Source organism: Pseudomonas sp. IT-232MI5 (assembly GCF_949767845.1).
Taxonomy (GTDB): Bacteria; Pseudomonadota; Gammaproteobacteria; order Pseudomonadales; family Pseudomonadaceae; genus Aquipseudomonas.
In genome coordinates this window covers 562,706-617,660 of sequence record NZ_CATKQE010000011.1, presented here as the reverse complement: position 1 = coordinate 617,660, position 54,955 = coordinate 562,706, and the positions used below count along the sequence as shown (strand labels likewise).

The window sequence follows — 54,955 nt, the reverse complement described above, 5'->3', positions numbered from 1 at the left end:
GACGCTGCGGGCGCCACTGCGCCTGAGGGCGGCGATTTTCTCGAGAAGGATCTGGTGCAGCGGTTGGCGTCTGCGCCGTTGCGTTTTCAGTTGAACATCACCCTGGCCAATCCTGAGGACCCGGTGAACGATGCCAGCAAGACCTGGCCCGACGGCCGCAAAGTGTTGAACGCCGGCACACTGGTGCTGGAAAAAACCCAGCCACAACTGAGCGGCGAATGCCGTGATATCAACTACGACCCGCTGGTGCTGCCGGCCGGGATTCAAGGCTCCGACGACCCGTTGCTCGCGGCGCGTTCCGCCGGTTACGCCAATTCCTATCTGCGTCGCACCAGCGAAGTCAGCCAGTTGCCCGCTGCCAAACAGGAGGCTCGTCCATGAGCACTCAACCGACGCATTTCGCCCTGTTGGCGCGCCTGCTGCACTGGCTGATGGCAATCATGATCATCGCCATGCTGTTTATTGGTGCCGGCATGGTCACCTCGGTTTCCGAGCGGCATGAATGGTTGATCCATCTGCACAAACCGCTGGGCATTGCGATTCTGGCGCTGGTGATTGTCCGTTTGCTGGTGCGGTTCACCACGCGCCAACCGCCGCTGCCAGCGGATTTGCCAAGTTGGCAAGTGATGGCGGCGAAGGCTTCGCATCTGCTGCTGTACGCGTTGATGCTGGTGTTGCCGTTGCTGGGCTGGGCGATGATCAGTGCTTCGGGCGAACCGGTCATGCTCAGCACAACGTTGCAGTTGCCAGCCATTGTTCCGGCTGATGCGCAGTTGTTCGCGTTATTGCGCAAGGCGCACGGGTATCTGGCCTATCTGTTGTTTCTGACGGTGCTGCTGCACCTGGCGGCGGCGCTGTTTCATGGCTGGATCCGCCGCGACGAGGTGCTCGACAGTATGTTGCGCGGTCGCGACCGCGGTTAACTCGCTTGAGTGGCGCAGCGTGCCGGTGCGCCGCTTTTCAGGGTCAGCCACCAGTACGCGAGCGCCACGGCGTTGATGCCCGCGCCGAGCAGGCACACGCCGATCCATCCGGCCCACGCGTACATCGCGGTCGAGCCGATGGAGCCGAGCGCGCTGCCGATCGAGTAGAACAGCATGTAACCGGCGGTGAGACGGCTTTGCGCTTCGGGGCGCACGCTGTAGATCATGCTCTGGCTGGTGACGTGCACCGCTTGCAGACCCAGATCCAGAGTGATCACGCCGAGTAGCAATGCCCACAGCGAAGATTGGGTGAGGGCGATTGGTAGCCATGAAGCGAGCATCAGCAACAGCGAAAGACCGCTGACCCATTGTCCGAGGCCGCGATCAGCCAAGTGTCCGGCCCGTGCGGCGGCCAGCGCACCTGCGGCACCGGCCAGCCCGAACAGTCCGATTTCACTGTGTGACAAAGAAAGTGGCGGCGCGGCCAGCGGCAACACCATCGGCGTCCACAGCACCATTGCGCTGGCAAAGGTCAGCAGCGCGAGGATCGCGCGTTGACGCAGTACCGGTTCCTCTTTGAACAGACCGAATACCGAAGCAATCAGTGCGGTGTAGCCAGTCGCCGGTTGTGGGGCTTCATGCTTGGGCAGGACGCGAAACAGCAGCAGCGCCATCAACAATGTCAGCCCCGCTGACAGGAAATAAATCGCTCGCCACCCAGCCAGATCGGCCATGCCGCCGGCAACCGTGCGTGCCAGCAGAATTCCTACCACGATACCGCTGGTGACCACCCCGACCACGCGCCCGCGCTGGGCCGGGAGCGCCAGCGTGGCGGCGTAAGCCACCAGCACCTGCGTCACTACCGCGAGCAGCCCTGTCAAGGTCATGCCAAGCAGCAGCCACGCACTGTTGGGCGCCAGCGCGATCATCAACAATGCCGCTGCCGATAGCAGCGTTTGAGTGACGATCAATCGGCGCCGGTTGAGCAGATCACCGAGGGGCACCAGTAGTACCAGACCGATGCCGTAGCCGATTTGCGTCAGGGTGATGACGATGCCGATGGTCGCCGGCGACAGGGCAAACGCCTCGGCCATGGCGTCCAGCAATGGCTGTGCGTAATACACGTTGCCCACGGCCAGACCGCAGGCCACAGAGAAAAGCAAAACGGCGCTGCTTTTGAGAGGTTTCATATCCCGCATCCTTTTAGGTTTCAAAATAAAACCTTGATCACGGTATGGGTTCGGGTTTTATTTTGCAACCTGTTTGCGCGAGTGTGTGAACGGCAAAAAGCAAAAGATCGCAGACAAGCTGCGATCTTCTAAGGGACGGAGGAGGGGATCAGCGCAGGGTATCAACCATGTCAGCGATGGTGGTCAGCACATCTTTGCCCAACTGTTTTGAGCGCTTGCCCGACCAGCCGGTTGCTTTGTCGGGATGGTCGTCGTGATCCTTGAACGGCATTTCCAGGGTCAGCGACAAGCAGTCGTATTTCTGCCCTACGCTGTTGCACGCCAGGGTCATGTTGGCCTGGCCCGGTTCGTCGCGGGTGTAGCCGTGCTTGGTCTGGAAATCTTTGGTGGTGTGTTTAAGGTGGCTGCGAAAGTGCTCTTCGAGCTTCTCGATTCGTGGCGTGTAGCCCGGATTGCCTTCGCAACCGGCGGTGAACACATGGGGGATTTCTTCATCGCCGTGTACGTCGAGGAACAGGTCGACGCCATACTTTTCCATCTGTTGTTGTACGAAAAGTACTTCGGGGCTGACGTCCTGACTGGCGTTCTGCCAAGCGCGGTTCAAGTCCTGGCCCATCGCATTGGTGCGCAGGTGACCGTGGAAGGCACCGTCCGGATTCATGTTCGGCACCAGGTACAGATCGGCACTCGCCAGCAGCTTGTTCAGCACCGGATCGTCATGTCTTTCCAGGCGTTCGATCACGCCTTCCATGAACCATTCGGCCATGTGTTCGCCCGGATGCTGCTGAGCAATGATCCAGACTTTGCGCTGGCCTTCGGCACCGGTGCCTTTGCGCAGCAGCTGAATGTCGCGACCTTCGACGCTCTTGCCGGTTGCCAGCAATTCGGTGCCGGCCTTGCTCAGAGCCTGATCGATCAACCAGTCGTGACGGCCACGGCTATAGGGTTCGAAGTAGGCGAACCATGCATGGGTTTGCTCGGCTTCGAGGCAAAAGCGCAGGCTGTCACCTTCAAAACTGGTTGGAATGCGGAACCAGTTGACGTGGTCGTAGGACGCGACTGCCTGATAGCCGGTCCAGGCTTTGTTATAGGAAGACTGGCTGGCGTTGACCAGGCGAAACCAGTGTTCCTGATGAACATGCAGGCCGCTGGCCTTGAAGTGGAACCACTGAAAGTGAGCGCTGCGGGTGTCCGGGCGAATGGCCAGAACCGGATTGAGCGGGTTGCTGATGTCGATGACTTGGATATTGCCGCTGTCGAAGTTGGCGCTGATGTCGAACGAAGATTTGGCCACGGTCATAATCGATTCCTGAATATGATTTTTATGGCCGTTACTTTACACGCAGGCAGGGCTGAAACCGAGGGGAATTGCGGGGTGTGGCGGGGGGCGTCCTCCATGACGCGCAAGCAGCTTAGAGACTGTGCGATTGATTCTCAAGTGCTAATTGTCATTAGTTTGCCCCAATCTGGCCGGGCCTCGCTTGCCAAGCGATATTCTTTTGATATTATCCGCGCCATCGAATTTGCAGCACTTAAAGACTTCATTAGCCTGAAGCCATAAGCCCGAAAAACGGGCAAAAAAAGACCCGGCAAAAAGCCGGGTCAAAAACCGTGATTAGCCTGATGAGGAGATAGTCCAGAAGACCGACCTAAGGTCTCTGGTCCATCGACTGATCTCGCGACCAGCTGCATGCAATAATAATCATTATCATTTGCAAGTCAAATGTTTTTATCTGCGCGATTGGAAAATTCTTTCCCGTCCGCCCGCACTCGCGTCCCTCTCAGGCTTCATCGCCATCGAGCGAATGGTCGACCATCGCCCGCGCCATATCCACCATGTGCACCACTGAAAATGCCAGATCGCGACTCGCGCCTTGCAGGCTTTCGGCTGCCTTGAACGCAGTGGCTGCCGCACAGCGCAGCAGGTCCGAGGCGTGTACCAGGGCTTCTTCGCCACTGAGATGGCGCCTGACATCGAAAAAACGCTCGTCGACCTCTGGTTCTGAAACAGCTGGTTTCAAGTAATAGTCCAGCGCTCGCTGCGCTGCCGCATTGCCCTGAGGGGAGGTGAAGCTGGTGTCCATTTGCAGGTCGGGCAAGTCTTTGCTGCTGATATTCATGATGAAGAAGCACTCCTTGGTCGATTGTAAATCCGTGCTTTCAGAATAGTACTCTGTGTAGTTGTGACCAGAATTTAAATACTACAATATGTGTTTTGTTGGCCGAAGGCGTCGACGTAAGGTGCTGCACATGGATAAATGGATTGAGTTGGTCAAGGCCAAGATGAGTGAACTCAAAATCACTCAAACAGAGCTCGGAGAGCGCGTCGGCATGTCCCAGGGCGGGATAGGCCATTGGCTGAACAAGCGTCGCGAACCCGGCATCACGGAAATGAACCGCGTGCTGCAGGCGCTGGGCATGGATTTCCTCGAAGTGGTGCTGGTGATCCGTGAACCGCAACCAATGGCGGACGACGAGATGCCGCTGGCGCAGAAGTACAACCCGTACTTCCGTTACCCGGTCAGCGATTGGCAGACGACCTGCGAGGTGCGCGAGAACGATCCGGCGTCTTACACCAAGGCATCCGGCAAGCAGCGCTTCGAACTGACGGATTACCATGCGCGTGGCCCGGCGTTCTGGCTGACGGTGACGGGGGATTCAATGACCGCCCCCAGTGGCCAGAGCATCGCCGAAGGCATGCTGATTCTGGTCGACCCGGCGGCCGAAGCGGTGCCCGGCAAACTGGTGATCGCCCAGTGGCCCGACAGCCCTGAAGCGATCTTCCGCAAACTCGACGAAGAGGGCGGCCAGCGTTACCTGGTGCCGCTCAATCCGACCTGGCCGAAAGCCCTGCTGACCGATGAGTGTCGAATCATCGGTGTTGTGGTGCAGGCAACGGCGCGTTACTAGTCAGATCGATCCGCGCCCGGCGTAGGATCGATCCTCCCCATCACACTGCTTCCAGTTCAACCAAAGCGCTGCCTTCGCCGACCATTTCGCCTTCCTGGCAATACAGCGCTTTGATCACCCCCGCATGCGGCGCGCGGATGCTGTGCTCCATCTTCATTGCTTCCAGCACCACCAGTTGCGCACCGGCCTCGACCGATTGCCCGGCCTCGACCAGCACACGGACAATGCTGCCGTTCATGGGCGCAGTCAGGCCACCCTGATGACTGTGACTGGCTTCGACGGCGCTGATCGGGTCATGCGTCTCGATGCGCCGCAACTCACCTTCCCATTGCAGATAAAGCGCATCACCTTGGCGGATAGCCCGCAACGTACGACGTACGCCATCGTGCTCGACGATGAGGGCTTCGCCGGACAGTCTGGCGTGATCATCGGCATTCAGCGTCAGTGCTCGATCCTGTCCCTCGCAACTCAAATGCAGGGTGATTTCCCGAGGCAATCCCGCACGCAAACCGCTGTTGAGTGACCATGGCGAAGCCGGGTCATCCTGGCGCGCCAACTGCGGCAGGCTCTGCGCCACCGCCTGAGCCGCCGCGTTCCAGAACGCATCGCTCAACGCGCCCGGCGCAGGCAGCAATTGCTCCTGATAACGCGGAATAAATCCGGTATCCAACTCCGCCGCCGCGAACGCCGGATGGGCGATGATCCGCCGCAAAAAGTTTATGTTGGTTTTCAAACCGCCAATCGCAAACTCGTCGAGCATGCTCAACAACCGCAACCGAGCCTGTTCGCGATCTTCGCCCCAGGCAATCAGCTTGCCGAGCATCGGGTCGTAGAACGGCGAAATTTCATCGCCTTCTTCGACCCCGCTATCGACCCGGCGCCCAGGCCCTCCAGCCGATTCGCGATACAACGCCAAACGCCCGGTCGCCGGCAGGAAGTCATTTGCAGGGTCTTCGGCGTACAAGCGCACTTCAATCGCATGACCGTTTAACGGCACCTGCGCCTGGGTGATCGGCAGCGCTTCACCACGGGCTACGCGGATCTGCCACGCGACCAGGTCCAGACCGGTGATGGCCTCGGTCACTGGATGCTCCACTTGCAGGCGCGTATTCATCTCCATAAAGAAGAACTCACCGCGCGCATCCAGCAAAAATTCCACAGTACCGGCGCCGACATAACCGATTGCCTGCGCCGAGCGCACAGCCGCCTCGCCCATCGCCCGACGCAGTTCCGGGGACAAGCCCGGTGCCGGCGCTTCTTCGACGACTTTCTGATGGCGTCGTTGAATCGAGCAGTCACGCTCGTTGAGGTACAGGCAGTTGCCATGTTGATCGGCGAACACCTGGATTTCCACGTGACGCGGTTTGAGCAGGTATTTCTCCACCAGCATCCGCGAATCGCCGAACGACGACTGCGCTTCACGCTGAGCGGAGGCGAGGGCTTCGGCCAACTGGCTGACGTCCTCGACCACTTTCATGCCTTTGCCACCACCGCCGGCCGTGGCTTTGAGCAGCACTGGATAACCGATGCGTTCGCAGGCATCACGGAAGGTGTCGAGGTCCTGTGCTTCGCCGTGATAACCCGGCACCAGTGGCACACCGGCGGTTTCCATCAGCGCTTTGGCGGCGGACTTGCTGCCCATCGCATCGATGGCCGAGGCGGGCGGGCCGAGGAAAATCAGCCCGGCCGCTTCGATGGCACGAGCGAAGCCGGCGTTTTCCGAGAGAAAACCGTAACCCGGATGAATCGCCTGCGCGCCGCTGGCCTTGGCCGCTGCGATCAGTTTGTCGATTTGCAGATAACTGTCGGCGGCTTTGCTGCCGCCCAGGTCGACGCGAATATCCGCTTCCCGGCTGTGCCGCGCCTCGCGGTCGGTGGCGCTGTGCACGGCGACCGTGGTCAGGCCCAGCGCTTTGGCGGTGCGCATCACGCGGCAGGCGATTTCGCCACGGTTGGCCACCAGCAGGGTGGTGAGAACGGGTGCGCTCATCAATGCGGCTCCTTGGTGGTGGTTGCGGCTTGCCAGCTCGGTGGACGTTTTTGCAGAAAGGCGCGCAAGCCTTCCTGACCTTCCGGGCTGACGCGGATACGGGCGATGGCATTTTCGGTGTAGCGGCGCAGCGCCGGGGTCAGTGAGCCGTTGCCGACTTCACGCAGCAGGTCCTTGCTGGCGCGCATGGCGGCGGGGCTGTTGAGCAGCAAGTTGTTGATCCAGTGCTCGACTTGCTGATCAAGTTCAGCGGCCGGATAGCTCTCGGACAACAAACCGATTTCGCGCGCACGCTGCCCGCCGAAACGCTCGGCGGTCAGGGCATATCGACGTGCAGCGCGTTCGCCGATGGCCTGCACCACAAACGGGCTTATTACCGCCGGCGCCAGACCAATGCGTACTTCCGACAGGCAGAATTGCGCGTCATCGGCGCCAATCGCCATGTCACAGCAACTGATCAACCCCAGCGCGCCCCCGAATGCCGCGCCTTGTACCACAGCCACGGTGGGGATCTTCAGCTTGGCGAGGTTGTACATCAACTCTGCCAGTTCACGGGCGTCGTCGAGGTTGGTGTGGTAATCGAGTTCGGCCGATTGCTGCATCCACGCCAGATCAGCGCCGGCACTGAAGTGCTTGCCACGGCCACGCACCAGCAGGAAACGCAGGCTGGCGTCGCTGGCGACTTTGTCCAGCGCGAGGATCAGCTCGCGGATCATCTCGGCGTTGAAGGCGTTGTTCTTTTCCGCGCGGTTGAGCCACAGCGTGGCGAAACCCCGTGGGTCGCTCTGCAGTTCGAGGGTGTTGAAATCACTCATGAGATTCTCCCGATCACATCCGGAACACGCCGAAGCGGCTCGGTTCGATTGGCGCGTTCAGCGACGCGGACAGGGCCAGGGCCAGCACATCGCGGGTCTGCGCCGGGTCGATGACGCCGTCGTCCCATAGCCGTGCGCTGGAATAGTAGGGGTGACCCTGCTCTTCATACTGGTCGAGGATCGGTTGCTTGATCTCGGCTTCCTGCTCGGCACTGAAACCCTGTCCACTGCGTTCAGCCTGTTCGCGTTTGACCTGCACCAACACGCCCGCCGCCTGCTCGGCGCCCATCACGCCGATCCGCGCGTTCGGCCACATCCACAGGAAACGCGGATCGTAAGCGCGCCCGCACATGCCGTAGTTACCGGCGCCGAAGCTGCCGCCGATGATTACGGTGAATTTCGGCACTTTCGCGCAAGCCACGGCCGTGACCAGTTTCGCGCCATGTTTGGCGATGCCGCCGGCCTCGTATTTCTGGCCGACCATGAAGCCGGTGATGTTCTGCAAAAACAGCAGCGGAATGCCGCGCTGGCAGGCCAGTTCGATGAAGTGCGCGCCTTTCTGCGCGGCTTCGGCGAAGAGGATGCCGTTGTTCGCCAGAATCGCGATCGGGTAGCCGTGCAGATGCGCAAAGCCACACACCAGCGTGGTGCCGAACAAAGCCTTGAATTCATCGAACACCGAACCGTCGACCAGTCGCGCAATCACTTCGCGCACGTCGAACGGCTGCTTGGCATCAGCCGAAACCACGCCGTACAACTCATCGCTGGCGTACAGCGGTGCAATCGGCGCGCGTTGCTGCACTTCGCCGAGTTTGCGCCAGTTAAGGTTGGCGACGCTGCGGCGGGCGAGGGCGAGGGCGTGTTCGTCGCTCTCGGCGTAATGGTCGGCGACCCCGGAAATCTTGCAGTGCACATCGGCGCCGCCCAGATCTTCGGCGCTGACCACTTCACCGGTCGCGGCTTTCACCAATGGCGGGCCGGCGAGAAAAATGGTGGCCTGATTGCGCACCATGATCGCTTCGTCGGCCATCGCCGGCACATAAGCGCCGCCAGCGGTGCAGGAGCCCATGACCACGGCGATCTGCGGGATGCCCATCGCGCTCATGTTGGCCTGGTTGAAGAAGATCCGCCCGAAGTGCTCGCGGTCCGGAAACACTTCGTCCTGACGCGGCAGGTTGGCGCCGCCGGAATCCACCAGATAAATGCACGGCAAGCGATTCTGTTGAGCGATGGTCTGTGCGCGAAGATGTTTTTTCACGGTCAGCGGGTAGTACGAACCGCCCTTCACCGTCGCATCATTGGCGACGATCATGCACTCGACGCCTTCGACCCGACCGATCCCGGCAATCACGCCAGCGGCGGGCACGTCTTCGCCATACACGGCGTGGGCGGCCAATTGGCTGATTTCCAGAAACGGTGAGCCCGGATCGAGCAAACGGTTGATGCGTTCGCGCGGCAGCAGTTTGCCGCGCGAGGTGTGGCGTTCCTGGGCTTTCGCGCCGCCACCCTGCGCCACTTGGGCGAGCAGGGTGTGCAGGGCGTCGACCTGTTTGAGCATCGCCGCGCTGTTGGCGGCGAACTCCGCTGAGCGGGGATTGAGCTGAGTGTGCAGGGTAGCCATGGCCAGCTCCGTTTAGCGGGTTTCGTTGAACAGTTCGCGACCGATCAGCATGCGACGGATCTCACTGGTGCCAGCGCCGATTTCGTACAGCTTGGCGTCACGCAGCAGACGACCGGCCGGGAACTCATTGATGTAACCGTTACCGCCGAGAATCTGGATCGCGTCGAGGGCCATTTGCGTGGCGCGCTCAGCGGTGTAGAGGATCACCCCGGCGGCGTCTTTGCGGGTGGTTTCGCCACGCTCGCAAGCCTGTGCCACCGCATACAAGTAGGCGCGGCTGGCGTTGAGCTGGGTGTACATGTCAGCGACTTTGCCCTGGATCAGCTGGAATTCGCCGATGCTCTGGCCGAACTGTTTGCGGTCGTGGATGTACGGCACGATCAGGTCCATGCACGACTGCATGATCCCGGTCGGGCCGCCGGACAACACGACGCGCTCGTAATCGAGGCCGCTCATCAACACTTTTACGCCGCCGTTGAGCACGCCGAGGATGTTTTCTTCCGGCACTTCGACGTCATCGAAGAACAGCTCGCAGGTGTTGGAACCGCGCATGCCGAGCTTGTCGAACTTGTTGCTGCGGCTGAAGCCTTTCCAGTCGCGCTCGACAATGAATGCGGTAATGCCGTGCGGGCCTTTCTCCAGATCGGTCTTGGCGTAGATCACGTAGGTGTTGGCGTCGGGGCCGTTGGTGATCCAGGTTTTGCTGCCGTTGAGGACGAAACGGTCACCGCGTTTGTCGGCGCGCAGTTTCATCGAGACCACGTCGGAGCCGGCGTTTGGCTCGCTCATCGCCAGTGCGCCGACGTGCTCGCCGCTGATCAGCTTCGGCAGGTATTTGGATTTCTGTTCGTGGTTGCCGTTGCGGTTGATCTGGTTGACGCAGAGGTTGGAATGCGCGCCGTAGGACAGCGCCACCGAGGCCGAACCGCGACTGATTTCTTCCATCGCCACCACGTGCGCCAGGTAACCCAGGCCTGCGCCGCCGTACTCCTCCGGCACGGTGATGCCGAGCAGGCCCATGTCGCCGAATTTGCGCCACATGTCGGCGGGGAACAGGTTGTCGCTGTCGATCTGCGCAGCGCGCGGAGCAATTTCCTTGGCGACAAAGGACTGAACCTGATCGCGCAGCATGTCGATGGTTTCACCGAGGGCGAAGTTCAGGGATGGATAGCTCATGGGTCACCTTTTGGCTTTTTTGTAGGGTGGGGAGGGCGGTCACTCGGCTCTCACCTTTACGTTAACGTAAGCCTGCGATGAAGGGCTGTCAATCACCCTTTACGTTAACGTCAACTTGAGCGACAGTAGGGGTAGTTCAAGATTGAAAGCTGATTAGATTTTGTAGGAGTGAGCCTGCTCGCGATCGCGTCGTGTCAGTCGACGTAAGTGTTGACTAATGGATCGAGATCGCGAGCAGGCTCACTCCTACAAGTGACCGTCGGCAACCCGTAAATAAAGACAATAGGGGTCGTCATGGATCAACCCAGTGCAAACCCGCCGCGCAGCTACACCCGTGGTTCACAGGACAAAGCCTTGCTGGCGATGACCATCGGGCAGAAGTTCGATCAGACTGTCGCGCAATACCCCGACGGTGAAGCGCTGGTGGTCCGCCATCAGCAGTTGCGTTATTCCTGGCGACAACTGGCCGAAGCGGTGGACCTGCACGCCAGGGCGCTGCTCGCTTTGGGTTTGCAGGCCGGCGACCGCCTCGGTATCTGGGCGCCGAACTGCGCGCAGTGGTGCATCACGCAAGTCGCCACCGCAAAAATCGGCGTGATCCTGGTCAACATCAACCCGGCCTACCGCAGTTCCGAACTGGAATACGTGCTCAAACAATCCGGCTGCCAATGGCTGGTCTGCGCCGGGGCGTTCAAGTCCTCCAACTACCACGGCATGCTGCAAGGCCTGATGCCGGAACTGGCCGAGCAACCCATCGGCCAACTGCGCAGCGAACGCCTCCCCGAACTGCGCGGCGTGATCAGCCTCGATGCGCAGCCACCCTCAGGTTTCCTGCCGTGGTCGGAGCTGGCAGATCTCGCCGCCAGCCTCTCCCCCGAACAACTACACGAACGCAGCAACAGCCTGCACTTTGATCAGCCGGTGAACATCCAGTACACCTCCGGCACCACCGGGTTCCCCAAGGGCGCGACCCTCAGCCACTACAACATCCTCAATAACGGTTACATGGTTGGCGAAAGCATCGGCCTGACCCCGCGCGATCGCCTGGTGATCCCGGTGCCTCTGTATCACTGCTTCGGCATGGTCATGGGCAACCTCGGCTGCATCACCCACGGCAGCACGATGATTTACCCCAACGATGCCTTCGATCCTTTACTGACCCTGCAAACCGTCGCCGAAGAGAAAGCCACCGGTCTTTACGGCGTACCGACCATGTTCATCGCCATGCTCGACCAGCCGCAACGCAGCGAATTCGATCTGTCGAGCCTGCGCACCGGGATCATGGCCGGCGCGACGTGCCCGATCGAAGTGATGCGCCGGGTGATCAGCGAAATGCACATGAGTGAAGTGCAAATTGCTTACGGCATGACCGAAACCAGTCCGGTGTCACTGCAGACCGGGCCGAACGATGAGCTGGAATTGCGCGTGACCACCGTCGGCCGCACCCAGCCACAGCTGGAAAGCAAGATCATCGACGAGGCCGGCAACCTCGTGCCACGCGGCACCATTGGCGAACTGTGCACCCGTGGTTACAGTGTGATGCTCGGTTACTGGAACAATCCGCAAGCCACCGCCGAAGCCATCGATGACGCGGGCTGGATGCACACCGGCGACCTGGCGAGCATGAACGAGGAGGGTTACGTCAACATCGCCGGGCGTAACAAGGACATGATCATTCGTGGCGGCGAGAATATTTACCCGCGTGAGCTCGAGGAGTTTTTCTTCACCCATCCGGCGGTGGCGGATGTGCAGGTGATCGGCATTCCGTGCTCGCGTTACGGTGAGGAGATTGTCGCCTGGATCAAACTCCACCCCGGCCACTGCGCCACGGAGCTGGAGCTGCAAACCTGGTGCAAGGAACGCATCGCGCACTTCAAGACGCCACGACACTTCAAGTTCGTTGAAGAGTTTCCGATGACGGTGACGGGCAAGGTCCAGAAATTCAGGATGCGTGAGATCAGTATCGAAGAACTGAAAACAATCGAGCGTTAACCACCACCCCTGTGGGAGCTGGCTTGCCAGCGATTGCGGTGGATCATTCAACATTGATGCTGGCTGACCTGACGCCATCGCTGGCAAGCCAGCTCCCACAGGGATTTGCGGTGAAAACACAAATCACAGAAAGCACAAAGGGGAGCCGAAGCTCCCCTTTAATTTTGTCGTCGCGTGCTCTTTTTTATTATTGAGGGTCGGTCTGTTGTTGTTTTTGGCAACCGTGGCCCTTTACCGCTGTTTTTGGCGACCCCCATCCGGGGTCAAGAGCAAACGTATTTTTTTGAGCGCTGATCTGCTTTCTCGCTAAGCGATCCAACCGATTCGGGAGCTACCTGAAGGTAGTTTTATTGTTCTCTGCCCGGTTGCGGGTCACTCCTGAGAGCACCCTGAAAAGCACACCTTCTCCAAAAAAATCTGTTAGCTGCGTCTCTGCCGTGTTGTTTTTGTTATGTCAGAGTCGGTACGTCTTATTTTTATTGGTTTGCTGCTTTTTATTCTTGTTATGCCATAGAGATAGCAGAAGCCGTGCCAACTTTTAAAAAACCTTATAAATCAAATATTTGGAAATTTCGGCAGATTTTCGCTCCAGCGAAACCAGACAATTTGTTTCCGTGTTACTCGCTTAAACCCACATTCCGGACACAGCGGTAACACCTTCCCCCCTTACTGCGCGCTACGAGCCTTGGCCACGCGTGAACCGCTCGGGCGACCGAGCACCGCGCTGATCTGCTGACCCGCGGCAATCAAGGCGTCCAGGTCGATACCGGTCTCGATACCCAGGCCGTTGAGCAGGTACACCACGTCTTCGGTGGCAACGTTACCGCTCGCGCCTTTGGCGTACGGGCAGCCGCCGAGGCCCGCGATAGAGCTGTCGAACACCGAAATCCCTTCAAGCAGGCTGGCATAGATGTTGGCCATGGCCTGACCGTAGGTGTCGTGAAAATGCCCGGCGAGTTTTTCCCGTGGCACTTGAGCCGACACCACTTCAAACAAGCGGCGCGTCGCGCCCGCAGTGCCAGTGCCAATGGTGTCGCCCAGCGAAACTTCGTAGCAGCCCATCGCATACAACTCGCGCGCGACCATCGCCACTTGCTCCGGCGCGACCGTGCCTTCGTACGGGCAACCGAGCACACACGACACGTAACCGCGCACGGTAACGCCGTGCTGCTGCGCGGCTTCCATGATCGGCGCAAAGCGCGCCAGGCTTTCGCTGATCGAGCAGTTGATGTTGCGTTGCGAGAACGCTTCGGAGGCGGCGGCGAACACCGCGACTTCCTTGACCCCGGCAGCGATGGCGTCTTCAAATCCGCGCAAGTTCGGCGCCAGTGCGCCGTAGGTTACGCCGGGCTTGCGCTGAATCTGCGCGAACACTTCGGCGGAACCGGCCATTTGTGGCACCCATTTCGGAGAGACGAAACTGCCGACTTCTATATAGCCGAGGCCAGCGGCGCTCAAAGCATCGACCAGTTGCACCTTGTCAGCGACGCTGATCGGTTGGGCTTCGTTCTGCAAGCCATCGCGCGGGCCGACTTCGATCAGGCGTACTTGGGAGGGGAGGGACATGGGCTGACCTGCTCTTTTGAATTTGTGGAGAACCCCTATAGGAGTGAGCCTGCTCGCGATCGCGGAGTGCCAGATGAAAATTGCGTGACTGATACACCGCTATCGCGAGCAGGCTCACTCCTACAGGGGGATTTATGTTGTTAGTCAGATCGCCTGCTGGCTCTTCAGCGTCTGCTCCAACGCCTGGACGCAGCGCTCTTCAGCGGTATCGAGTTCCAGTTTCATCTGTTCGATATCCAGCAACTGCTGTTCCAACTGCTCGCGACGCTCAGTGATTTTCGCCAGCATGCTGTTGAGCTGTTTGGTGTTACCGCTGGACGGGTCGTAGAGTTCGATCAATTCGCGGCATTCGGCCAGCGAAAAACCGATGCGCTTGCCGCGCAGGATCAGCTTCAGGCTGACCTTGTCGCGCGGCGAATAGATGCGTTCCTGGCCACGGCGCTCAGGGCTGAGCAGGCCTTGTTCTTCATAAAAGCGGATCGCCCGGGTGGTGATGTCCAGCTCGCGGGCGAGGTCGGAGATGCTGTAAGTCTGGCTGCTCATGGAAGCGCTCGGAAAAAGGTCTTGGCGCTAAGCTAATGGCAGGTTGACGTTTACGTCAAGCAAGAAAAAGATCGCAGCCTTCGGCAGCTCCTACAGGGGTGATAGATTCCAAATGTAGAAGCTGCCGAAGGCTGCGATCTTTTGATCTTTCCTTACACCACCTGCTTATCCAGCTTCTTCTCCTGCGCCGTCACCTGCTGGCACAACTCGATCATCTGCTCGCGCATCCAGCGATTCGCCGGATCCTGGTCAGTGCTTTCATGCCAATACAGATGCGTCTCCACCGGCGGCACATCATTCACCGGCAGATTAAACGCCTGCAGTTCATGGCGACGGGCAAAGCGCTCCGGCACGGTCATGACCATGTCGGTCTGCTGCATCACTTGCGATGCCATCAAATAGTGCTGCGAACGCAGGGCGATCTTGCGTTGAATGCCCATTTTGCCCAGCGCCAGATCGACATAACCCAAACCACTGCGGCGGCTGGAAATGTGGATATGGGTCAGCGACAGGTAATCATCCAGCGAGAGCTTTTCCTTGCCCGCCATCGGATGCCCTTTGCGCATCGCGCAGACGTAGCGGTCTTCCATCAGCTTGACGTGGCGCACCTGCGGGTCGGTGTTGAGCGGCGCATCCACGGCGAAATCCAGACGCCCGGCGGCCAGCTCTTTGGTGGTCTCGCGGCGTTTGGACAGAAAACTTTCGATGATCACCGTCGGCGCCAGGCGGCGCAGGCGCTGAAACAGCGGCGGCAAAATCACCGCCTCGGTGAGGTCGGTCATGCTGATGCGGTAAGTCTTGACCGCTTGTGCCGGGTTGAAAATGCGGCTTTCCTGTACCGACACACGCAGCAACGACAGCGCGTTACGCACCGGGCCGATGATGTTCTGTGCCATCGGTGTCGGCACCATGCCCTGAGCCGTGCGCACGAACAGCGGATCGTTGAAGGTCTCGCGCAACCGCGCCAATGCGTTGGACACCGCCGGCTGAGTGATGCCGACAATCTGCCCGGCGCGGGTCAGGTTGGCTTCGGTGTAAATCGCGTCGAAGACGATGAAAAGGTTGAGGTCGACCTTGCTCAGATTCATAACGCGGCTTCTCTTGTTTTTAAGGGCTGACGATCACTGGATCATATATCGGTGATGAATGTTTATACACGCCGAGAATAGGCTAGGTAAATTATCAGCGCTGTTCTAGCATCGATTGCATGACTTGAACAACCTCTGCCCAAGAAGGTAATTGATCATGGATTTCGCTTATTCGCCCAAGGTGCAAGAACTGCGTGAGCGCGTGACCGCGTTCATGGACACTTACGTTTATCCGGCTGAGGCGGTGTTCGAACGCCAGGTTGCCGAAGGCGATCGCTGGCAGCCGACCGCGATCATGGAAGAGCTCAAAGCCAAGGCCAAAGCCGAAGGTTTGTGGAATCTGTTCCTGCCGGAGTCGGAACTCGGTGCCGGTCTGAGCAACCTCGAATACGCGCCACTGGCAGAAATCATGGGCCGCTCGCTGTTAGGCCCGGAGCCGTTCAACTGCTCGGCGCCGGACACCGGCAACATGGAAGTGCTGGTGCGTTACGCCAACGAAGAACAGAAACAGCGCTGGCTCGAACCGTTGCTGCGCGGCGAAATCCGCTCGGCATTCGCCATGACCGAACCTGACGTAGCCTCGTCCGACGCCACCAACATGGCCGCCCGCGCCGTGCGTGATGGTGACGAGTGGGTGATCAACGGTAAAAAATGGTGGACCTCCGGCGCCTGTGATCCACGCTGCAAAATCCTGATTTTCATGGGCCTGAGCAATCCAGATGCGCCGCGCCACGCCCAGCACTCGATGATCCTCGTGCCAGTCGATACTCCCGGGGTAAAAATCGTTCGTCCGCTGCCGGTGTTTGGTTACGACGACGCTCCGCACGGCCACGCCGAAGTGCTGTTCGACAACGTGCGCGTGCCGTACGAAAACGTCCTGCTCGGCGAAGGGCGCGGCTTCGAAATCGCTCAAGGTCGTCTTGGCCCAGGCCGGATTCACCACTGCATGCGCTCGATCGGCATGGCCGAACGTGCACTGGAATTGATGTGCAAACGTGCGGTGAGCCGCACTGCCTTCGGTAAACCACTGGCACGTCTGGGCGGTAACGTCGACAAGATCGCCGACTCGCGGATGGAAATCGACATGGCACGTCTGCTGACGTTGAAAGCGGCGTACATGATGGACACCGTCGGTAACAAAGTGGCGAAGAGCGAAATCGCGCAGATCAAGGTTGTTGCGCCGAACGTCGCGCTGCGCGTGATCGACCGGGCGATCCAGATGCATGGTGGGGCAGGGGTCTCGAACGATTTCCCGCTGGCCTACATGTACGCCATGCAACGTACTTTGCGCCTGGCCGACGGCCCGGACGAAGTGCACCGCGCGGCGATTGGCAAGTTCGAGATCGGCAAATATGTGCCGAAGGAGATGCTGCGAAGCGAGCGCTGATCCAGCACCGCGTTGATCGTTCCCACGCTCTGCGTGGGAATGCATCCCGTGACGCTCTGCGTCACAGTGGACGCGGAGCGTCCATGGCGGCGTTACCACGCAGAGCGTGGGAACGATCGGGTATGGCGTCAGCAGGTGCAACACATCAACATCAGACTCAATACACCCAAACCTCAACCCGCCGATTCTTGATCCTGCCCTCATCCGCATTGTTCGCCGCCACCGGCATCAACGCGCCAAAGCCACGAACCTCACGCAACACCACGCCGTTTTTCACTAACTCCCGCCGCACCGCCATCGCCCGCAGCTTCGACAGCAGATCCGCCCGCGCCGGGTCGTCCTTGGCATCACCAAACCCGACCAATGTCACCGCGCGCTCGGTCTTGTCATGGCGCTTTATATAGTCGAACACCCGTGCCAGATCCTGCCGCGCCTTGTTATCCAGACTCGCGCTGCCTTCTTCAAACCGGAAATTCACCGTCAGACGCTGGGCGTGACGGCTGAGGGATTGATAACCCTCGGGCATCAGCGCATTCGGCGCGACGCTCATGGCATGCACGGTCTGACTGATGAAACCGTTGGCGGCGACAATTGCCTGGCCCTGACGACTTTGCGCAAATGTCACCAATGCCTTTGCCCACGGATTCTTGCTGTCGGGCGGCAGATAGAAGAACAAGCGCCGCGACAGTGGATAGTCTTCGGTGGCGATCAGGCTGTTCAGCGGCAACATCGATTGCGACGCGCCATCGGCAATGGCCACGGCTTTGGCCTGGCGCACGTAGGGTAAACCGATGAAGCCGATGCCTTGCGGATCCGCGCTGACTGCGTCGGACAATTGCTCGCTGGACTCAAACCTTTTCGCGTTGCTGCTCAGACTTTTCCCACGCCGGCTGAGGACCAATTCCTTAAACGTGTCGTAGGTGCCGGACTGATCATCGCGCGCATATAAATGAATGGCGCCGCCACGTCCGCCGAGGTCTTCCCAGGTTTTCACCTCACCACTGAAGATCCGCGCCAGTTGCTCTGTGTCGAGTTGATGCAGTGGATTGTCGGGATGAAGGATGATCGCCAGGCCATCGATGGCGATGACTTGCTCGGCGGCCGGGCTTTTCAGATCGCCAAGCGTTTGCAGGCTGAGCAGCTCACTGTCCTTGATCTCGCGAGAGGACGCCGCCAGGTCGGCGCTGGCATTTTTCAACGCGGTGAAACCGGTGCTGGAACCGTGGGCGGCGACTTCAACGACCACGCGTTTGCCTTCGTGGGTCTGGCCGACGATGCGCAATTCATTAGCGGTGTCCGGGGTTTCGCGGTGGATCTTCAGCAAACCCTGTTCCTGCAGCAGGCCTTCGACCAGTGCCGGGCCGAGTTCGGCGCCGATGGTGTTGGAGCCTTGAATGCGCAGCGCCGGGCCGTTTTCAGGAAGGGGCAGGGCGGCGGCAGAAACCGTCAGCCACGCACTCAAGAGAAACACGCACAGAACACGCAGGGTCATGCCGGCACCGAATCAAGCCAAGGGGATTGCCGGGGAGATTAAGTCAGACGCATGACCGAAAGATGACACCGATTCAATGTAGGAGTGAGCCTGCTCGCGATAGCGGTGTACCGGTCAACATTTATGTCGTCTGATTCACCGCTATCGCGAGCAGGCTCACTCCTACAGGTATTGCGTAGGGCTGGGGATCAGCTGAGCTCAAGCCAGATCGGCGCATGATCGGACGGCTTTTCCATTCCGCGCAATTCATAGTCAACACCGGCGGCCTTCACCCTTGGCAACAAACCATGCGACGCCAGAATCACGTCAATGCGCAGGCCACGCTTCGGCTCATCTTCAAAACCACGGCTGCGGTAATCGAACCAGCTGAACATGTCGGTCACGTCCGGGTTCAGGTGACGATAACTGTCGGTCAAACCCCAATTCTTCAGACGCGCCATCCACTCGCGTTCTTCCGGCAGGAAGCTGCATTTGCCGGTTTTCAGCCAGCGCTTCATGTTGTCCGGGCCGATGCCGATGTCGCAGTCTTCCGGGGAAATGTTCACATCGCCCATCACCACCAGCGGCTGCTCGTTGTGGAACTGGCTTTCCAGTAGCGTTTGCAGATCGCTGTAGAAACGCTGCTTGGCCGGGAATTTGGTCGGGTGGTCGCGGCTTTCGCCCTGTGGAAAATAGCCGTTCATGATCGTCACTGGCACGCCATTGGCGTCGGCGAAGGTGCCCCAGATAAAGCGGCGCTGGGCGTCTTCTTCGTCGGTGGCGAAACCTTTGTGGATGGCGATCGGTTCCTGACGCGAGAGCATCGCCACGCCGTAATGGCCTTTCTGGCCATGGAAGTACACGTGGTAGCCGAGGGCGCGGACTTCTTCGAGCGGGAACTGGTCGTCGTGGACTTTGGTTTCCTGCAGGCCGATGACGTCCGGCTGATGTTTTTCGATCAGCGCTGCCAGCTGATGCGGACGGGCGCGCAGTCCGTTGATGTTGAAGGAAACGATCTTCATGGTCGGCAGTCCTGGCAAAAGGGCGATGCTAGCTGACATGGGGGAGATGGGCCAGTGTGGGAGAAATCATTTTGGCCTGTGGGACATGTGTTGCCTCGGAGGGCCCCATCGCTGGCAAGCCAGCTCCCACAATGTCCGCGTCGTTCATAACATTCATGTACACCAGAGAAACCTGTGGGAGCTGGCTTGCCAGCGATGGGGCCAACCCGGTCGATGAAGATCCCGAGTTGGTCTATACCTGTGGGGAACTGTGTCACTGCCAAAAGGTTCGTACCAACAAGAGCGCCGCCATTTGAACGCGCCCGGGGAGAATCACCGTCATGCCTGAAACCCAGACCGCCATCGCCGACATTCATATGCTCGACCGCGGCTACTCGCGCGAAGCCCGCTCGCTGCTTTATCAGGCCTATCGCCACGAACCGACCTTCGGCTACCTGTTCGAAGCTGAGCGCCCCGGCTACGAACAGCGCGTGCGGGCAACGGTGCGCGAACTGGTCAAACAACACTTTCTGCAGGATCTGCCGGCCATCGGCCTGCTGGTCAACGACCGCCTGATCGGCATCGCCCTGATCGCGCCACCGCAACGCCGTTTGGGCATCACCGAAAGCTGGGCGTGGCGCCTGCGCATGGTGCTCAGCACCGGTTTCCGCTGCACCCGCCGCTACCTTGAATACCACGATGCCGTTGCCGCCTGCGTGCCCAGCGATTCCGTGCACATGCTGCCGCTGCTGGGGATTCACCCGCAGTTCCAGGGCAAACATTTCGGCGAGCAATTGCTGACGGCGGTACACAACTGGTGCGCGGTCGACGAAACCTCGCAAGGTGTGGTGCTCGACACCGGCAACCCGCGTTATCTGGAATTCTATAAAAGGCAGGGTTACGAGGAGATCGGCGAGGTTGCCGTCGGACCGGTGCGCGAACACGTATTTTTCCACGCCAACCCGCAGGTGTTACAAACTGCAACAGCATAACAATCGAACTTCTGGGGAAATTTCCTGTTCTATCACGCTCCCAAGCCCGTGATAGCATCCGCGCCTATGAAGTTTCCAGGAAGATTTACCAGTGGCGTGCTCATGCTGTTAACCAGCTGCGCGGCGCTGGCGCAAAGTGAATTGGATGTGCGGATCAAACCGTCCAACGATGAACTCAAGGCCAATATAGAAGGCTATATCGGCAGTCTCGGCGACCGTGACGAAGAAGCCCTGCAGCGCTTCAGTCGCGGTGCCGAAGAGCAGGCGCGCAAGGCGGCCCAGGCGTTGGGCTACTACCAGCCGCAGATTGAAAGTGACGTCAAGGGCGGCGACAAGCCGCGCTTGGTGTTGAACATCGATCCCGGCGAGCCTATTCACCTGCGCAACGTCACCATTCGTGTCGACGGCCCGGCTGCCTCCCTCAAATCCTTTCGTGTACCGAAAAGCGACGCGCTCAAGTCCGGTGCGGTGCTCAACCATGGGCGTTACGAAGACGCCAAAAGACTTATTCAGAATCAGGCTTCACGCTTCGGTTTCTTCAGTGGCCATTTCACCAGTCAAAAACTCATGGTCGACCCGCGCGCCGGGGTGGCCGACATCGAACTGATCTACGACAGCGGCCCGCGTTATGCGCTGGGCAAAGTCAAATTCGAAGGTGACACGCCGTTCGACGAAGACCTGCTGCAACGCATGGTGCCGTTCAAGGAAGGCGAACCGTACGACTCCGAGCTGATCGCCGAGCTGAACCGCGATCTGCAATCGAGCGGCTATTTCGAAGGCGTGCGCGTCGATGCCGCACCGACCACGGCGAAAAATGACGTGATCCCGGTGGAGGTCAAACTCGACACGCGCAAGCCACGGACCATGGGCCTGGGCCTCGGTTACTCGACCGACGTCGGCCCGCGCATCAAAGCCAACTGGACACGCCACTGGGTCAACCCGCAAGGCGACAGTTATGGTTGGGAAGCCGAACTCTCGGCGCCACGGCAAAACGTCGGCTTGTTCTACGACATCCCGCTCGACCCGCCACTGACCGACAAACTGCGCTGGGCCGGTGGCTATCAATTCGAAGACATCGACGGCTCCGATACGCTGAGCAAGCTGCTGACCTTTGGCCCGGAATGGCACAGCAAATTGCCGAGCGGCTGGCAGCGGGTGATCTCGCTGAAATGGCAGCGCGAAGAATATGAACTCGGCGACGATTCGGGCCTGAGTACCTTGCTGATGCCCGGCATCAGCTACTCGTACCTGAAAAGCGACAACCGTATCGACCCGCACAACGGCTATCGCCTGAGCTTCGAGAGCAAAGTGGCGAAGGAAGGCCTCGGCTCGGACAACAACCTTTTATATGGCACCGCGCTGGTCAAAGGCCTGACCACGGTATTCGACAAACACCGCTTCCTTGGTCGTGTGCAGGTCGGCGGCAGCGCCACTAACGGCTACAACTCGGTGCCGCCGTCGCTGCGCTTCTTCGCCGGTGGCGATCAGAGCGTGCGCGGTTACGATTACCAGAGTCTGTCGCCGAAAAACTCCGACGGTGACCGGATCGGCGGGCGTTACATGGTCGCCGGCAGCGTCGAGTATCAATACTCGATCGCCGAGAAATGGCGCGTCGCGACTTTCGTCGATCAGGGCAACTCTTTCAACAAACTCGAACTGCCGAACCTCAAGACCGGCGTCGGTATTGGTGTGCGCTGGGTCTCGCCGGTGGGGCCGATCCGCCTCGACCTGGCCCACGCACTCGACGACGATGGCGGCATCCGGCTGCACTTTTCCATGGGGCCTGAGCTGTGAAGCGTGGTTTGAAAATTACGGCGCTGGCGTTGTTGGCGCTGGTGTTGTTGATTGTGTTGAGTGTCACCGCCGTACTCGGCACGGCGGCCGGCAGCCGCTGGGTGCTGGGCCTCGTACCGGGTCTGACAGTGGAGAATTTCCAGGGACGCCTCGGCGGACAATGGAGTGCCGATCATCTGCTGTGGCAGCAGGACAGCAGCCGCGTCGAACTGAACAAGGCAATCTTCGCCTGGTCGCCGCTGTGCCTGACGCGCATGACCCTGTGCATCGAACAGCTCAAGGCAGATCAGGTCATTTTGCAATTCCCGCCGAGCGAAGAAACCTCCGAGAGCGGCCCGATCAAACTACCGGATCTGCAATTGCCGGTGGCCATCGAACTGGGCGACGTGCAGGTCGGCAACCTGTTGTTCAACGGCAGCGAACAGCTCAAGGGCTTGCAACTGGTGGCGCACTGGACCGCTCAGGGCATGCAGATCGACAGCGTGAAATTGCAGCGCGACGACCTCAGCCTGAACCTGTCCGGCACACTCGCGCCGACCGGCAACTGGCCGCTGAACATCGCCGGTGACCTGACGTTGCCATCTCCCGGCACGGGACCGTGGACATTGGCGTTGAAAGTCGACGGCGACCTGTTGAAAACCCTCAACCTGCACGCCGACAGCCGTGGTTACCTCGACGGCCAGTTGAGCGGCGAACTGCAACCGCTGGCGGAAAACCTCCCGGCGAAACTGCGTATCACCTCCGAGGCGTTCAAACCGAGTGCTGATTTACCGGACACGCTGCAACTCAATCAATTGCTGTTGACCGGCGAAGGCGACCTGAAAAACGGCTACCAGCTCAACGGCAACGCCACGCTGCCCGCCGACAAAGGCCCGGTGGCGCTGTTGCTCAAAGGCAGAGTCGACGCCAGCGGCGCGCAGATTGCCGGCCTCGACCTGACGGCCAACGATAAACAAAGCCTCAAGCTCACCGGCAGTGTCGACTGGAGCAAAGGCCTCAGCGCGCAAGCCAATATCAACTGGCAGGATTTTCCGTGGCACAGGCTCTATAACGAAATCGACGAGCCACAAGTCGCCTTGCGTACGTTCACTGGTGAGGTCTCCTACACCGACGGCCAATATCTCGGTAACTTCGCCGCCGCACTGGATGGCCCGGCGGGCGCGTTTACGTTGAGCAGTCCGTTCAGCGGCAGCCTTAAACAGATCGCTTTGCCGCAATTGAAAATGCAAGCCGGGCAGGGCAAGGCTGAAGGGCACGTCAATGTGCAGTTCGCCGACGGTATCGCCTGGGACACGGCGCTGGATCTGTCGGCGCTTAATCCGGCGTACTGGGTCGCCGAGTTGCCGGGCACTTTGGCCGGGCCACTGAAAAGCCAAGGCGAAATGAAGAATGAACGGCTGAGCCTCACCGCCGATCTCGACTTGAAAGGCAAGCTGCGCGGTCAACCGGCGATCCTCCAGGCCAAGGCCGACGGCGCTGGCGAGCAGTGGAATCTCAACGCCCTGCAAATCCGCCTCGGCGATAACAGCATCAGCGGCAAGGGCAGTCTGCAACAGAAGCTCACCGGGCAGATCGACATTAAGCTGTCGCGCTTGGCCCAGCTCTGGCCGCAACTGCGCGGGCAGGTCAACGGCCAGGTCAATGTGGCCGGCACGCTGAAGGCGCCGCAGGGCAAACTTGGCCTGCAAGGTTCGCAACTGGCGTTCCAGGACAATCGCCTGCAAAGCCTCAATCTCGACGCCACCCTCGACAGCGCGCAACGGGCGAAAATCGATCTGAAAGGCAGCGGGATTCAGGCAGGTGACACCAACCTGGGCGTGTTGACCGCCAGCGCCCAAGGCGACATCAAGAACCAGAAACTCAACCTCGACCTGATCGGGCCGAAACTGAAACTGGCCCTTGGTCTGGATGGCAATCTGGACAAGGGCAACTGGCGCGGGCGTTTAGCCAGCGGCGACATTCAGGCCGGTGGCCAGGACTGGAAACTGCAAAGCCCGGCCAAGCTAGAACGTCTGGCTGACGGCAAAATCAATTTCGGCGCGCATTGCTGGATGTCCGGCAATGCCAGCCTGTGCGGTGAAGATCAGCGGCTGATGCCAGAGCCGAAATTGCGCTATCACCTCAAGCAATTCCCGATCGAAAGCCTCGCGCAATGGCTGCCGAAAGACTTTGCCTGGAAGGGCAAGCTGAACGCCGACCTGCAACTGGATCTGCCGGCCAGCGGCCCCAACGGCGTGGTCAGCATTGACGCCAGCGGCGGCACCTTGCGCATGAAGGAAAAGGACCAGTGGCTGGATTTCCCGTATCAGACCCTGAAACTCACCAGCAAACTCACGCCCAAGCGCGTCGACACCGAACTCAATTTCGTCGGCGGCAAACTCGGCGAGTTGCTGGTGCAGGCGCAGCTCAATCCACTGCCGAAAAACAAACCGCTGAGCGGCTCGTTCCGCCTCAGCGGGCTGGATCTGTCGGTGGCGCGGCCGTTTGTGCCGATGGTCGAGAAACTCACCGGCCGCCTGAATGGCAGCGGCACGATTTCCGGTGGATTGCTTGCACCGCTGGTCAACGGCACCGTGCAACTCAGCGACGGCGAAGTGTCCGGCGCCGAGTTGCCGATGGAGCTGCAAAATCTGCAACTCACCGCCCTGATTGCCGGCGAATCGGTACGCCTCGACGGCGGCTGGAAAAGCGGCAAGAGCGGGCAGGGCAGTCTGAACGGCAATGTGGCCTGGGGGCAGGCGCTGGTGGTCGATCTGGCGTTGAAGGGCACGCAATTGCCGGTCACCGTCGAGCCGTACGCCAAGCTGGAGGTCGCGCCGGACCTGAAGATTTCCATGGCTGGCGACGAACTGAAGATCGCTGGCAAAGTGCAGGTGCCCAAAGGCGAAATCACCGTGCGCGAATTGCCGCCATCCACGGTGAAAGTCTCCGATGACACGATCATCGTCGGCGCGCAGACCGAAGAGGGCAAACCACCGCTGGCGATGAAAATGGACATCGACGTGGTGGTCGGCGAAGACAAACTGGCCTTCGCCGGTTTCGGCCTGACCGCCAACGTGCAAGGTCATGTGCACATCGGCGACAACATGGACACCCGTGGCGAGCTGTGGCTCAACGACGGCCGCTACAGTGCCTACGGCCAGCGCCTGCAAGTGCGCCGTGCGCGTCTGTTGTTCGCCGGCCCCCTCGATCAGCCGTATCTGGACATCGAAGCGATCCGCCAGACCGACGACGTGATCGCCGGTATTCGCCTGAGCGGCAGCGCCGAGCAGCCGACCACACAGATCTTCTCCGAGCCGGCGATGAGCCAGGAGCAGGCGCTTTCCTATCTGGTCCTCGGCCGACCGCTGAGCACCAACGGCGAAGACAACAACATGCTCGCGCAAGCGGCGTTGGGTCTGGGCTTGATGGGCAGTTCCGGGGTCACCAGCAGCCTCGCCAAGGATCTGGGGATTCAGGACTTCCAGCTCGACACGGCGGGCAGCGGCGATGCCACCAGTGTTGTGGCCAGCGGCAATATTACCGAGAAGCTCAGTTTGCGTTATGGCGTGGGCGTGTTTGAACCGGCCAGCACCATCGCGCTGCGCTACAAGCTGAGCAAGAAGGTTTATGTCGAAGCGGCCAGTGGCGTGGCCAGTTCGCTGGATATCTTCTACAAACGCGATTTCTAACGCGCGTTTCCCATGGCCGGGTCGCGTCGCTGCGATCCGGCTTTTGCAGAATGAATTAGACTCAGCGCTACTTGAATGCTGCGCGATTGGCGGCTGCCCGAAAACAACAGAGACGCCTATGATCCGCTTGAGTATGGTCTTGCTCGGTCACGACTTTGTCCGCAAGCGTTGGTCCGCGCTGGCGCTGACGGGCATTGTCTGGGGCGCGGCCGGTGTGGGCATCTTCATTGATGCGCTGGACGGCGTGCTGTATTTCCCGCTGCATCTCTTCGGCTATCTGTTGTTGCTCGAAGCGCTGATCCTGCTGCTGGTGCCCGCACCACAAGCCGGGACCGCTGCGGCCCTGCGCAGAGCGCGCGGACTGGCTTTTCTCTTGCTGGGGCTGCTGATCGTCGACCGGCAACATGCCGCCGGGCTGATTCTGGCGGTGCTGTTTGGTGGGGCTTTTCTGCTCGATGGCGGCTTTCGGTTGGCGGCGGCGCTGGTGGTGCGCTTTGTCGGTTGGCAGGTGTCGTTGCTGGCGGGGTTGTTCGAAATCGGCTTTGGCGTGTTTATCCTCGAGCCGTATCCGACGCTGTATAAGGGCACGGTGCCGTTTTGCATTGGCATGAGCCTTTTCCTGACCGGTTGCGCCTTGTTGCGGCAAGCCGTGCGCTTCAAAAACCAGCTGCCGCTGACAAGCCCTTTGTCGGTCAGTGCGCCGGCCAGCAGCGACGCGATGGTGATTCACGTCTGGACCCCCAGTGGCACCGTCGACGACACCTTAGTGCGCAACCGCCTGCTCAACCGCTACATCGCGGCGGTCGATATCAACGGCGTGATCTCCGCCGGTCATGCGGCGCTGGAATGTGGCCCGGACATTTACATCAGCCATTACCCGCAGGACGACATCGATCGTTCGGCGGGGGATTTTGTGCGACTGCTGCGGGCGACGCCGAACAACGATGTTGCCGGCAGGTTTTTGCCGGATTATGCGGGGGAGGTGGCTGACTGGTGTCCGTCTTCGGTGCAGGTCAGTTTTGCCCACTACGACGCCCGGCGTTTGCATGCGTTCTGGACTGCGTATCGGCAGAACAGCACGTACAACCTGACCAGTCGCAATTGTTCCAGCGCCGTCGCTCATAGCCTCGAAGCGGCCCTTGAGGGAGCGATGAACCGGGGCCATTCGAGCATGCTGGATTTCGCCCGGGTCATTTTCAGCCCCGAGTTCTGGGTTGCCGCGCAAGTGCGCAAACGGGCAGAGGCGATGGCGTGGACGCCCGGACTGGTGCTCGATTATGCGCGGGCGTTGCATGCCGCCATCGAGCCGGCACCGCCGGGTTGGCACAGCATTTATGCGGTGAGCAAGCGTGCGTTTGGGTATGTGGGCGCTGCGTTGCGGGGGCGCGAGGTACATCCTGTGCAGCCGCCACCTGTGCATCCAACTGACGAATCCTGACCGACTTCACACCGAGTCGCTCCAATCGCGAGCAGGCTCACTCCTACATTTGAAATGCGTTCCCTTGTAGGAGTGAGCCTGCTCGCGATGGCGTCCGCCTGTGCAACACAAAAACCAACTCCACTGGTCAACTAATTGCAAAGCAGCCTAACTATTGCGTTGACATTCGCTGCCTAGGCAGTAACATCTCGACATACATTCACTGCCTAGGCAGTTATTAGGTGAGCAAATGAAGCATTTCACCCCGGACGAATTCAAACATTGCCATCTCGGCCTGTTGCTTGGCCGTGCTGCGCTGCTCAAGGACCGGATCATCGACACCCACATGGAACCCCACGGAATCACCGCCGCGCAGTTCAAGGTGTTGATCATCATGGCCCAGTTCGGCGTCGACACCCCGGCCGAGCTGTGCCGGCATCTGTCGCTCGACAGCGGTTCGATGACACGCATGCTCGATCGTCTGGAGCAGAAAGGCTTTCTGGCTCGCCAGCGCAGCGAAGGCGATCGCCGTCAGGTGCAGCTCAAGCTGACCGAACAAGGCCAGCAACTGGCCGATCGCTTGCCGCACATCGGCGCCGACGCGATGAATGAACTGGCCGGCGCCGTCACTCCGGACGAGTTGAAGACCCTGGAATACATCCTCAAGAAAATCCTGCTGGCAGCCGGTGACCCGATCACCATCCAGCGCTTAGGTGAACACAATGAGCGGTAAAACCTTGCGCAGCAGCCTGACGCTGGTGCTGTCGGCGATGATCCTCGCCGGTTGCGCCAACTACAGCGGCCTCGATACTTCAGGTGCGAGCCTCGATGCGAAAACCCTGAAAACTGGCCAATCGCTTAGTGGCGTAACGCTGTCGCCGGCCGCGTGGCCGAAAAGCGACTGGTGGACCAGCCTCGGCGATCCGCAACTCGACGGTCTGATCCGCGAAGCCCTGCACGACAGCCCGGACATGCAGATCGCCGAAGCGCGCGCCCATCAGGCCAGCGCCGCCGCGTATGCCGCCGATGCCGAACGTTATCCGACCCTCGACGCCAGCGCCGGCATCAGCCGTTCGCGTCTGGCCAAGGATCAGGATCCGCTGGGGCAGGGCGATGCCTACGCCACCGTGCGTAACGTCAGCGCCGGTTTCAATTACAACTTCGACCTCTGGGGCGGCCAGCGTGATGCCTGGGAAGCTGCACTCGGTCAGGCCCGCGCCGCTGAAGTTGATCGTCAGGCTGCGCAGTTGACGCTTGCTGCCGATGTCGCTCGTGCCTACAGCGATCTCGGTCAGGCGCACATCGTTTATGACCTGGCGAACGAAGACCTCAAGCGCACCAAGCAGATGCTCGACCTGAGCCAGCGTCGCCTGAGTTCCGGGATCGACAGCCAGTACCAGTTCCAGCAAACGCAAAGTCTGGAAGCCAGTTCCGAGGCCAGCCTGATCGACGCGGAAAAACGCCTGAACAGCGCGAAAATCGCCCTGGCCGTGCTGCTCGGCAAAGGCCCGGATCGCGGCAACGAAATTGCTCGGCCGAAAGTCCTGCAAGCCAGCGCGGTCGCCGTGCCGTCAGTGTTGCCGGCGGAACTGCTCGGTCGGCGCCCGGATCTGGTCGCTGCGCGCTGGCGTGTAGAAGCGGCGAGCAAGGATATCGACTCGGCGAAAACCCAGTTCTATCCGAACCTGAACCTGACGGCCTCGGCCGGCGCCGAATCCCTTTTGGGTGATGCGATGTTCGGTTCGGCCAGTCGCTTCTTCAACATTGCCCCGACCATTTCGGTGCCGATCTTCGACGGCGGACGCCTGCGCGCCAACCTCGATGCGCGCGACGCCGATTACGACCTGGCGGTGGCGCAGTACAACAAAAGTCTGGTGAAGGCACTGGGCGATGTCAGCGACACGATCAACCAGTTGCGTGACATCGGCCGGCAGATCGGTGCGCAGCAACACGCCACCGACATTGCCCAGGATTCTTACAACACCGTCGTCCAGCGTTACGGTTCCGGCATCGGCAACTACCTGGACGTGCTCAGCATCGAGCAGCAATTGCTTCAGGCCCAGCGTCAACTGGCCAACCTCAATGCCGAGCAGATCGACCTGTCGATTCAACTGATGCAAGCGCTGGGCGGCGGCTTCCAGGGTGACACCCTGACCGCAGCCAACGCCAGCCCAGCCACGCCGCACAACTAATTCAAGGTAATTGTCATGGCCACTGCCGAAAACACCCAAGCTCAAGGCAACACCCCGGATACCGGCAACCCGCGCAAGCGCAAAGTCATGCTGCTGGTGCTGGCCGTTGTGGTTGCACTCGCCTGCGCCGGCGTCTGGGCGTATCACGAGTTCATCGGGCGCTTTAACGAAAGCACCGACGACGCCTACGTCAACGGCAACGTCGTTGAAATCACCCCGCTGGTGACCGGCACGGTGGTCAGCATTGGCGCTGACGATGGTGATCTGGTTCACGAAGGTCAGGTGCTGATCAACTTCGACCCGAACGACGCTGAAGTCGGCCTGCAAAGTGCGCAGGCGAAACTGGCGCGCACCGTGCGTCAGGTGCGCGGCTTGTACAGCAACGTTGACGGCATGAAAGCCCAGGTCAATGCGCAACAGGCCGAAGTGCAGAAAGCCCAGGACAACTACAACCGCCGGAAAAACCTCGCGCAGGGCGGGGCGATTTCCCAGGAAGAACTGTCCCACGCTCGCGATGACCTGACCTCGGCGCAAAACGCCCTGGCCAACGCCAAGCAGCAACTGAAAACCACCAGCGCGCTGGTCGATGACACCGTGGTGTCGTCGCATCCGGACGTGATGTCGGCCGCTGCCGATCTGCGTCAGGCGTACCTGACCAATGCCCGCAGCACCTTGATCGCGCCGGTCACCGGTTACGTCGCCAAGCGCACCGTGCAACTCGGTCAGCGCGTGCAGCCGGGCACGGCGTTGATGGCGGTGATTCCGCTGGATCAACTGTGGATCGACGCCAACTTCAAAGAAACCCAACTGCGTGATATGCGCATCGGTCAGCCGGTCGATATCGAGTCCGACATCTACGGTAGCGACGTGAAGTACAGCGGCACCGTCGACAGCCTCGGCGCCGGCACCGGTAGCGCGTTTGCTCTGCTGCCAGCGCAGAACGCCACCGGTAACTGGATCAAGATCGTGCAGCGTGTGCCGGTGCGGATTCACATCAACGCCGAAGAACTGGCCAAGCATCCGCTGCGCGTCGGTCTGTCGACCAACGTTGAAGTGAACCTGCACGACCAGAGCGGCCCGGTGCTAGCACAGCAGCCACCGCAGAAAGCGTCGTTCAGCACCAACGTCTACGACCGCCAACTGGCTGAAGCCGACGCGATGATTGCGCAGCTGATCCACGACAACAGCGCAGCGGTGAGCAAAACCGCACAACGCTGACCTGCACTGACTTTGTAGGAGTGAGCCTGCTCGCGATAGCGGTGTGTCAGACCCAATTCCTCGACTGATACACCGTTATCGCGAGCAGGCTCACTCCTACAGGGCTGCGGCGACCATCAGGTTTCATAGGATTCACAATGAGCAATAACGCCTCTTTCACGCCGCCCAGCCTGTTGCTCAGCACCATCGGCCTGTCGCTGGCGACGTTCATGCAAGTGCTCGACACCACCATCGCCAACGTGGCACTGCCGACGATTTCCGGCAACCTCGGGGTGAGTTCGGAGCAGGGCACCTGGGTGATCACCTCGTTCGCCGTGAGCAACGCGATTGCGCTGCCGCTGACCGGTTGGCTTAGCCGTCGGTTCGGCGAGGTGAAGCTGTTTCTCTGGGCCACCATTCTGTTCGTGCTGGCCTCGTTTCTCTGCGGTATCTCGACGTCGATGCCGGAACTGATCGGCTTCCGTGTGCTGCAAGGTCTGGTCGCCGGCCCGCTGTACCCGATGACGCAGACCCTGTTGATCGCAGTTTATCCGCCCGCCAGGCGCGGCATGGCCCTGGCGTTACTGGCGATGGTCACGGTGGTCGCGCCGATTGCCGGGCCGATTCTCGGTGGCTGGATTACCGACAGTTACAGCTGGCCGTGGATCTTCTTCATCAACGTGCCGATCGGCATCTTTGCGGTGATGGTGGTGCGTTCGCAACTGGCCAAACGTCCGGTGGAAACCAGCCGTCAGCCGATGGATTACGTCGGCCTGATCACGCTGATCATTGGTGTTGGCGCGTTGCAGGTGATCCTCGACAAGGGCAATGATCTGGACTGGTTCGAGTCGTACTTCATCATCATCGGCGCGGCGATTTCGGTGATCGCGCTGGCGGTGTTCGTTATCTGGGAAATGACCGACCAGCATCCGGTGGTGAATCTGCGGCTGTTTGCCTATCGCAACTTCCGCATCGGCACGCTGGTGTTGGTGCTGGGTTATGCCGGGTTCTTCGGCATCAACCTGATCCTGCCGCAGTGGTTGCAGACGCAAATGGGCTACACCGCAACCTGGGCGGGTCTGGCCGTGGCGCCGATCGGTATTTTGCCGGTGCTGCTGTCGCCGTTTGTCGGCAAGTACGCCAACAAGTTCGACCTGCGTTTGCTGGCCGGGCTGGCGTTTCTGGCGATTGGTTTGAGTTGCTTTATGCGGGCGGGATTCACCAATGAGGTGGACTTCCAGCACATCGCGTTGGTGCAGTTGTTCATGGGTATTGGTGTGGCGCTGTTCTTCATGCCGACCTTGAGTATTCTGATGTCGGACTTGCCGCCGAGCCAGATTGCCGATGGCGCGGGTCTTGCGACTTTTCTGCGGACATTGGGCGGTAGCTTTGCGGCGTCGCTGACCACGTGGATCTGGATTCGCCGCGCGGATCAGCATCATGCGTATATGAGTGAAAGCATCAGCACTTTCGAACCGGCGACCCGCGAGACCTTGAATCAGTTGGGCGGGGCGAGCCAGTCGGCTTATGCGCAGATGGATCAGATCCTCACCAGCCAGGCGTACATGCTCTCCACCGTGGATTACTTCACGCTGCTGGGCTGGGGGTTTATGGGGTTGATTCTGATTGTGTGGCTGGCTAAGCCACCGTTTGCCGCGAAGGCGGGGCCGGCGGCTTCAGGGCACTAAAGTCAAAAGCCCCTCACCCTAACCCTCTCCCGGAGGGAGAGGGGACTGACCGTGGTGGATGTTCGAGATACACCTGATGCCGCGCGCGTAAAGCTTGGGCCTTAGCGCGCGGTATTTGTAGGTGGATTCTTTTGCACTGGGTGCAATGGAATTGCAGATGGTAGCGGGAACTGGGTTCCCGCTGGTGGGGTTAGTTGGCTTTTATTAGTTTTTCGGCGATCCATTGGGCGATTTGCGGGACGACGGCGTTTCCGGCAGCGAAAGCTTCTGCAAGGTTGGACGCATCCAGTCCGAGGCAAAGCCCATCATTTTCAGACGTTCGCTGCCGCTCAGCCATCTGATGCCATCCGTTCGGGTGAGCGACGAAAGTGGTACAGCCCATAGCGATTTGGGAGCCGGCTTTGTTTGCCAATAAAGTATTGGCAGCCCATGCATCCGCGGGGCGTGGCCAGTGCTGCGACTGAGACGCTGGAGGTATTGCTTCCACTGGCGCGGCGTCAGCCAGCAGCTCGATGGGGGGCATTCGTTGATGACCTGCGACCAGGAATATTCGACGACGCTGTTGGGGGACTCCGAAATATTGAGCATTAAGCACTCGCCAGCATCCCACATACCCGCTGTCCGCAAGGGCCCGGATGACTGTTTCAAAGTCTTGGCTATCGTTGATAGCGAGCAGGTTAACGACATTCTCAAGCACCACCCAGCGAGGTTGTGTCTCTTGGAGGATGCGTATGACTTCCCAAAATAAACCGCTGCGTTCGCCGCGTAGGCCTCGGGTGGTTTGGTTGCCGGGGCGGCTGCCGGCGATGCTGATGTCTTGGCAGGGAAAGCCTGCGGTGATGACGTCGACGGGGCTGAGGTTGTGGGCGCCGCAGTGGCGCACGTCTTGGTGTTGGGTGGCGTGTGGAAATCGGTCGGCAAGGACAGCCCGGTTGGTGGGGTTGAGTTCCACTTGCCAAGCGGTGCGGTAGCCTGCGTTTTCGAATCCTTCATCAAATCCTCCTATGCCTGCGAACAGGCTTCCAATGGTGGGCCGGGGCATGTCTGCGCTCGTGTGGGCAGATGCTCAGGGCATTCGGATAGGAGGCTCGGGGCCTTCAGGTGATTGAGTGTCCGGCAGCGCGGGCACTTGATTTGTAGGTCGGTGAAGCCTCGCGCGGTGGCGAGTTTGCGGTGGCATTGGCCACAGCGGATGTCTTGCATGGTTATATCCATTGCGCTGCGGGCTCTTCAGTTCGACCGTTGGTGTTCATCACCATTGGACGGTGACTCGTCCGTCCGCACCGTCTGGTGCCGCGCTACCTCCGCGGCCTCCGCCTCCGTTGCCGGGTGTTTGGGGTTTACGGGCGTCGTCCCAGGATGCGCCGGACTCGCCGCCGCCACCGGCACCTCCTAGAAATGCAGTGTTGCGGGCGCTCCCCACGGGATGACCGCCGAAGCCGATGCATTCATTTTCGTCTCCGCCAAGGCCTGTGCCGCCTTGAGGCGCTTTACCATCGAGCCTTCCGCCCAATCCGGCGGTGGCACTGAGGTCGTTCCCAAAAGCAGAAGCACCCCCGTCTCCACCTCTGGTGTCAGGTGTGGAAGCACCTGTGCCGCCCGCGCCTACGTTTATTGTTATTGAGGTTAAGCCCCGTAAGTCGACGAGCTTTCTGGCAATGCCGCCGCCCGAGCCACCTGAGGGGCCTGGATATGTGGTGGATCTCGCGCCACCGCCGCCGCCACCGATGACGACTACCCATGCTTTGGTCACACCTGACGGTACCTCCCAGGTGTAAACGCCGGGTTGGGAATAGACATTGCGGCCGCGAAACGGATACAGGTCAGCGAGGGTTTTAGGGGTGACGATGGTGTTGGTTTCTGTGCCCGCTTTAACGGCGTGCTTGGTCGCGATGCGCGCCATCCCTGCCGCTCTTTCGGTGGCTTGGATGACTTTGTCGGCGAGGGTTTTCAGTGATTCGATTTTTCCTTTGAGCCACAGCGTGCGGTTGGTCAGTTGTTTTATTGGGAGGTTGGTGACGCCGTCCGGGCCGCCGACGACGGGGTCGGAGGTTTCGATCTGGTAGACGCCGGGTGTCCATTGGTTGGCTTCGGGTAGGTCGGCCATTAGCTGCTTCCGTGGTTGTATTGGCCGTCGTAGCGGGCAACTGCGTTGTAGCGGATGGCGACGGTCTGATAGTCGAGCGAGACCAGGCGACAGCGTGCCGGTGCGACGGATAGGAGGACGCGGCGCAGGAGCACCGCTTGGTCGTTGGTGAGTGGGCGTTTGAGGATGACTCGGTACAGCGGCCAGATCGGCTTTTTGCTCTGTTCAATATCGGGCTGTGTTGCAGGCCCCTCTTGAAGACTGACCTCACCAAAACCCAGTAGGCGGATGACTTCTCGAATCGCCCAAGGAGTGCCCTTGAATCGGTGCAGTTCGATGGCGTTTTTGATGAGGTTGCGTTTGGCTTGTTCGGACTCGGCGAGTTGCCAGGCGGCTTCATCGAGCAATGAGAATTGGTCGGCCAAGTGCGGCAGTAATTTGGGCTGCACCAAGTCGATCAGGTAGACCAGCATGGTGTTGATGTCGAGCTTGGCCAATGACTGATCGAGCAGTTCGCACAGCAGTGTGAAACGTTCATCGCCGGCCAATGCGGGTGGCAGCATTGGGTCAGCCATGGGCCACCCCGGCATCGGTCAATTCGATTGAGGTGCAGTGGGCCCATTCGTTGCCGCTTAACTCACGAATTTTCTGCGGCACTGTCAGGTCTGCACGGTAAACGCCGGGGACTTGCAGCACAGCGGTCAGTTGCTCGGGGACCAGATCGTGACCGAGTGTGGCGCTGCATTCTTGCGCGTAAGCGTTGGCAGCCGCTTGGGCCGCAGCCATTGTCGCGCTGCGGTCGGCGGTTTCGTAGAAGGTCAGGTTGGCGTTGATTTGAAAGTTGACTTCGATCGGGGCTTTTGCGGTGACGGTGTCGCAGAGTGGGCGCAGTTTTTCGCCGCTGATCTGGCGTGTGATGTCTTGTAGAAGTTGCTCTGTGGGAAGGCCATCTAGGGTTAATGGGTACAGGGCAACGTGGCCGTCGGGTTGGCCTTCGTCGGGGCCGTGTACGGCGACGTCGATGATGGATTGGTGGACGGCCAGCGCGTGATAGCGATACGCGGCGCGGCTGCCGGCGTTGCTGAAGGCTTCGGGGGCCAAGATGATGCGTTCGCGGTAGCGGTCGTCGTTTTCGTCCTCGGCGCCGCCGGTTGTGGTGGTTGTGTTGGTGGCGGTCAGTTCTTGGGCTGGCGAGTTGCTGAGGACGCTGATTTGGCCGGTGGTCCAGCCGTTGCCCTGTTCGCCGGCAGTTTGGCAGGTGGCGGTGACGGTGACCTGGGTTTGGTTGATGGGCAGGACGATGTCTCGGTCGGTGATGAAGGTCAGCATGGCGTCTTGGGTGGTGACGCGGGTGCCGATCGGGATCAGTAGTGGCTGAACTGGGGGGTTGGGCAGGCTGAAGCGCACGGTGCAGCGGGCGGGTTTTGCCAGTAGTCGCGGGGTGGCGACGAGTTCGCCGAGGTAATCGAGGATGGGGCCGCGGGCGAAGCGCACCAGGAGTTGTTCGCCGGCGTGCTGGATGCTCATCTGCAACCGGGAGACGGCGTAGGCGATCTGGTCGATGTAGAGGCGTTCGATCTGGGCTGGGTACAGGGTTTTGCCGGATTTGTGTTCGTAGCGGGCGATGAGTTCGGCTTCTAGTGCGGCGGGGTCGATTTTGATGAATTCGGGTTTAGGGAGTTCGCGCATAGGGGACCTCGGTGCGCTGGGGGCGCTGGCCGGTGACGCGCCATTGCACGCGGACGATGATGTGTTGGGTGTTGATCTGGATGTGGACTTGGTCGATGGCCACGCGCGGTTCCCAGCGGCGGATGGCTTCGATGGCTTCGCGCACCAGGTGTGGGGTGACGCGGTGGGTGGGCCAGTCGAGGTACAGGTGCAGGTTGCTGCCGAATTCCGGGCGGTGTGGGTCGCTGGCTTTTGGGGTGGTGAGGATGATGCGCAGGGATTGGTCGATGTCGCGCAGGCCCTCGACGATCTCGCCGGTGGTACCGAGTGCGGGTTGCCAGTGGGCGGCGGTGATGCTGGTGTGGGGGATGGGCGTTGTCATGGGCCCATGGTGGCTGCGTTTAAAAACTTGGGCTTTTAATCGAGTTTAAAGGGTTGCTCCGCTATAAATAGGGATGTCGAGCAAATCCTCAATTTTGTGAGCGCCCATGACTAACAGCTATCATCCGCCGGTGTATCAAGCTCAAAGATTCACATGCCCACATTGCATGGCTTTTTCCTCCATGAGCTGGCAACCATTGAACTCAGGAAAATACCCTCTAAAAATCACTGTAATGGCTGTCTGCCAAGGCTGTGATCGATACAGTCTGTGGGTACCGACGAAAGATAGCGCTGGTTATTCGCTGACGATATTTACGGACTACACCATCGCTTATCCGTCTGTTTCTCAAGCTCCGGTTCCTGAGGAGAATATGCCTGACGATATTAAGATTGATTTTGAGGAGGCCAGACAGGTATTTGGTAAATCCCCGCGGGCTGCAGCTGCGCTGTTGCGACTGTGCGTGCAGAAACTCTGCCAAGAACTGCTCGGGAAAAAAGGCGACATCCATAAACAGATTGGCGAGCTTGTGGCTAAGGGGTTACCTCCACGCGTGCTTAGGGCCTTTGACACCATCCGTATCTTTGGAAATGAATCTGTTCACCCTGGCGCCGTTAACCTCAATGACACCCCGGATATCGCGCTGGCGCTCTTCAGCCTGTTGAATATGGCGGTTCGTCACTGCATCACGGAGGAAAGAGAGCTAGAAGCGATACGTGCGCTGACTCCCGAAGCTAAGCGCCGAGAAATTTAGCTACTATCATTTTCGAACCGTATTCAGGATGAGCGCTAAATGTCTAAATATGTCGAACCTACATTTCATGCCAAAGCTTTCACATGCATATTTTGCTCAGTACTCACATCAATGACTTGGATACCATTATGGATTCGTGCCAACGGTGGTCACAGGTTTTCGGCATTCCAACTTTGCCGGTGCGGGCATTGTGGTGAGGAAAGTCTGTGGTTGAATACGACTCCTGAAGATGCGGAGAATGAAGATCTTGCGACTGGCCGTTTAATTATGCCTTCAACTGTAACTGCCCCAGATCCTCATGTTGATTTGCCTCCCGCTTGTAAATCGGATTTCGAGGAAGCTCGTGAAATATCTAGCCGATCGCCGCGAGGAGCCGCAGCTTTGCTCCGGTTATGTCTCCAAAAGCTATGCATAGAGTTGGGCGGCAAAGGGAAAAAAGTCGATGAGGACATCGGGGTTTTGGTAAGTAAAGGCCTTGACCCGAAAATCCAAAAAGCTTTTGACGTCGTACGAGTCACCGGAAACCACGCAGTGCACCCGGGTGAAATTTCTCTAGAGGAGAATCCTGATCACGTCACGGTGATGTTTCAGATGATCAACCTTATCGTGGAAGAGCTAATCAGCCGACCTAAGCAAATAGAGGAACGGTTTAATAGCTTACCCGCCGGTGCACTTGAGGCAATTTTGAGACGCGACGGACCAAAACTATTAGCTAGTGATGGTGGTGATTAGAGTTTCCACCTGCGTCAAAGATGGTCCCAGTTGCATTCAAATTTCCGTTCACCAGCAGGTCACCATTCAACGTGACCTGCGCGATGTCAAACTTGGCCAAAGGCGCTTTCACCAATACCGCCTCATTGGTCTCAATCGACATACTCCCCTCGCACTTCAGTTTCAACGCTCCCACGCACTCTAAGGACAGCACCCCCGCCGCCCGGTCATAGGTCGCCACCGTCCCATCGCTATACCGCACATACTCCGTGTTCTCATCCGCCACCGGTGGTGGCTCCGCCGTCGAATAGATGCCGCCCAGGTAAACGCCACCCACCCTATCTGCGTCCAGTAGCACCGCCACTTGTTCGCCCAGTTCAGGCATGAGTGGGCGGCGTTGGGTGCCTTGGGTGTTGCGTTGGGGGATGTTGAGCCAGTGGGTCTGGAGGCCGTCGCGGTCGTCGAGGCGGACGCGTAGGCGGCAGGTTTTGTGGTCTAGGGCGGTGACTTCGCCGTATTCAAGTTGGGTGGGCATGGGGGCTCGGTTTGGTCTGGTTAATTGTTGGGTGTCTGGGCGGACTTCTTCGCGAGCAGGCTTGCTCCCACAGGGGTTTGCGTGAAGCGAAGATCAAAAGATCGCAGCGTGCCGCAGCTCCTACAAGGGTGTTTGGGTTATTGGGGTTGGATTTTTGAGACGTGTTGGGTGGTGGTGTAGCCGCCTTGGCGGGTGATGCGGTGGGTGGATGAGGTGATGAGGTAGTGGCCGTTGAGTTGGCCGGTGGCGTTTAGGGTGATGGTGTTGCCGCTGGTGAGGTGGGGTTGGCCTGTTGTGGTCCATTGGCCGGTGGTGCGTTGGCGGTTGGCTTGGGCGAGTTGGGCTTTGGCTTTGGCGTGGGTTTGTGCGGTGGAGGTGGTGCGTTGGCGGTTTTTTTGGGTGTCGGCGCTGGTGGTGGTTTGGGTGATGCTGGTGGGGACGGCGACGGTTTGGTGGTTGACTAGCGTGTAGGTGATGAGTTGTTTTTTGGCGGGGTCTTTGTGTTGGATCTGGATGGCTTTGGGCAGGGTTTTGATTTGGTCGCGCAGGTGGATGTTGGCCAGGTCTGTGAGGTGGTGGGTGGCGACGGGCTGGGTGTTGGCCAGGTGTTGGATGGCGTGGAAGACGAGTTGCTGGCCGGTGATTTTGAAGGCGTAGTCGTAGGTGTTGGCGAGGTCGCGCAGGAAGGTCAGGTCGGTGTCTTGTTGGGTCAGGCGGTCGAGTGGGATGGGTTCGATGTGGCCGACTAATGTGAGGCCTTGGCGGGTGGCGATTTGTTGGGCGATGGCGGCCAGGGTGAGGTCTTCGTAGGCGCGGTGTTCGAGGGTGCGCAGTGGGCTGTTGATGCCGGTGGCCAGGGCGTGGATGGTGATGGTCGAGGGTGGGCCGTTGAGTTCGACTTCGTCGATTTCGAGGCGGCCGAGGGTGCGCATGGGGGTGCCTTCCCAGCCGATGGCCACGGTCAGGGTGTCGCCGTGGCCGGGGTACCAGGTGCTGCGCCAGTGGCCTTGGGTGTCTTCGAGTTCGACTTCGAGGCTGTCGGCCTGGCCGGTCAGGTGGTCGGTGTAGGTCAGTGACAGCAGGTGTTGGCTGACGTCGCGGGTGATGTTGTGCTGTTGGTAGGTGAGCACAAAGCGGGCTTGCGGGGCGTGTTGCGGGGTTAGCGCATCCATGGCGGAACGTCCTGTGCGGTGGGCCGTGCGGCGAGCAGTGGAATGGCCAAGGTCAGCCCCGAGGGCAGCGTGGCATTGAGGGGCACGTTGGGGTTGGCGTCGGCGATGGGGCCGTAGCGATGGGCGTCGCCGTAGTAGCGCCAGGCTAATTGGTCCCAGCGCTCGCCTTCGGTGGTGAGGTGTGGAATGAACATCAGATTCTCCGGGTGAGGACGTCGGCCGCCAGCCCGGCCAGCCGCTCGTTGGCGCTGTCGAGTACGGTGATGGCCTGGTCGAGGGTGGCGTGTGAGGTGCTGAGGCGATCGATGATGTTGGCGAGGTCGACGGGGTTGAGGCTGGCGCGGGCGCCGATGACGCTGGCCAAGACGTCCTCACCCAACCGGGACAAGTCGGCGCCGTCACGCAGCAGGCCGGCGACGTTGACGAAGCCTTGCAGTGGTTCGAGGGCGCGGGCCGTGACGCCGAGCAGGTGCGGAACCTGGCCGAGGATGATCGAGGGGTTGCCGCTTTGCGCGGCGTCGTAGAGCTGCTTGCCCGCGCGCAAGACGTTGCCGGCGGTTCGGGCGTGGCTGAGCACGCGTTGGGCGGTGCTGGGCGTTGACGCCTGGCGGGAGATCACCCCCGGTGAGCCGAGAGCCGTTGCCGGGTCGTCGACGGTGGGATCGAGCAATCCGGGGTGATGGGATTTGCGGACGAAGGCGCCGGTGTATTCGCGCAGGCTGAGTTGCACGGTGGCGGCCATCAGTTGGCCGATGGCGGTGGCGCGGCGAACGGTGTTGCTCAGGTGGGTGATGACGTAAGGCCCAAGGTAGTCGCCGTTGCCCATGACAAAGGCCAGTGGTTGGTGCTGACTTTTGGCCACGCGCAGTGCGCGTAAGCGTTGCTCTGGGTCACCCAACAGCGGGTGCAATTCGATGCTGAGGTGACATTCGTCGAGCCCTTCGCCAACCCACTCCAGCAAGGGCTTGCCCTGAATGCGCGGGTGCTCGGCCCAATCGGCTGCGCCGCTGTGTTCAATGGCACTGATGCCGCCAGCGACGGTGAACTCAATGTTGCCCAAGATGGCGAACATCAGACAGCGCCCTGCGCTGAGGGGCCGTAGCTACGGCGGCGGGTGTCGTGCAGGTAGCGTTCCATCATGCGCATCCATTCGGTGTAGCTGGCCTGCAGCCCTTGATGAATGGCGTCCATGCCGGCGCCGGCGGGCACGTTGATGTGTGGCGAGAAATGAAAGGTCATGGTCGGCGCGGCGCCAGACGTTGATGCGCCGGCCCCCATTCTGCTGGCTTGGGTGACCTGCATCAGATTGGGTGGCGCCATGTCGACGCGGCTTTGTGCGGCCATGCCCAGTGCGGCCTGACGCACCAACGCTGCTTGGCTGCTGATGCCCAAGGCGGCGCCCTGGCTGATGTTGGCGCCGTAGCCGATGAACACACGGCTGGGCGACTCGATGCCGAGGGTGTCGGTGAACCAGTCTTTGACGGCTGAGCCGATGCCGATGACGCTGTCTTTCAGCTGGCCGGCGTTGTTGCGGATGCCGTTGACCAAACCGGTGATGAGCAAGCTGCCGAACTCGGTGAATTTGCCGGGCAACTCAACACCCAAGTAACTCATCACGCCGGCAAATGCGCGGTACAGCCAACCCAATGGAGAGAAGTTGACCAGTACCCCGAGGATGCCCGACAGGCCGCCGCTGAAACCGGTCTTTACTTCGGCCCACAGGCCGGTGAAAAAGGTTTTGATCGGCTGCCAATGGCGATAGATCAAATAGGCGGCCAGCGCGATGCCGGTGATCAGCAGGCCGATGGGATTCATCATCAACGCTCTGCCCAGCCAGAGGATGGCTTGGCCTGCCAGCTTTAGCCCAAACAACAACGTGCCACCCAGAACCCTGCCCAATAACAACCCGCCTTTAGCGGCCAACTTGAGCGGGCTGACCAGCGCGAAGAGCATGCCGCGCACGAACAGCCCGCTGTATTTCGCCACCGTGAGCAGGCCCGCGCCGACTCGTTTTAATACGGTGATCAGCGGCGTGAATTTGCCCATCTGCCAGGCACTGCGCAGCAAGGTGAACTTCGCCGACAGCGCCGTGACGGTGGTGGCCATCGCCACACACGGCGCCATGATCAAATTGACGCCGTAGGCCAGACCGATGAACGCCAATTTGCCGAGCAACAGGCCACCGACCAACCCGACCAAGCCTTTGATGAGCGCCGGATTTTCACCTGCCCAGACCGAGAACGAACGCATCAACGGCACGACGGCGCGGGTGACCTCGATGATCGCGGGCAACAACGCGTTGCCGACGGAAATGCCGATGTCCGCCAGATTGATGCGCAGCGACTTCAATTGCTCTTTGGTGCTGCCCATCCGCTTGATCCAGTCGTCATCGAGTACGCCCTGATCCGCCGCGTTTTGACTGCCTTGCTGAATGCCAGCCAAGTCTTTCTGGTTGGCCAGCGCCGGCCGGATGAAGGACAACACTTGCTGGTCGGCGAACAGCTCGCCGAGCTTGTAGGCCTCGTCCAGCCGAGCCAATGCGATTTGTTGCTCGTGCTGGTCCTTGATGTCCAGCGCCTTCCCGTATTGCGCGGCAGCGGCTGGCGCTTTGTGGCCCAAGTGTTGGGTGAGGACGCTGAGCATGGCTTGGGCCGGTGACAGCCCTTCGCCGACCAGATTTTTGAGGCTGCCTTTGAGGTCGATGCCGGCCTTTTCGAACGCTTTGAGGGTGTCTGGTGCGGTGAGTTTGGAGAGGAAGTTTTTGAAGTTGTTGGCGGCCTCGTCATTGCTGCCGGCACCGCGGCGGGCGATCTGCAGTGACGCGCCGATTTCCGCCACGGCGCGCTCGCCGGTGATGCCGAGGGCGGCGAACTGGGGTGTTAATTGCGGCAGCCATTTGGCCATGTCGGCCAGCTCGAACTGGCCGCTTTTGCCGGCAAAGGCCAGCATGTTCATCGAGCGTTCAAACCCAGCGGCGCCAATGTTGAGGTTGTCACTGAGGGCGATGGCCACCGCGCCAAGGTGGTCCATGCTGGCGCGGGTGGCGGTCGCGGTTTTGGCCATGATTGGGGCGTAGGCCGTTAATTGCTTGAGGTTGTCGATGCCGCCGGCGATCAACACGGCGGTGCCTTGGGCGACGTCGGTTTGGGTCTGGTTCCAGGTGATCGCCGCGCCGCGCATGGCCATGCTGAGGCGTTGTTCTTGCGCTGGGTTGAAGCCGGCGCCGATGGCGAGATCGCGGGTCTGGTCTTGAAAGTTGATGGCGGTTTTCATCGATTGAACGATGGGCGCGCCCAATGCCGCGCCGGTGCCGACGACCTCCATAGCCTGACCGCGTAACTCACCGCGTTGGGTGCGGAGCGCTTCACCGCGCGCCATGCTGGCCGTGAGGCGCAATTGTTTGGCGTTGAGCTGGTCGAGGGTGTGGCCGACCGCGTCGTACTGGCGACGTAGGCGCTCGATGCCCGTGGCGCCCCGGGCCAACGACGCCGACAACTCATGGCCGATGTGCTGTTGCTTGAGCGCGAGCCCGTCGACGGCGCGACCCAATTGACGCACGGTGGACTTGGCCGAACCAAACGCTGCGTTGAGGCTGCCGGAAACGACGGCACCAATTTTTAAACCGATGAGGACTTCGTTGGCCATCGTTGCTACGCTTCCGGCATGTTTGAAAAAATCGCACTGCGCACCGCTAAAACACTCTATGCACTGGCCATCGGCGCCGGTGTGATCTGGCTGGCGTGGCTGTGCCTGATGCATTTGCCGTGGTGGGCGGCGATCGCGGCGTTCTGCTTGGGGTTGCCGTTGCTGGCCCTGGCGGCCGCCCCTGTTGCGGCGGGCGGGGCCTTGCTGGCGGGGCTGGCGGTGGGCGCGGTGACGCTGATCAGCTACGCGATGGCTCGGCGAGTTCGAGCCGGCGGTTGATTTCGCGCTGGCAGACGTCAACCCATCGCCAGTAATCGACCATGTCGAGCCGTTCGATTTCAGACGGCGGCAATCTCAGGACTAACAGCAGCGCCTCGTCCCAGGACTGGAGCAAGGTTTCGGCCGGCCGCCATTTCCCGCAACACCTCGGTGGCGAGGGTTGAGTCGGCGATGTCGAACTCGCCCAGGTCTTCCAGCGTAATGCCCAGCAGCTTGGCGACCAGTTGGTCTTCCATGGCGCCTTCGTCTTTGGTCACCGCCTGGGCGGCGCTTATGTCTTTGCGTTTGAGGCGCTTGATGGGCAGCGTTGCCAGTCGCTCGCCGCTGGCGCTGGTGAAGGGGAATTTGAGGGTGAAGGTGTGTGCGTCGTCCATGTCATTGCTCCGGGTTCATCAGTGGTCTTCAGTGGAAGCCTGATGTTGGAGCAGCATTGAGCGACTGGCTTTTAATCGGATTTAAAGAGCCGGCGACGGTCGGAGAAATTGCCTATGATCATGCAGCCAATGCACAAGTCTGTAGACCTAAAGGAGCAGGTAGGATGAGTACTAGTAACAAAGAACAGTTTGATCTGATGATTCGCAGGATTCTCGGCGACCTCATAGCTGCGTGCCCCGCGGCTGTGGCAATCACGGCAGAAGCGTACGAACTCCCAAAGGGTGAACATGTTAGCGATGGCAACGGGATCTACGCCAGTACGTATTACCGTGAATCGCCGGAAGAAAAACTGCTTACCGATACATTAAAGTGGCTCCGCGAAGAAGGTTTTATCCGTATAGACAACTCTTATGGTTTCGTTGCGACGATGCAGGCGCTGAAGCTCGCCAGCGCGGTTCCCAAGGTAATCTCCGGCTGAAAAAAGGCAGTCGGCTGTTTATGCTGACTGCCTTATCTCACTGCCTTTCGAGCTATAACGCGCCGATTTTTTCTATTCGTTCCTACGGAACAACGTTATCCAACGCTTGGTTCACCGCCAACTCCCCCAACATAACGACCTGCGCAATGCCTAACAGCGCATTGCGGTTCGACCCCTCCAGCGTCCCCGCAAAATTCCCGAGCATGACCGTGGCCGAGGCCAGGGATTCGCAAGCATTGACCAGCAAGGACTCGGTATCGGATTGCGGGTTGACCATGAACAGGTTGTTGGGGATGTAGGGCGTGGCCATGATTTGCGCGGGCACGAGGTAATGGTCGAGCGCACGTTCGGCCGCTTCGTGGAGCTTTTTGGAATTGAATGATTCATAAGGCGACGCCGGATCTGTGACCGGCGGCTTGGGTGGTGTCTTGGACATCAGCTTTAACTCCGTGTAAACGCTGCTTGAGGTTTGAGAACAGACCTGACGCCTGTTCATTTCGATCGTTGATGGCTTGCGTGCCAGTCAGGGGAACGTCCCCTGACCGGCTGACTTGCCACTAGCTCGGTAAGCGTCGGGCATCCAGTACCCGGTTGACGATGAGCTCACTGAGCATGATCACCTGCTGCAGAATCAGCATCGATCGGCGCTGAGGGGTGTCGACGGCGCCGCCGATGTCACGGGCCATGTCACTGGCGGCCGCTAACGTTTCGCTGGCTTCGACAAGCAGCGTTTCTTCATCCACGGTGGGGTCGATGAGGAAGATTCTGCCGGTCTTGCGTGTAGGAATTGAGGTCTTTAGCGCATCGGGGTTGAGATAGAAGTTGATGGCGCGGTTAGTCGCCTCTTTTATCTTCTGAGGTTCAAGCGCTGGATCGTACGGGATTGGACCGGAATCGGTTTCCGGTGGGTTTGGCGTAACTTTGAACATAGATGAAATCTCGTATCGAAATTGATAAGAGCCATCACCCTCGCTACCAAACGATGGGTGGCGGCCATGCGCAGGTTGGTAGACCGGTCGATACGCAACCCGGCGCTCACGAATGAGCCCCACGCATGTCCACCATATAAAGCTCAGCTGTGAAAAGAGGCTGAATAAGGTGGCGCCATACGGCGGTACCGAAGCGGGCTACCAAACCCGATCACTGTTTTGCAGTGACAGGGAAACGATATAGCCCATTCCATAGCCGTGTAAGCCGGCGGATTCTGAAGCACCCGTAGGCAACGGCGCAAGGTGCTGTAGCCTTTATGGCGTAACAGTTGGTGTAATTTAAACGCGATCGTTTGGTCGTGTTTAAACACGGCGGATCGTAAGAATCTTCTGTAGTTATTTGGCGGTTTAAAGCGAGCATGGCGCTGGATTGGATACCGCTGCACGGCACCCATCCTGTCTAGGAAAGGCAGTGGATGACTTAGACGGGCGCGTTTTTTTTGCACGGGCGCTAGCATTGGGCGTTCACCCAAAACAGACTGTTGGTAGGTAGGTAATTAATGCGGTCGAGGTTGGGGCCTTCCCTTTAAGGCAAAGGGAGACAGCTGTGCGAGGCGCCAAAAATGTGTCCTTTCAAAGCACGTTTAGCGCCTTCGCACAGCCACCATAAACGTGACCGGTTTGCAAAAAAAGATGCCGACTGTACGCCTGCGATTGAGTCGCGGATTTTGCAATGCCGGAGTGACCAAGGGGGCCGGCGTACAGTCGTCATCAAAGCTCAGGGAGTGAGCAACCGGTCCTGTCCATAGAGACACTTGCGTGCTACGGGTTGCTCTGCCTGGTCACTGTGGGCGGTGACGGGAGACAAGATACCGGTGGGCTGACAGATGCGCTGCCGGGGGATTCTGTGTTGGTTGTAGGCAATGGCGTCGAGGGTTGTAGTTCTGGATTGGTGCCCAATCTATGCAGTGGAATAGCTAAACGCAGTGCAAAAAAAAGCACCCGGTTAGGGTGCTTTTTTTCGGAATTGGCGGGGGAAGTCTGCTCTTACCGATCTACTATTCAGTGAAACATTCCATCCTCTCTCAGTGGTCCGCCGTCATTAACCCCCAGAGACTTGACGCCGTTGCACTTGCATTTCAGGTTTACTTTCGTCTTCATTTTTTGCTCCTTTTCTCGGAAGAACCTTGAATTGAAAACTCGATCTTCAAAACAGAGAAGATGAGGATGAAAACTAGCAGACCACCTGAGAGGTCTACGAATGGCCCACCTGCAAGCAGTAGAGCTGGTAAATCGTTGAGTGGGTGAAGAATACTCGACTGCGTGAAAAATGCCAATAGCACCAATGTCTCACTCCCGTTGACCACTAGGCCTTGCCTAAAGCACAACATTTTCCGATGATGAGCGCGCTGGGAACCATCGCAATTTTAAAGCGTGCGCCGAGATTGCCGGGTGAGTACACCGAATTAATCCTCTCGAACTCAGAGTTAGATGCAAACGCGGTGCTTATCCACTTGGTAGCGATTTTACATGTGTGTACAAGCTTCTTGTGAGTGGCCAAGCGGCTCTCAAAATTATCAGAATTGCCATTCCTCAAGTTCACACTATAACTATATTCGGTATTAGCGCATGAAGCAAAGAAGTAGCCCGAGGGACGCTGTCGGCTCAGAGTTATTACATGATACTCACTCGAGCAAGCTGGATGTTTGGTTGGCGCGACTTAGTCATATATCTCAGTTCGGCCTTTTTGCTCTCACGATCGGGGCGCTTTATTTCACGGTAATACCTCTTTATAAAACTGCGGCATTAGAAGAGAACATTGCACGTCGCGAGTCGGAACTCAATGCTACGAATACTAAGCTCGAGGCTGCAACGATTGAGCTTGCAAAGGTCAGGTTTGAGATTTACGAACGCACGAGAGTTGAGGTCATAAGAGAGATTGTTTCTTCTGCGCCTCAATGTGCAGGACTTATGGAGCCACCGAACTCCTTTGGTGTGAGGACAAAAGATCACTATGAGAAGAATCTATTAAAACATGATGCCGGCAGATGTTTGTGGTCTTCATTTGATGGTAGTCGCGCTAAAGAAAAACTTTCTCCCGTTGATTTTGCATATCTAAAACGCGAGATCGAGACTAAGACTGGCGAATTAGAATGCATGCAAAATCAGGCATTACTTGATATTAGATCCGTTCCGGAGCGCGCCGCAACCGACCCATCATCTATAATTGCAGATGCGGCCGCAGTGGATGATGCGGAAAAACTGAATAGATTGATGCCGCCAGGCTTTTTTAATGAGAAATTTAAGCTGCAGAACGCAATAGAAAGTGTGCGCAGTGAGATTTATTTTACCTTTTCTAACGCTGTGGTTAACGAATTTCTTAAGCTGAAGGGTTTAGACTGGCCTGATGATAAATAGCGAGTGCCGGGAGGCACTCGATAAACTTCGAAATTTCGATACTTTGTGAGTGAATTACCTTAATCATTGCCGTATTCCGGCTCGTACTCCATTTCTCGCTCACTTTCATGAGTGTAATCTTCGGCGAGATTTGCCTCCTGTAACGCATCCTCGCCCTCAAGATGAAGTTGGCAGGTAGGGCAATAGAACTCCATCGGGGCATAGTACTCATTAACCGTCTCGTAACCGGAACCGTAGTCTCGTTCAATCACCTCTTCATCTTCTCGGTCGCCGCCCAGGAACCCCGTGCATGTACATGCGGGACAGGTTTCTTCCCAATGATGATCTAGGGCGTAACGAAAACTGTCCAAGTAATAGATACTGTTAAAATTCCGTGAAGCAATCTGAAGCTGTTCAATCTCCTTCTTGGTATGATCTTTTAAGAATGTCATTTTCGTATCGGAAATTCTTTGCCGAGTTGCTTGGGTATTGATATCTCGAAGATGCCGCAGCAACTCCATGGGAGCGCGTGATTCGGATCCAACCCACGCTTCTAGATCAAGAGCCATCGAAATCAGAATAAGCTGAGCCGCGCTCCAAAATTCACCTTCCCATGCTTCTAACGGCATCCCGGAAAATGCCGCTTGCCCGGAGTGAAGTTCCGCATTTCGACGCGCTGATATACGCTTGCAAGCCTCAGCATTGGGGGTGCCGAAATTTGGCACCGTGTGCTTAAGTCGAGCGAAAACAACGTTGGCGTCAACTGTTCTGACTACTGTATTGGTGTTGAATCCGCAGGCTTCAAGCAAGCTATTCGGGTTGACAGCCTCGACGACTAGACTGGGATGGATTTTCGCAAGTGATGCCTTGGCTAGAAGTTCCAAAGCCAATGCGGCCCACATTTGGAAAACTTCGTGGTCAGCGCTGTCTTTAGCTTCAAGAGCACGCTGGGCGAAAACTCGAGACTTCGCAAAAAGCGCATCTGCAGATAGAGCAACAGGTTCGTGTTTATTAGGCGTTGATATCGATGGTTTGCCCATCTTTCCCATGTCGTTCATCATCACTCCATTACTGTTGCGCGAAGAAGATGTCGGGTGATGTCTTGCTCGGCATTAACACGTCGATGCAGGCATCGCCAATTGTCGATTATTACGATTAACCCTCGCTCCCAAGAAATTTTGGCCGACACAATTGCATCGCCTTCGTCCTCTACCTCTTCCAGTAGACGCAGCGCAGATGAATCTAGAGGTGACATACAGCCTGGATCAAACCGGTAATACGACTGTAGTGGGCATGCGGGTGTTGCGTAGAAACTTTGTGCGCCATTGGATACTTTAAAATTTGCTATTCGAGCCTTGGCGCTATTTAAAGCAATGCTTTGACGACCATCCCAAATACCAGTTGAGGCTACATTTGGTGAAGCTTGCGCGCAGGCCAAAACCAAATATCGAGGCGGAACAGACCAATGTGCGCCATCAGTGTGCCAAGGGAAGGCGCCCTTGCCGTGCGACGCACTCAGGGATTTTGGATTGGCATCGTTGGCACTGATGGGGCGAAGATGATCTACGAGACAGCCCCCTCTGCGACTGGCACGAGGTGAGCCGAGTTGTTGTGCTAAGCCGACAACTGCGTCTTCAAGGTACTCCACTGTTGGGGCAAGGGTTTCGATCGCTGCCCATCCATTTGCAATCAGACTCGGCTTTAGTCTCGCAATCTGCTCATGCATTTGTAACCTTCCCTGCATCCCTTGATATGACCGACTGTGGATCAATATGGAAACCAAACGCTAGTCGAGTTTAGATGCTGTAGCCGATTCCGCTCACTTATTTTTCAGTGGATTTTGTTTAGCCATCTGCTGACACGCCACATAGAAAAGCATGAGCCTATTTGACTCTCCTGTCTGGTTCGGGGACATCCAAGATACGTGGGCTTTGAATGCTGAAATCAGGCACAAAAAATCAATCGCTGCGATGGATTTGTAAAAATTTATAGGTTTTCCATAGTCATCGTCAGCGTATGCACCGTGCAGAATGCCGTGTCGATTCGTCATATCAGGGTGCGGATATCTTTCAGAACCGACGTACATATTCTGGTAGGTAAAATCCTCGAATGAATCCATCATCGAGACCAGTTCGCCCACATCTCCTTTACTATTCTGAATCGCGTCATGTTTGCAGTCTTCCGCTAGCGCCTTAAATCCGGGTCGAATGTGTCCGAACGTTAGCCCCCGATCTGCCGCTATCCGCTTCGCCGCCCCCTCAATCACTGGGATTAGCCCACCCACGGCGACATGATCAAGCCCCATAAAGTGAGCCTGAACTGCTTCAGAAATGATTACTTTGTAGTCACTGACAAACGGAGTAATCGGATACCGTTCCGTCACCATGGCTGCCAAATTCGCTGGGGAGTATGCAACTGCTAGTACTTCTTCCAAGTCATCCTGCGTAAAAAGCCCCTCTTTTTTTCGAATTTCCGCACAAACTGAACTCAAAAAACCCAAAGTAATGTAAGGAGGAATGAACCATCCAACATCACGGAGCGTAGTTCGAAGATGTTCCAACGTTCCCTGCATATTATTCTCATCCTTTGCCAGCGAAATTTTCACAACGCTTCTGCTAACTGGTTCCTATCATCGACCAGCCTAGCTTGTCCCTATGCTTTACGCCTGCCCAATATTTCTGCGATACCTCGCCAACTGATCCTCACCCCCCACCCGAAAAATATTCGCCAAATAATCCAGCAACACCACCTCCTCACCATTGATCATCTGCCGCACATACGTCGCCGAAAACGGCGTCTCGTACTTGGTCGGATCCCGCGGCTTATGCGTGCCCAACTGGTACTCCTTCCCGGTGATGGTCATGGTCGTCACCAGCGGCACCTCATTCACCAGCCCGCCGTTGTTGAACACCTGCACGTTGGACCGGCACTGCAACTGCACGCTCTTGAACGGCGTCACCAGCTTCCTGGCGGCCCCGACGTACAAGCTGTTCCAAGTGATTTTCCCTTCCAGTTTGTCGATGCCATCCGGCAACTCAATCAGCCCGACCATGCCCAGCCCTTGAAAGTCGCTCATGACGGTTTTGATGGTGCCTAAATCGATCTCTTCACACTTGCCAAAGAAGCTGGCGCCGTCGAGGTAGAGGTTGGCGTTGGAGATGCGGTGTGCGCTGAAGCCTGCCATTTATACGGTCCCCAGGTTGACGAGGTAGTCGCCGGTGATTTCGGTTTCGAAGGTGCCGCGTTCGAACGGTAGCGGTACGGTGAGTTTGTAGTTGAACAGTGCGTGGCCCTGTTCGAGTTCGGTGCTGGGGTTGCGCGCCGGGTCGTACCAGCATTCGCCGCCAACCAGGGCGCCGTCGCCGATGAGTTTGCGTAGGAACAGGTTGACGCTTTCGGTGAGGCTGGTGATGAGCGCGGTGGTGATGGGTTGGTCAACGAATTGCAGGGCGCTGTAGCGGATGGATTCGTCGATGACGTCTTTGGTGCGGCGTACGTTTTCGAAGTTGCGCATGTGGGTGACGCTGGGCCATGCGGCGGTGCGGTTGCCCCACAGGCGCAGGCCGGTGCCGTAGGCGTTGAAGACGGTGGTGATGCCGTTTTCGTTGAGCAAATTAACTTCGCTGTGGGGGTCGTCGATGCGTGCGGTTAATGGGCGTTCGAGGCCGATGACGCCGAGCAGTGGCTGGTTGGAGCTGCTCCACCAGTAGCCGTGGTCGTTGTCGATTTTGGCGCGCAGGCCGGCGGCGCGGATGGACAGCGGTTGCAGGCGTTCGCCGTTGCTGGCGGCGTCGTAGACGCGCACGTGGGGGTAGCACAGGCGCACGCGATCGCTGCTGGTGTTGAAGTTGATGTCGCCGGCCGCGCCGCGCCCCGCTAGTACTTGTTGGACGGTGGCGCCGATGGGGGCGTCTATGTAGGCGACGCCGCCGACTTGGCTGGCGGCGACGGTCAGTTCTGCGGTGACGGGTTTTAGGGTGCTGAAGCCTGGGGCGATGAAGAGTTTGGGGAAGAAGCCCAAATGGTTGTAGCTGTCTTGAAAGGCTTTGAGGCCGGTGCGTCGGCCGGCTTGGTTGAGGCTGCCGATGATGTCGGCGGCGGTGACTTTGGCGGGGTCGGTGTAGGTGTAGTCGATTTTGATGGGGGCGTTGGTGGGGATGGTGCCGGTGGCGAGTCGGGTGATTTGGCCGGTCGCCAAGGACGCGATGTAGTCGGTGCCCAGCTGGTAGGCGTCGGTGCCTTCGGCGGGCATCAGTTGTAGCTGTTGCAGTGCGGTGTGTTCGAGTTGCAGTGGGTTGTTGTCGGCGAACTGTTTGCGGCCGGTGACGGTGCTGTGGTGGATGGCCGGGTCGAGGACGTTGACGACGAGTACGGTGCCGGCGCCGAAGTCATAAATGCCTTGCAGGGCTTCGGGGATGCTGTGGCCCAGGGTGTGTGGGCCGAACTGGGCGGCGTGGGTGTCGTTGAGGCACAGGGTGAGTTCGTTGATGGGGCCGGTGGGCGCGGTGCCGACCAGGGCGATGACGGCGGATTTGACGACGCGGATGGGACGCGGGCCGCGCTCGATTTCGGTGGTTTCGATGCCGTGCAGGTAGTTGGCGGGCATGGGTTATTCGTCCTTGGCGGGTGGTTGTGGCTTGGGCGTTTTGACGACCGGTCTTGTGTGGGTTGGCAGCGGTTGCAGGTGGTTGAGGGCGAGCAGGACGCGGGTGTAGTCGTGGTCGGCGGGCAGTTCGACGGGCTCGCCGGGGTGCAGTTGCACGTCGAGCGATGGCTGGGTGTTGTCGAGGCGCAGCGAGACGCCGCTGGGTGGGCCGTTGTAGCGATAGCGCGTGAGGGTCATGGGGTTTGCTCGAATTCTGGGTGTTTGAGTAAGGGGCCGAACTGGTCGGGGGCGGCTTGCAGTTGGGTGGCGCGGGTGGCGTAGTCCTGGGCGTATTGCCAGACGCCGTTGCTGTGGCCAATGAAGTGTTCTGAGAGTGGTCGGCAGGCTTGGTCGGTGTGTGGCGGGCACCACCCGGTGAGGCTGGCGCGCAGTTGGTCGAGGTGGCTGATGACGCCGTCGGTGCCGTTGAGTTGGCGAAAGATGAGGGTCAGGCGCAGGACGATCTGGCGGGCCTGGACGGTGGCGTCGAGGCTTTCGGTGTGGCCGAAGGTGGATTTGCCGTAGGCCAGCAGCACGGCGCCGCGGGGGTGGTTGAGGCGGTATTGCTGGGGGTTTTCGGGGAAGCGTTCGACGATGAGTTGCTGGCCGAAGTCGGTTTGCAACCGCTCAAGCATGGCGTCCATGAGTTGTTCGGTCTGGGTGTTGGGCGCTGGGTTCATGGGTAGCCCTCCCAGACCTGTGCGGTGAATTGTTGAGGGCGTGCGCGCACGCGGATTTCACCGGGCTCGGGCATGGCGTGACCGCTGGGCAGGCCGAGGGTGATGACGCCGTCGCGGATGCTTTCGAGCAGTTTGAGGGTGTCTTTGCGGGCGCTGATGACGGCGTCGGGCAAGGCGCCTTCGGGGCGGCGTTGGTAGAGCCAGTGCCGCGCGAGGTAGAGCACGGCGTCGCGCAGGACGGTGGGCACGGGATCGAGTGGCAGTTGGTAGCGGCCGCGCAGGTAGCCGTCGACGAGTTCTTCGGCCTGGCGGACGCTGTTGGCGATGACGTTTTCGTCGGGCTGCCGGGCTGCCGGGTCGTCGTTGGAGAGCTGGGTCAGTGTGATCAGCGGCATGGCGTTGCCGAGGTCGGCGCGGGTGCAGTAGCGCATGGTCAGCCGGCCTTGAGTTCGACGAGGGCTTCGGGGAATAAGCACAGGGCCAAGGGGTTGGCTTGGGCTTCGAGGTCCCAGCCTTTGCCCATCTTGCGCGGCTCGGCTTTGCTGTAGTACGGCTGGCCGAGGGTGTTGACGGTTTCGTTGTAGTTGGCCGGGGCGTTGAACAGGCGGAAGACGCCACGGGCGACGGGAAAGACCTGGGCGACGTCGGCGGGGATGAAGCGTTGGCCGCTGACGGTGACGTCGTATTCGATGAATTGGATGCCGCCGAAGGTGAAGCCGTTGCGCAGGTCGCCGCCGATGCGGTCTTGGGCTTCTTGGTAGTGGGCGAAGGCTTCTTTGACTTTGGCGTGGTCGGTGAAGGCGTCGAACCAGTCGGGCCCGCAGAAGGATCGGAAGCCGGTGACCATGACGCCGCCGAGTTTGGATTCTGCGTGGCGCTTGGCGTCGAGGCAGGCTTTGCGCACGTTGGTACTGGGGCTGCCGAGGGCGACGATGACGCTTTTTTGTTGGACGTCGAATTCGTCGAACAGGTCGAAGAGCAGCGAGCCGTCGGCGTCGAGCAGTTGGCCGCGCAAGGCGCCGACGCGCTGGAATTCGCGGGTGGTTTCGATGCTGTTTTTGAGGTCTTGCAGGTGGTCGTTGATGACGGTGGCGATGGGCGCGGTGGCGCTCTCTTGGCCGAAGGCGGCGATGCCTTGCAACTGGCTGGGCAGGATGGGCCGGCTGATGGGCAGGTGCAGGGTTTCGAAGGTGCGGCGTTTGCGTTTGTTGCCTTTGACGGGGGCCGGGTCGTCATTGCGTGAGGTGTTGGGCACGAGGACGAGGCGGCCTTCGCGTTCGTCGATGATGACGCTGGTGCTGGTGACGCCTTTTTCGTCGAACAGGCCCATGGCGCCGACTTTGCCGGGGATGGCCGGGAGTTTGTTGACGGCGGCGGTGAGGTTGGCGACGGTGAAGAGGTCTTGCAGGTTCATGGGGTGGCTCCGTTAGAGGGTGGCGCGGGCGACGATGCCTTGGGCGTTGAGGTCGTCGAGGGCGGCGGCTTTTTGCGGCTCGGTGATGCCGGGCGGCCAGACGAGTTCGGGCAATGCGAGCACGGCGCCGCGGGCGATGACGACGGCGGGTGTGTCGCCAGCAGTGGCGTCGATGTGTTCGGCG

At 59.2% G+C, this 54,955-nt stretch carries 55 protein-coding genes (2 of these 55 cut by a window edge); 19 read left to right on the top strand and 36 right to left on the bottom strand.

Annotation, left to right across the window (positions count from 1 at the left end; translation table 11 throughout):
- Both ACM6JQ_RS11710 and ACM6JQ_RS11705 read left to right on the top strand, forming a co-directional pair.
- Window positions 1-381 carry the 3' portion of a catalase family peroxidase gene (locus ACM6JQ_RS11710; protein WP_007917260.1) on the top strand. It extends 726 nt beyond the left edge of the window, so 381 of the gene's 1,107 nt are visible here — the last part of the coding sequence; its start codon lies beyond the left edge, outside the window; it ends in the stop codon at window positions 379-381.
- Window positions 378-923, top strand: a complete 546-nt coding sequence (locus tag ACM6JQ_RS11705; protein WP_123376225.1) for a cytochrome b — start codon at window positions 378-380, stop codon at window positions 921-923. Before ACM6JQ_RS11710 ends, ACM6JQ_RS11705 begins: the two co-directional genes overlap by 4 nt.
- On the opposite strand, the gene ACM6JQ_RS11700 is transcribed toward ACM6JQ_RS11705, so the two are convergent.
- Complete coding sequence (locus ACM6JQ_RS11700; RefSeq protein WP_414893846.1) at window positions 920-2,113, bottom strand: MFS transporter; 1,194 nt, start codon at window positions 2,111-2,113, stop codon at window positions 920-922. The genes ACM6JQ_RS11705 and ACM6JQ_RS11700 overlap by 4 nt on opposite strands.
- 148 nt (window positions 2,114-2,261) lie before the next feature.
- Complete coding sequence (locus tag ACM6JQ_RS11695; RefSeq protein ID WP_095113712.1) at window positions 2,262-3,413, bottom strand: M14-type cytosolic carboxypeptidase; 1,152 nt, start codon at window positions 3,411-3,413, stop codon at window positions 2,262-2,264.
- 96 nt (window positions 3,414-3,509) lie between these two features.
- On the opposite strand from ACM6JQ_RS11695, the gene ACM6JQ_RS11690 reads away from it, so the two are divergent.
- A complete protein-coding gene (locus ACM6JQ_RS11690) occupies window positions 3,510-3,674 on the top strand; it encodes a hypothetical protein (protein WP_157279732.1) in 165 nt (54 codons plus the stop codon).
- A 220-nt stretch (window positions 3,675-3,894) separates the two neighbouring features.
- On the opposite strand, the gene ACM6JQ_RS11685 is transcribed toward ACM6JQ_RS11690, so the two are convergent.
- Window positions 3,895-4,233 carry a DUF6124 family protein gene (locus ACM6JQ_RS11685; RefSeq protein WP_007917252.1) on the bottom strand — a complete coding sequence of 113 codons (339 nt, stop codon included), beginning with the start codon at window positions 4,231-4,233 and terminating at the stop codon, window positions 3,895-3,897.
- A gap of 130 nt (window positions 4,234-4,363) precedes the next feature.
- Here ACM6JQ_RS11685 and ACM6JQ_RS11680 point away from each other — a divergent pair, with 130 nt between their 5' ends.
- Window positions 4,364-5,023: a LexA family protein gene (locus ACM6JQ_RS11680; protein ID WP_007917250.1), complete on the top strand. Its 660-nt coding sequence runs from the start codon at window positions 4,364-4,366 to the stop codon at window positions 5,021-5,023.
- A 40-nt stretch (window positions 5,024-5,063) separates the two neighbouring features.
- Here ACM6JQ_RS11680 and ACM6JQ_RS11675 read toward each other — a convergent pair whose 3' ends face one another.
- From ACM6JQ_RS11675 to ACM6JQ_RS11660, 4 genes are read right to left on the bottom strand one after another with little or no spacing between them, the layout of a single operon-like run.
- Complete coding sequence (locus ACM6JQ_RS11675) at window positions 5,064-7,013, bottom strand: acetyl/propionyl/methylcrotonyl-CoA carboxylase subunit alpha (RefSeq protein WP_414893844.1); 1,950 nt, start codon at window positions 7,011-7,013, stop codon at window positions 5,064-5,066.
- Window positions 7,013-7,828, bottom strand: a complete 816-nt coding sequence (locus ACM6JQ_RS11670; RefSeq protein ID WP_095113709.1) for a gamma-carboxygeranoyl-CoA hydratase — start codon at window positions 7,826-7,828, stop codon at window positions 7,013-7,015. Before ACM6JQ_RS11670 ends, ACM6JQ_RS11675 begins: the two co-directional genes overlap by 1 nt.
- Window positions 7,829-7,841: 13 nt before the next feature.
- Complete coding sequence (locus ACM6JQ_RS11665) at window positions 7,842-9,449, bottom strand: carboxyl transferase domain-containing protein (RefSeq protein ID WP_095113708.1); 1,608 nt, start codon at window positions 9,447-9,449, stop codon at window positions 7,842-7,844.
- 12 nt (window positions 9,450-9,461) lie between these two features.
- Complete coding sequence (locus tag ACM6JQ_RS11660; RefSeq protein WP_007917237.1) at window positions 9,462-10,625, bottom strand: isovaleryl-CoA dehydrogenase; 1,164 nt, start codon at window positions 10,623-10,625, stop codon at window positions 9,462-9,464.
- 294 nt (window positions 10,626-10,919) lie between these two features.
- On the opposite strand from ACM6JQ_RS11660, the gene ACM6JQ_RS11655 reads away from it, so the two are divergent.
- Window positions 10,920-12,617, top strand: a complete 1,698-nt coding sequence (locus ACM6JQ_RS11655; protein WP_414893843.1) for an AMP-binding protein — start codon at window positions 10,920-10,922, stop codon at window positions 12,615-12,617.
- A 666-nt stretch (window positions 12,618-13,283) separates the two neighbouring features.
- On the opposite strand, the gene ACM6JQ_RS11650 is transcribed toward ACM6JQ_RS11655, so the two are convergent.
- The 3 genes from ACM6JQ_RS11650 to ACM6JQ_RS11640 all read right to left on the bottom strand — a co-directional run bounded on the left by ACM6JQ_RS11650 (window position 13,284) and on the right by ACM6JQ_RS11640 (window position 15,814).
- Entirely contained in the window at window positions 13,284-14,183 is a 900-nt protein-coding gene (locus ACM6JQ_RS11650) for a hydroxymethylglutaryl-CoA lyase (RefSeq protein WP_123376218.1), read from the bottom strand.
- A gap of 144 nt (window positions 14,184-14,327) precedes the next feature.
- Complete coding sequence (locus ACM6JQ_RS11645) at window positions 14,328-14,726, bottom strand: MerR family transcriptional regulator (protein WP_007917234.1); 399 nt, start codon at window positions 14,724-14,726, stop codon at window positions 14,328-14,330.
- A 152-nt stretch (window positions 14,727-14,878) separates the two neighbouring features.
- Window positions 14,879-15,814, bottom strand: coding sequence for a LysR family transcriptional regulator (locus ACM6JQ_RS11640; RefSeq protein WP_007917233.1), 936 nt, complete (start codon window positions 15,812-15,814; stop codon window positions 14,879-14,881).
- Between the two features lie 157 nt (window positions 15,815-15,971).
- Between ACM6JQ_RS11640 and ACM6JQ_RS11635 the strand changes: the two genes are divergently transcribed.
- Window positions 15,972-17,201 carry an acyl-CoA dehydrogenase gene (locus ACM6JQ_RS11635; RefSeq protein ID WP_007917231.1) on the top strand — a complete coding sequence of 410 codons (1,230 nt, stop codon included), beginning with the start codon at window positions 15,972-15,974 and terminating at the stop codon, window positions 17,199-17,201.
- A gap of 157 nt (window positions 17,202-17,358) precedes the next feature.
- Here ACM6JQ_RS11635 and ACM6JQ_RS11630 read toward each other — a convergent pair whose 3' ends face one another.
- Both ACM6JQ_RS11630 and xthA read right to left on the bottom strand, forming a co-directional pair.
- The gene (locus tag ACM6JQ_RS11630; protein WP_007917229.1) at window positions 17,359-18,693 is read right to left on the bottom strand and encodes a substrate-binding domain-containing protein; all 1,335 of its coding nucleotides are present in this window, start codon (window positions 18,691-18,693) and stop codon (window positions 17,359-17,361) included.
- A gap of 188 nt (window positions 18,694-18,881) precedes the next feature.
- Complete coding sequence (xthA, locus tag ACM6JQ_RS11625; RefSeq protein ID WP_007917227.1) at window positions 18,882-19,694, bottom strand: exodeoxyribonuclease III; 813 nt, start codon at window positions 19,692-19,694, stop codon at window positions 18,882-18,884.
- 320 nt (window positions 19,695-20,014) lie between these two features.
- On the opposite strand from xthA, the gene ACM6JQ_RS11620 reads away from it, so the two are divergent.
- From ACM6JQ_RS11620 to ACM6JQ_RS11585, 8 genes are all read left to right on the top strand, one after another.
- Entirely contained in the window at window positions 20,015-20,665 is a 651-nt protein-coding gene (locus ACM6JQ_RS11620; RefSeq protein WP_007912451.1) for a GNAT family N-acetyltransferase, read from the top strand.
- Between the two features lie 66 nt (window positions 20,666-20,731).
- Window positions 20,732-22,459: an autotransporter assembly complex protein TamA gene (locus ACM6JQ_RS11615; RefSeq protein ID WP_095113704.1), complete on the top strand. Its 1,728-nt coding sequence runs from the start codon at window positions 20,732-20,734 to the stop codon at window positions 22,457-22,459.
- On the top strand, window positions 22,456-26,130 hold the full coding sequence (locus ACM6JQ_RS11610; RefSeq protein ID WP_414893842.1) for a translocation/assembly module TamB domain-containing protein: 3,675 nt from the start codon (window positions 22,456-22,458) through the stop codon (window positions 26,128-26,130). Before ACM6JQ_RS11615 ends, ACM6JQ_RS11610 begins: the two co-directional genes overlap by 4 nt.
- 118 nt (window positions 26,131-26,248) lie before the next feature.
- Window positions 26,249-27,568 carry a hypothetical protein gene (locus ACM6JQ_RS11605; protein WP_414893841.1) on the top strand — a complete coding sequence of 440 codons (1,320 nt, stop codon included), beginning with the start codon at window positions 26,249-26,251 and terminating at the stop codon, window positions 27,566-27,568.
- A gap of 229 nt (window positions 27,569-27,797) precedes the next feature.
- Window positions 27,798-28,280: a MarR family winged helix-turn-helix transcriptional regulator gene (locus ACM6JQ_RS11600; RefSeq protein WP_077573642.1), complete on the top strand. Its 483-nt coding sequence runs from the start codon at window positions 27,798-27,800 to the stop codon at window positions 28,278-28,280.
- A complete protein-coding gene (locus tag ACM6JQ_RS11595; protein ID WP_414893840.1) occupies window positions 28,270-29,739 on the top strand; it encodes an efflux transporter outer membrane subunit in 1,470 nt (489 codons plus the stop codon). Before ACM6JQ_RS11600 ends, ACM6JQ_RS11595 begins: the two co-directional genes overlap by 11 nt.
- Window positions 29,740-29,754: 15 nt before the next feature.
- Window positions 29,755-30,957 (top strand): efflux RND transporter periplasmic adaptor subunit, encoded by a 1,203-nt coding sequence (locus ACM6JQ_RS11590; protein WP_008082123.1) that lies wholly within the window; start codon window positions 29,755-29,757, stop codon window positions 30,955-30,957.
- A gap of 137 nt (window positions 30,958-31,094) precedes the next feature.
- Window positions 31,095-32,624 (top strand): DHA2 family efflux MFS transporter permease subunit, encoded by a 1,530-nt coding sequence (locus ACM6JQ_RS11585; RefSeq protein WP_414893839.1) that lies wholly within the window; start codon window positions 31,095-31,097, stop codon window positions 32,622-32,624.
- Window positions 32,625-32,814: 190 nt separating this feature from the next.
- Here ACM6JQ_RS11585 and ACM6JQ_RS11580 read toward each other — a convergent pair whose 3' ends face one another.
- The 6 genes from ACM6JQ_RS11580 to ACM6JQ_RS11555 are packed head-to-tail and all read right to left on the bottom strand — an operon-like array spanning window position 32,815 to window position 36,760.
- Window positions 32,815-33,666 carry a DNA cytosine methyltransferase gene (locus ACM6JQ_RS11580; RefSeq protein ID WP_414893838.1) on the bottom strand — a complete coding sequence of 284 codons (852 nt, stop codon included), beginning with the start codon at window positions 33,664-33,666 and terminating at the stop codon, window positions 32,815-32,817.
- Entirely contained in the window at window positions 33,627-33,827 is a 201-nt protein-coding gene (locus ACM6JQ_RS11575) for a Com family DNA-binding transcriptional regulator (RefSeq protein WP_414893837.1), read from the bottom strand. Before ACM6JQ_RS11575 ends, ACM6JQ_RS11580 begins: the two co-directional genes overlap by 40 nt.
- A gap of 49 nt (window positions 33,828-33,876) precedes the next feature.
- On the bottom strand, window positions 33,877-34,731 hold the full coding sequence (locus ACM6JQ_RS11570; RefSeq protein ID WP_414893836.1) for a glycine-rich domain-containing protein: 855 nt from the start codon (window positions 34,729-34,731) through the stop codon (window positions 33,877-33,879).
- The gene (locus ACM6JQ_RS11565) at window positions 34,731-35,285 is read right to left on the bottom strand and encodes a phage tail protein I (RefSeq protein WP_414893835.1); all 555 of its coding nucleotides are present in this window, start codon (window positions 35,283-35,285) and stop codon (window positions 34,731-34,733) included. The genes ACM6JQ_RS11570 and ACM6JQ_RS11565 overlap by 1 nt, the downstream gene beginning before the upstream one ends.
- Window positions 35,278-36,399, bottom strand: a complete 1,122-nt coding sequence (locus ACM6JQ_RS11560) for a baseplate J/gp47 family protein (RefSeq protein ID WP_414893834.1) — start codon at window positions 36,397-36,399, stop codon at window positions 35,278-35,280. Before ACM6JQ_RS11560 ends, ACM6JQ_RS11565 begins: the two co-directional genes overlap by 8 nt.
- A complete protein-coding gene (locus ACM6JQ_RS11555; RefSeq protein ID WP_414893833.1) occupies window positions 36,383-36,760 on the bottom strand; it encodes a GPW/gp25 family protein in 378 nt (125 codons plus the stop codon). The genes ACM6JQ_RS11560 and ACM6JQ_RS11555 overlap by 17 nt, the downstream gene beginning before the upstream one ends.
- A 106-nt stretch (window positions 36,761-36,866) precedes the next feature.
- On the opposite strand from ACM6JQ_RS11555, the gene ACM6JQ_RS11550 reads away from it, so the two are divergent.
- Complete coding sequence (locus ACM6JQ_RS11550) at window positions 36,867-37,511, top strand: DUF4145 domain-containing protein (protein ID WP_414893832.1); 645 nt, start codon at window positions 36,867-36,869, stop codon at window positions 37,509-37,511.
- A gap of 39 nt (window positions 37,512-37,550) precedes the next feature.
- Entirely contained in the window at window positions 37,551-38,243 is a 693-nt protein-coding gene (locus ACM6JQ_RS11545; protein WP_414893831.1) for a DUF4145 domain-containing protein, read from the top strand.
- Here ACM6JQ_RS11545 and ACM6JQ_RS11540 read toward each other — a convergent pair.
- The 5 genes from ACM6JQ_RS11540 to ACM6JQ_RS11520 all read right to left on the bottom strand — a co-directional run bounded on the left by ACM6JQ_RS11540 (window position 38,224) and on the right by ACM6JQ_RS11520 (window position 43,574).
- Window positions 38,224-38,757: a phage baseplate assembly protein V gene (locus tag ACM6JQ_RS11540; protein ID WP_414893830.1), complete on the bottom strand. Its 534-nt coding sequence runs from the start codon at window positions 38,755-38,757 to the stop codon at window positions 38,224-38,226. The two genes, ACM6JQ_RS11545 and ACM6JQ_RS11540, sit on opposite strands and share 20 nt — an antisense overlap.
- Window positions 38,758-38,894: 137 nt before the next feature.
- Window positions 38,895-39,929 carry a phage late control D family protein gene (locus ACM6JQ_RS11535; RefSeq protein ID WP_414893829.1) on the bottom strand — a complete coding sequence of 345 codons (1,035 nt, stop codon included), beginning with the start codon at window positions 39,927-39,929 and terminating at the stop codon, window positions 38,895-38,897.
- On the bottom strand, window positions 39,917-40,123 hold the full coding sequence (locus tag ACM6JQ_RS11530; RefSeq protein ID WP_225138289.1) for a tail protein X: 207 nt from the start codon (window positions 40,121-40,123) through the stop codon (window positions 39,917-39,919). Before ACM6JQ_RS11530 ends, ACM6JQ_RS11535 begins: the two co-directional genes overlap by 13 nt.
- Window positions 40,123-41,001: a phage tail protein gene (locus ACM6JQ_RS11525; RefSeq protein ID WP_414893828.1), complete on the bottom strand. Its 879-nt coding sequence runs from the start codon at window positions 40,999-41,001 to the stop codon at window positions 40,123-40,125. Before ACM6JQ_RS11525 ends, ACM6JQ_RS11530 begins: the two co-directional genes overlap by 1 nt.
- The gene (locus tag ACM6JQ_RS11520) at window positions 41,001-43,574 is read right to left on the bottom strand and encodes a phage tail tape measure protein (protein ID WP_414893827.1); all 2,574 of its coding nucleotides are present in this window, start codon (window positions 43,572-43,574) and stop codon (window positions 41,001-41,003) included. Before ACM6JQ_RS11520 ends, ACM6JQ_RS11525 begins: the two co-directional genes overlap by 1 nt.
- Before the next feature lie 18 nt (window positions 43,575-43,592).
- Here ACM6JQ_RS11520 and ACM6JQ_RS11515 point away from each other — a divergent pair, with 18 nt between their 5' ends.
- Complete coding sequence (locus tag ACM6JQ_RS11515) at window positions 43,593-43,853, top strand: hypothetical protein (RefSeq protein ID WP_414893826.1); 261 nt, start codon at window positions 43,593-43,595, stop codon at window positions 43,851-43,853.
- 59 nt (window positions 43,854-43,912) lie between these two features.
- On the opposite strand, the gene ACM6JQ_RS11510 is transcribed toward ACM6JQ_RS11515, so the two are convergent.
- A complete protein-coding gene (locus tag ACM6JQ_RS11510) occupies window positions 43,913-44,227 on the bottom strand; it encodes a phage tail assembly protein (protein WP_414893825.1) in 315 nt (104 codons plus the stop codon).
- Window positions 44,228-44,283: 56 nt separating this feature from the next.
- Between ACM6JQ_RS11510 and ACM6JQ_RS11505 the strand changes: the two genes are divergently transcribed.
- Window positions 44,284-44,706 carry a hypothetical protein gene (locus tag ACM6JQ_RS11505; RefSeq protein WP_414893824.1) on the top strand — a complete coding sequence of 141 codons (423 nt, stop codon included), beginning with the start codon at window positions 44,284-44,286 and terminating at the stop codon, window positions 44,704-44,706.
- A gap of 82 nt (window positions 44,707-44,788) precedes the next feature.
- On the opposite strand, the gene ACM6JQ_RS11500 is transcribed toward ACM6JQ_RS11505, so the two are convergent.
- Both ACM6JQ_RS11500 and ACM6JQ_RS11495 read right to left on the bottom strand, forming a co-directional pair.
- Complete coding sequence (locus ACM6JQ_RS11500; RefSeq protein WP_414893823.1) at window positions 44,789-45,142, bottom strand: DUF6124 family protein; 354 nt, start codon at window positions 45,140-45,142, stop codon at window positions 44,789-44,791.
- A 121-nt stretch (window positions 45,143-45,263) separates the two neighbouring features.
- On the bottom strand, window positions 45,264-45,635 hold the full coding sequence (locus tag ACM6JQ_RS11495; RefSeq protein ID WP_016987152.1) for a DUF6124 family protein: 372 nt from the start codon (window positions 45,633-45,635) through the stop codon (window positions 45,264-45,266).
- A 1,629-nt stretch (window positions 45,636-47,264) separates the two neighbouring features.
- Between ACM6JQ_RS11495 and ACM6JQ_RS11490 the strand changes: the two genes are divergently transcribed.
- On the top strand, window positions 47,265-48,053 hold the full coding sequence (locus ACM6JQ_RS11490) for a hypothetical protein (RefSeq protein WP_414893822.1): 789 nt from the start codon (window positions 47,265-47,267) through the stop codon (window positions 48,051-48,053).
- 59 nt (window positions 48,054-48,112) lie between these two features.
- On the opposite strand, the gene ACM6JQ_RS11485 is transcribed toward ACM6JQ_RS11490, so the two are convergent.
- From ACM6JQ_RS11485 to ACM6JQ_RS11440, 10 genes are all read right to left on the bottom strand, one after another.
- The gene (locus ACM6JQ_RS11485) at window positions 48,113-49,090 is read right to left on the bottom strand and encodes a hypothetical protein (protein WP_414893821.1); all 978 of its coding nucleotides are present in this window, start codon (window positions 49,088-49,090) and stop codon (window positions 48,113-48,115) included.
- 2 nt (window positions 49,091-49,092) lie between these two features.
- On the bottom strand, window positions 49,093-49,758 hold the full coding sequence (locus ACM6JQ_RS11480; protein WP_414893820.1) for a TauD/TfdA family dioxygenase: 666 nt from the start codon (window positions 49,756-49,758) through the stop codon (window positions 49,093-49,095).
- 93 nt (window positions 49,759-49,851) lie between these two features.
- Entirely contained in the window at window positions 49,852-50,637 is a 786-nt protein-coding gene (locus ACM6JQ_RS11475) for a hypothetical protein (RefSeq protein ID WP_414893819.1), read from the bottom strand.
- 54 nt (window positions 50,638-50,691) lie between these two features.
- Entirely contained in the window at window positions 50,692-51,216 is a 525-nt protein-coding gene (locus ACM6JQ_RS11470) for a phage major tail tube protein (protein ID WP_414893818.1), read from the bottom strand.
- On the bottom strand, window positions 51,217-52,638 hold the full coding sequence (locus ACM6JQ_RS11465) for a phage tail sheath subtilisin-like domain-containing protein (RefSeq protein WP_414893817.1): 1,422 nt from the start codon (window positions 52,636-52,638) through the stop codon (window positions 51,217-51,219). It lies immediately after the preceding gene.
- A 3-nt stretch (window positions 52,639-52,641) separates the two neighbouring features.
- A complete protein-coding gene (locus ACM6JQ_RS11460; protein WP_414893816.1) occupies window positions 52,642-52,875 on the bottom strand; it encodes a hypothetical protein in 234 nt (77 codons plus the stop codon).
- Window positions 52,872-53,357: a Gp37 family protein gene (locus ACM6JQ_RS11455; protein ID WP_414893815.1), complete on the bottom strand. Its 486-nt coding sequence runs from the start codon at window positions 53,355-53,357 to the stop codon at window positions 52,872-52,874. Before ACM6JQ_RS11455 ends, ACM6JQ_RS11460 begins: the two co-directional genes overlap by 4 nt.
- Complete coding sequence (locus ACM6JQ_RS11450) at window positions 53,354-53,788, bottom strand: gp436 family protein (protein WP_414893814.1); 435 nt, start codon at window positions 53,786-53,788, stop codon at window positions 53,354-53,356. The genes ACM6JQ_RS11455 and ACM6JQ_RS11450 overlap by 4 nt, the downstream gene beginning before the upstream one ends.
- Before the next feature lie 2 nt (window positions 53,789-53,790).
- Window positions 53,791-54,771, bottom strand: coding sequence for a major capsid protein (locus ACM6JQ_RS11445; RefSeq protein ID WP_414893813.1), 981 nt, complete (start codon window positions 54,769-54,771; stop codon window positions 53,791-53,793).
- A 12-nt stretch (window positions 54,772-54,783) separates the two neighbouring features.
- Window positions 54,784-54,955, bottom strand: the 3' portion of a protein-coding gene (locus ACM6JQ_RS11440; RefSeq protein ID WP_414893812.1) for a head decoration protein. The gene runs 197 nt beyond the window's last position; only the last 172 of its 369 coding nucleotides appear in the window; the start codon falls outside the window, past its right edge — the gene reads right to left on this strand; the stop codon is at window positions 54,784-54,786.

Excerpts from the sequence above, each read along its gene's own strand:
- ACM6JQ_RS11485 (WP_414893821.1), bottom strand. The coding sequence starts at position 49,090 with ATGAACGACATGGGAAAGATGGGCAAACCATCGATATCAACGCCTAAT.
- ACM6JQ_RS11545 (WP_414893831.1), top strand. The coding sequence starts at position 37,551 with ATGTCTAAATATGTCGAACCTACATTTCATGCCAAAGCTTTCACATGC.
- ACM6JQ_RS11525 (WP_414893828.1), bottom strand. The coding sequence starts at position 41,001 with ATGTTCGCCATCTTGGGCAACATTGAGTTCACCGTCGCTGGCGGCATC.
- ACM6JQ_RS11465 (WP_414893817.1), bottom strand. The coding sequence starts at position 52,638 with ATGCCCGCCAACTACCTGCACGGCATCGAAACCACCGAAATCGAGCGC.
- ACM6JQ_RS11655 (WP_414893843.1), top strand. The coding sequence starts at position 10,920 with ATGGATCAACCCAGTGCAAACCCGCCGCGCAGCTACACCCGTGGTTCA.
- ACM6JQ_RS11590 (WP_008082123.1), top strand. The coding sequence starts at position 29,755 with ATGGCCACTGCCGAAAACACCCAAGCTCAAGGCAACACCCCGGATACC.
- ACM6JQ_RS11445 (WP_414893813.1), bottom strand. The coding sequence starts at position 54,771 with ATGAACCTGCAAGACCTCTTCACCGTCGCCAACCTCACCGCCGCCGTC.
- ACM6JQ_RS11665 (WP_095113708.1), bottom strand. The coding sequence starts at position 9,449 with ATGGCTACCCTGCACACTCAGCTCAATCCCCGCTCAGCGGAGTTCGCC.
- ACM6JQ_RS11450 (WP_414893814.1), bottom strand. The coding sequence starts at position 53,788 with ATGCGCTACTGCACCCGCGCCGACCTCGGCAACGCCATGCCGCTGATC.
- ACM6JQ_RS11455 (WP_414893815.1), bottom strand. The coding sequence starts at position 53,357 with ATGAACCCAGCGCCCAACACCCAGACCGAACAACTCATGGACGCCATG.
- ACM6JQ_RS11470 (WP_414893818.1), bottom strand. The coding sequence starts at position 51,216 with ATGGCAGGCTTCAGCGCACACCGCATCTCCAACGCCAACCTCTACCTC.
- ACM6JQ_RS11630 (WP_007917229.1), bottom strand. The coding sequence starts at position 18,693 with ATGACCCTGCGTGTTCTGTGCGTGTTTCTCTTGAGTGCGTGGCTGACG.
- ACM6JQ_RS11575 (WP_414893837.1), bottom strand. The coding sequence starts at position 33,827 with ATGCAAGACATCCGCTGTGGCCAATGCCACCGCAAACTCGCCACCGCG.
- ACM6JQ_RS11515 (WP_414893826.1), top strand. The coding sequence starts at position 43,593 with ATGTTTGAAAAAATCGCACTGCGCACCGCTAAAACACTCTATGCACTG.
- ACM6JQ_RS11620 (WP_007912451.1), top strand. The coding sequence starts at position 20,015 with ATGCCTGAAACCCAGACCGCCATCGCCGACATTCATATGCTCGACCGC.
- ACM6JQ_RS11675 (WP_414893844.1), bottom strand. The coding sequence starts at position 7,013 with ATGAGCGCACCCGTTCTCACCACCCTGCTGGTGGCCAACCGTGGCGAA.
- ACM6JQ_RS11640 (WP_007917233.1), bottom strand. The coding sequence starts at position 15,814 with ATGAATCTGAGCAAGGTCGACCTCAACCTTTTCATCGTCTTCGACGCG.
- ACM6JQ_RS11695 (WP_095113712.1), bottom strand. The coding sequence starts at position 3,413 with ATGACCGTGGCCAAATCTTCGTTCGACATCAGCGCCAACTTCGACAGC.
- ACM6JQ_RS11460 (WP_414893816.1), bottom strand. The coding sequence starts at position 52,875 with ATGACCCTCACGCGCTATCGCTACAACGGCCCACCCAGCGGCGTCTCG.
- ACM6JQ_RS11690 (WP_157279732.1), top strand. The coding sequence starts at position 3,510 with ATGACGCGCAAGCAGCTTAGAGACTGTGCGATTGATTCTCAAGTGCTA.
- ACM6JQ_RS11660 (WP_007917237.1), bottom strand. The coding sequence starts at position 10,625 with ATGAGCTATCCATCCCTGAACTTCGCCCTCGGTGAAACCATCGACATG.
- ACM6JQ_RS11500 (WP_414893823.1), bottom strand. The coding sequence starts at position 45,142 with ATGTCCAAGACACCACCCAAGCCGCCGGTCACAGATCCGGCGTCGCCT.
- ACM6JQ_RS11480 (WP_414893820.1), bottom strand. The coding sequence starts at position 49,758 with ATGCATGAGCAGATTGCGAGACTAAAGCCGAGTCTGATTGCAAATGGA.
- ACM6JQ_RS11580 (WP_414893838.1), bottom strand. The coding sequence starts at position 33,666 with ATGCCCCGGCCCACCATTGGAAGCCTGTTCGCAGGCATAGGAGGATTT.
- ACM6JQ_RS11680 (WP_007917250.1), top strand. The coding sequence starts at position 4,364 with ATGGATAAATGGATTGAGTTGGTCAAGGCCAAGATGAGTGAACTCAAA.
- ACM6JQ_RS11585 (WP_414893839.1), top strand. The coding sequence starts at position 31,095 with ATGAGCAATAACGCCTCTTTCACGCCGCCCAGCCTGTTGCTCAGCACC.
- ACM6JQ_RS11670 (WP_095113709.1), bottom strand. The coding sequence starts at position 7,828 with ATGAGTGATTTCAACACCCTCGAACTGCAGAGCGACCCACGGGGTTTC.
- ACM6JQ_RS11605 (WP_414893841.1), top strand. The coding sequence starts at position 26,249 with ATGATCCGCTTGAGTATGGTCTTGCTCGGTCACGACTTTGTCCGCAAG.
- ACM6JQ_RS11565 (WP_414893835.1), bottom strand. The coding sequence starts at position 35,285 with ATGGCTGACCCAATGCTGCCACCCGCATTGGCCGGCGATGAACGTTTC.
- ACM6JQ_RS11635 (WP_007917231.1), top strand. The coding sequence starts at position 15,972 with ATGGATTTCGCTTATTCGCCCAAGGTGCAAGAACTGCGTGAGCGCGTG.
- ACM6JQ_RS11535 (WP_414893829.1), bottom strand. The coding sequence starts at position 39,929 with ATGGATGCGCTAACCCCGCAACACGCCCCGCAAGCCCGCTTTGTGCTC.
- ACM6JQ_RS11520 (WP_414893827.1), bottom strand. The coding sequence starts at position 43,574 with ATGGCCAACGAAGTCCTCATCGGTTTAAAAATTGGTGCCGTCGTTTCC.
- xthA (WP_007917227.1), bottom strand. The coding sequence starts at position 19,694 with ATGAAGATCGTTTCCTTCAACATCAACGGACTGCGCGCCCGTCCGCAT.
- ACM6JQ_RS11570 (WP_414893836.1), bottom strand. The coding sequence starts at position 34,731 with ATGGCCGACCTACCCGAAGCCAACCAATGGACACCCGGCGTCTACCAG.
- ACM6JQ_RS11555 (WP_414893833.1), bottom strand. The coding sequence starts at position 36,760 with ATGACAACGCCCATCCCCCACACCAGCATCACCGCCGCCCACTGGCAA.
- ACM6JQ_RS11685 (WP_007917252.1), bottom strand. The coding sequence starts at position 4,233 with ATGAATATCAGCAGCAAAGACTTGCCCGACCTGCAAATGGACACCAGC.
- ACM6JQ_RS11700 (WP_414893846.1), bottom strand. The coding sequence starts at position 2,113 with ATGAAACCTCTCAAAAGCAGCGCCGTTTTGCTTTTCTCTGTGGCCTGC.
- ACM6JQ_RS11600 (WP_077573642.1), top strand. The coding sequence starts at position 27,798 with ATGAAGCATTTCACCCCGGACGAATTCAAACATTGCCATCTCGGCCTG.
- ACM6JQ_RS11615 (WP_095113704.1), top strand. The coding sequence starts at position 20,732 with ATGAAGTTTCCAGGAAGATTTACCAGTGGCGTGCTCATGCTGTTAACC.
- ACM6JQ_RS11650 (WP_123376218.1), bottom strand. The coding sequence starts at position 14,183 with ATGTCCCTCCCCTCCCAAGTACGCCTGATCGAAGTCGGCCCGCGCGAT.
- ACM6JQ_RS11540 (WP_414893830.1), bottom strand. The coding sequence starts at position 38,757 with ATGCCCACCCAACTTGAATACGGCGAAGTCACCGCCCTAGACCACAAA.
- ACM6JQ_RS11645 (WP_007917234.1), bottom strand. The coding sequence starts at position 14,726 with ATGAGCAGCCAGACTTACAGCATCTCCGACCTCGCCCGCGAGCTGGAC.
- ACM6JQ_RS11550 (WP_414893832.1), top strand. The coding sequence starts at position 36,867 with ATGACTAACAGCTATCATCCGCCGGTGTATCAAGCTCAAAGATTCACA.
- ACM6JQ_RS11490 (WP_414893822.1), top strand. The coding sequence starts at position 47,265 with ATGAAGCAAAGAAGTAGCCCGAGGGACGCTGTCGGCTCAGAGTTATTA.
- ACM6JQ_RS11530 (WP_225138289.1), bottom strand. The coding sequence starts at position 40,123 with ATGTTCATTCCACACCTCACCACCGAAGGCGAGCGCTGGGACCAATTA.
- ACM6JQ_RS11495 (WP_016987152.1), bottom strand. The coding sequence starts at position 45,635 with ATGTTCAAAGTTACGCCAAACCCACCGGAAACCGATTCCGGTCCAATC.
- ACM6JQ_RS11510 (WP_414893825.1), bottom strand. The coding sequence starts at position 44,227 with ATGGACGACGCACACACCTTCACCCTCAAATTCCCCTTCACCAGCGCC.
- ACM6JQ_RS11595 (WP_414893840.1), top strand. The coding sequence starts at position 28,270 with ATGAGCGGTAAAACCTTGCGCAGCAGCCTGACGCTGGTGCTGTCGGCG.
- ACM6JQ_RS11705 (WP_123376225.1), top strand. The coding sequence starts at position 378 with ATGAGCACTCAACCGACGCATTTCGCCCTGTTGGCGCGCCTGCTGCAC.
- ACM6JQ_RS11560 (WP_414893834.1), bottom strand. The coding sequence starts at position 36,399 with ATGCGCGAACTCCCTAAACCCGAATTCATCAAAATCGACCCCGCCGCA.